A 55,491-nucleotide genomic window follows, 5' to 3' on the forward strand; every position below is an offset into this window, starting at 1 on the left:
TCACGGCGTCCCGGTGCACGAGGCCCGGGACCTCGCCGGGTTCCTGGAGCTCATCCGCGAGCGCGCCGCCCGCACCCCGGTCGGGGAGTGGATCCTCACCACGGTGAACTGGCAGGAGGTGCTGCTCGCCGAACAGCGGATGCCGACCACCGGGGAACTGGACGGCGCCACCGCCGACCACCCGGTGCTGGTGCGCCGCGGCGCGTACAACATGGTGCTCAACTCGGCCGCGCTGCGGCTGGCCGGGATCGACGGGTCCACCGAGGCGCCGTCCGGCGGGGTGATCGAACGCGACGAGCACGGTCGGCTCACCGGCCGGCTGATCAACCGGGCGACCGAGCTGGTCGAGCGGGTGCTGCCACGCCCGACCCTCGCCGAGCGGATCGAGGGCCTGCGGGCGGCCTCCGCCGACTACGCCGCCACCGGGATCGGCACCGTGCGCGACTGTCTGGTGCCGGTCGAGGACCTCGACGTACTGGACGCGGCACGGGCCGAGGGCGCGCTCGCCGTCCGGGTCCGAGCCCTGGTCTCCGGCTTCGCGGCGCGCACCCCCGAGCAGGTGGACGCACTGCTGGACCGGATGGACCGGTGGCGCACGGAGGGCCGGGACGATGCCCGACTGCGCCTCTGGGGCGTCAAGTTCGGTATCGACGGCGGCTTCGAGGCGGGCGCGCTGGAGGAGCCGTACCAGGGGCAGCCCTGCTACCACGGGCGGCTGCTCTGGGAACCGGAGCAGCTGTTCGCCGCGGTGGACCGGGTGGTCGAGCGCGGCTGGCGGGCGGGCGTGCACGCCTGGGGTGACCGCGGGCTGCGCGTGCTGCTGGACGTCTTCGAGCAGGTGCTGAAGGGCCGCCCCGGTCTGCCGCCGGGCACCCTCGTGGTCGAGCACGGCGGACTGGCCCGGGCCGACCAGCGGGCGCGGGCGATCGCGCTCGGCATCCCGGTGACGGTGCAGCACCCGCTGCTGCACGACGGCGCGCTCACCCAGCAGCGGGCCTGGGGCGAGGAGCGCACCGCCGCGCTCTTCCCGCTGCGGGAGTGGCTGGACGAGGGAGCGCAGCTCTCGGCCGGCTCGGACTTCCCGGTCGGCCCGTACGGCGCGATGGTGTCGGTGTGGGGCATGACCACCCGCGGCACCACGGCCGGGGTGGTCGGCGCCGAGCACGCGATCGGGCGGGACGAGGCGGTCGCACTGCACACCGTCGCCGCCGCCCGACTGACCGGGGAGAGCGCCGAGCGCGGCAGCCTGCGCCCGGGCGCGCTCGCCGACCTGACGCTGTGGCCCGTCGACCCGCTGAGCTGCCCGGTGGAGGAGCTCCGGGAGCTGCGGCCGGTCCGCACGGTGGTCGGTGGCCTTACCGTCCATCGGAGTTGACGGACCAGTTGACGGACCAGTTGGCGGACCGTCAGGCCGCGATGAGCTCCCGCAGGTCGATGCCGTCGCGGTGCAGGGCACGCAGGTCCTCGTGGAGGTCGGACGGCGGGACGACCAGCACGCCGCCACGGGCGTGGTCCAGGCAGTAGCGGGCGACCGAGCCGCGCAGCAGGCGGCGCAGCCGTCCGCGCATCGAGCCGTGCCGCCCGGCGCTGATCACCAGCAGGTCATCGGGGCGGTCGGCCATGGCGGTCAGCACCGGCCCGGCCTCGCCGCGCATGACCAGCGGCTGCACGGGCAGGCCGATCGGCAGGCCGCCGAAGGCCTGGCCGAGCGCGCTCTCCAGCCGGGCCTCGGCGGCGTCCTGCCAGGCGCGGAGCAACGGCGGGCAGGGGCGGGCGCGGTAGCTGCGCTCGCCGCCGACCGGGGTCCAGGCGAGCACCGGGACCAGCACGGCCCGCCGGGCCCGGGCCTCCTCCGCCGCCCGGTGCAGGGCGGTGAGGCTGTGCAGTGAACCGCTTACTCCGACGATGACGCGCGCGTCGCCCGACATGATCCTTCACTTTCCGATGCCAAACTCATTCAGTGTCTGCGTTTATATTGCCATGGTCGCGCCTGAGCCTGCAAATCAAAGGCATTCACTGAATATTGCCTTGAAACACTCGGAAGCTGGGTGATCGTCCCTCAGCCTCCCGGACCAGCCTCCCGGACCTCCTGGAGCAGCCCCCAGGTGAAGTCGGCCGTCCAGCAGCGCACCCGCCCGTCGGCGCCGGGAGCCGCGAAGTCCAGCCGGAAGCGGGTCGGCGCACTCCCCTCGCGCGGTACCGCCCCCGGGAACGCCGTCCCCACGTCGCCCACCACGCAGTTCCACGGCGCCAGGTCGGCGGCGGTACGCAGCACGGGCGGCGGGGCGCCGTCCGCCCGGACCAGCCACTCGTTCAGCACGGGCGCGCCGATCTCCGCAGGGCCGAGCAGCACCTCGAAGCGCAGTTCGGGCCAGAGCGGCAGCGCCCACTGCCGCGCCGTGCAGGCGAGGTCCCCGATCCGGCGCGGCCGGCTCGCCTCGGCCGGCCCGAGCACGGCGGCGTACCGGGCGGCGCCGCGCGGGAAGCGGGGCGACCGGACCATCGCCTGCCAGCGCTTGTTCGCCTCCCGCATCGAGGCGCGGGTGGCGCCGAGCCGCCGTACGGCCTCCTCGACCAGCTCGGGGTGGTAGTCGGCCATCCGACGCAGCAGGAAGAGTTGGAACTCGGTGACGCCGAACCCGTTGACCGCCATATCGGCAGGCTAGCGCCCATCTTTTACCCGCCCCCATGTTCGAGCATCTGTTCGATTCACGGCGTAGGCTGGACCCATGCACGACACCGTCCACCTCCAGCCCTCGCTGTTCGAAGAAGCCGCCGACCTCCGGCTCGGCCCGCTCGACGGCGTGCAGCGCCTGGTGCTCGGCGACGGCGCCTGGCTGGACGTGCTGCCCGGCTGGCTGCGCGGGGCGGACCAGCTGTTCGAACAGCTGGTCGCGACCGTGCCCTGGCGGGCCGAACAGCGCGAGATGTACGAGCGGACGGTCGACGTCCCCCGGCTGCTCGCCTCCTACCCCGCCGACGCCGAACCGCCGCACCCCGTCCTCGGCGAGGCCCGTGCGGCGCTCAGCCGGCACTACGCGGCCGAGCTGGGCGAGCCCTTCCGCACCCTCGGGCTCTGCTACTACCGGGACGGCCGGGACAGCGTCGCCTGGCACGGCGACCGGATCGGGCGCGGCGCCCGCGAGAACACCATGGTGGCGATCCTCTCCGTCGGCGAACCGCGCGTCCTCGCCCTGCGACCGCGCTCCGGCGGCGCGGCCGTCGTCCGCCGACCGCTCGGACACGGGGACCTCGTGGTGATGGGCGGCTCCTGCCAGCGCACCTGGGAGCACGCCGTCCCGAAGACCGCCCGCCCGGTCGGCCCGCGGATCAGCATCCAGTTCCGCCCGCGCGGGGTCGCCTGAACCGTCCGCTTGCCGCCCACCCGCCGGGAGCCGAGGCTGACGGAGTGGGGGTCGACCAGGAGGCGGCATGCCGAAAGCGGGCAGGTACCACGAGGGCGTCCCCTGCTGGACCGTCCTGACCACCCCGGACCTCGCCCGGGCTGAGCGCTTCTACGGCGCGCTGTTCGGCTGGCAGTTCGTCCCGACCGGCCCCGCCGAGGCGGTCGCCACCCGGCACGGCGCCCAGGTCGCCGCGATCACGTCCGCGCCGCGGACCGCCACGGCCGGCCCCGCACCCCCGCCGCCCGCCGCCTGGACCACCTGCCTCGCCTCCCGCGATCTGCCGCGCACCGCGGTCGCCGTCCGCGCCGCCGGCGGCCGGATCGCCCGCGAGCCGTACGAGGTGCCCGACCAGGGCCGCGCCGCGCTCGCCGTCGACCCGCTCGGCGCGCCCTTGGGCCTCTGGCAAGGCGGCGCCGTCGACGGCGCCGGGCTGGTGAACGAGCCCGGCACCCTCACCTGGAACGAGCACCTCTCCCCCGACCCGGACGCCGCCCGCGCCTTCTACCACCGGGTCTTCGGCTACGGCTACGACCGCCCCCGGGCGGGCCACACCCTCGCCCGGGTCACCGGCCTGCCCGCGTGCAGCATCGGCCCCGCCGACCCGTCCGGGACCACCCCCGGCTGGCGAGTCCACTTCGGGACGGCCGACACCGACCGCGCCACCGCCGCCCTGCGCGCCCTCGGCGGCACCGTCCGCACCGGCCCGGGGCCGACGCCCTTCGGCCGCGCGGCGCTCGTCCGGGACGACGCCGGGGCGGAGTTCGTCCTGGTCGCCGTCCCGCCCGAGGAGTCGGCGGCGGCCGCCTGAACGAGGTCGCCGGACGGCTGCGCACGGCGCGGGAGTCCGAGGGGTAGGGGTCGTCGGCTCCGTGTCCTGGATTCGCGCCCCGACGTGTCCGACCGCCGGTCGTCAGTCCTTGACCGCGCCCGCCAGGCCGGACACCAGCTTCCGCTGCACCGCGACGAAGAACAGTCTCCTCCGGGATGGCGCGGATGCCCGCGTAGAGGGTCACCATCACGAACGGGTAGGAGTGCCAGACCACCACCGCGCCGACGATCAGGAACGCCGTCCACTTGTCGTAGAACCAGTTGAACTCGTGGAAGCCGCTCAGCCCGAGCCCCTCCAGGGCGTGGTTGACCAGCCCGAGGTTGGTGTCGAACAGGAAGCTCCACACCGTCGAGCCGGTCATCGCGGGCGCCGCCCAGGCGGCCGTTGCCGCCGTGGTCAGCACCAGCCGCGGCCAGCGGCCGACCCTGGTCAGCAGCACCGCGAGGGTCGCGCCGACGGCCAGGGTCGCGACAGGACGAGGCCAACGTCCGGATGGCCTCCCGGGTCGGCAGCCGGGCGCCCGCCTACTGCACCGCCACCGGAAAGGCGATCCTCGCCTGGCTGCCCGAGGAGGCGGTCACCGAGGTGGTCGCGGCCGGACTGCGCCCGGTCACCGCCTGGACCATCTCGGACGAGACCCGGCTGCGCGCCGACCTGGCCCGGATCCGCGCCCGCGGCTACTCGATCGACGACCGGGAGAACGAGCCCGAGGTGCGGTGCGTGGCCGCGCCGATCTTCGACCACACCGGCGAGGTGACGGCGGCCCTGTCCGTCTCCGGCCTCACCTCCCGGATGACCGCCGCCCGGGTCCGCGCCCTCGGCCCGGTCGTCGCCCAGGCCGGCCTGCGGATCTCCCGAGAACTGGGCTCCGACCGCCAGCCCTCCTGAGGTCGTCTTCCGGCGGCCTGGAAACGCGGACGGGGCCCGGCACCCTTCAAGGCACCGGACCCCGTCCGATCATGGAGCGCCAGGCCCGGGTCGCACGGACTCTTCCTACTGAAAGTAGGACGTGCTCTGGTAGCACCACTGACGCCTGACGAGAGATCATCTCCCTCGCGACAGGAAGTACAGTACCAGTTCCGTGATCATCCACCGAACCGGAGGCGAACCCGGCATGACGAGCACCCGACCGCAGGCCGTCCCCTACGCGGACGGGCGGCTGCTGGACGTCCACCGGCCGACCACCACCGCCGGCGGGCCCGCACCGGTCGTACTGCTCTGGCACGGCTCCGGCCCCGACGAGCGCGACGTGCTGCACACGCTCGCCCAGGAGGCCACCGGACTGGGCCTGTTGGTGTTCGTCCCGGACTGGCGCCCCGACCGGGAGGACGGCGGCCGCGCCGACCTGCTCGCCTCGCTCGCCTTCGCCCGCCGCAACGCCGCCGCGTACGGCGGGGATCCGGAGCGCTTCGTCCTGGCCGGCTGGTCGCTCGGCGGCCGTGAGGCCGTCGCGGTGGCCACCCACCCCGGCACCCCGGCCGACCTGCGCCCGACCGCCGCCGTCGGCATCGCCTCCGCCTACGGACGCCCGGCCGCCACCACCGGCGACATACCGCTCGACCACCTAGCCGAGGGCCCGTCCCCGGTCCCGATCTGGCTGGTGCTCGGCACGGAGGACGAGGTGGTGCCCGGCCGGCTCACCCACCAACTGCACGCCGCCGTACCGGCGTCCGAGCTTCTCGAACTCCCCACCGACCACGCCGGCGTGGTGATGACCACCTACAGCCCCGAGGCCAACCGCTGCCTGCCCGCCACCGACCCCGCCACCCTGGCAGCCGGGCGCCGGACCGCCGCCGTGCTGGCCCGGGCGGCGGGGATTGCGGCGTAGCGGGACTCCACGGGTCGAACTGTCACAGGCGGCCGGCACCCTTGCCGTCATGGACGAGGACGCCCTGGTCGAACGGCTCCGGCGGCACCGCCGTGCCGCCCCCGGTCACCACCGCGCAACCGCGCCCGTCCTGCTGGTCGACCTCAACGACGAGACGGATCCCTCACGGGCCGATTCCCCGTCGCTCGCCCGCTGGCTGACGGACCGGCTCGACGGACGCGTCTGGTGGGAGGAGGAGGTCATGCTCGCGGGCGAGGGCGAGATGCTCCCGCCCTGGCCCGCCGCCGCACTCGCATCGCTCGCCAACGGCCTGGAACGGCAGGTCAGTTGCCGGAGACCAGCTCCCGGAACCCGTACCCGCGTTCCAGCGCCTCCAGGTCCCGCTGGAGGGGCGGGCGCGGGACGGTGAGCACCGGACAGGTGGCGTGCCGGACGCAGTAGGCGGTGATCGACGGCCGGATCAGCCGGGAGAGGAGGCCCCGCGCCCGGCCCGCGCCGAGCACCAGGACGTCGCCCGGTCGGTCCGCACAGCGCACCAGGGTGTGGCCGGCCTCCCCGCGCACGGCCTGGCAACGCAGCCGGACCCCCGCGTAGCACCCGGCGAAGGCCTCGTCGAGCGCCAGCCTCAGCCGGGCGACGGCGGCGTCGCGGCCCGCGTCGAGCACCGGCGGGCCGACCGCGCGGCGGTACCCGAGCTCCTCGCCCGGCGGGGTCCAGCAGAGCACCACGAGCACCTCGGCGTCCGTGCGCCGGGCCTCGGCCACCGCGTGGTGCAGGGCGGCGAGGCTGCCGAGTGAGCCGCTGACACCGACCACGATCCGGCCCGCGTCCGTACCGGTGTCCGCACCCGTGTCCGTCATGGGCCGTCCCGCCTTTCCGCACTGCCGCTCCGCACTGCCTTCTCCAATGCGCGTCGCCGAACCCGAACCGCGCCGCGTCCCAGCAAAGCGGCGCGGCGCCCGCGGCATCCCGCCAGTTGACGCGGCTCTGACGCGGCGCCCGGCGTTCCGTACGCGTCCCTGATGCCCACGAGGCCCCGGGCAGCTCAGGCCTCCGGCGCCTGCGCCTCCCACAGGTCGGCGAACATCCGGTCCAGGTGCTCCTCGCCGACCGGCGGGACCGGCAGCGGGTGGGTGGCCCGGGCGCGGAAGCCGTCCAGCAGCAGGGCGAGGTAGCGGCGCCAGAGGTCGGGGCGCAGCTCGGTGGCGGCGGGCAGAGCGCGGCAGAGCGGGCCGAGCAGGAAGAGCAGGTCCATGGTGACCACGTCGCGCCGCATGCTGCCCTGTTCCTGGGCGCGGGCGATCAGGGCGCCGACGGTGGCGGCGTGCCCACGGCTGATCTCGGTCATGCCGGGGACGGTCGGGATGGCCCGGGTGACCAGGTCGTTGATGCCCCGGTCGGCGGCGACGAGTTCGAAGATCCGCTCGAAGTAGCGCTCCAGGCCGGTCCAGGCGTCCTCGGCGGCGAGCGCCTCCTGCCCGGCCGCGGCCAGTCCGGCCCCGGCGTCCGCGAAGACCTCGGCGACCAGCGCCTCGCGGGTCGGGAAGTTCCGGTAGAGGGTGGCGTTGCCGACGCCGGCCTCCTTGGCGATCTGGTCCAGCGGAACGTCGAGGCCGTGCCGGGAGAACATCTCCCGGGCGGCGGCCAGCAGCAGGTCCCGGTTGCGCTGCGCGTCGCGCCGGAGTCGTCCCGGGGGGTTCGCGCTGCTCTGTGCCATGCGCAGACCCTAGCAACCGCGCCGCCGCAGGGGGCCGTCGGCTCGACGACCGGGCCGACAACTACCCTACGGGCAATGATCAGGAGCGGTCCGGAGCGGCCGCGGGGGTACGGGGGCGGCATGGCCACGGTGACGGAGTTGCGGTACTACCCGGTGAAGGGCTGTGCCGGAGTGCGGGTCGAGCAGGCGGAGTTGACCCCGGCCGGGCTGGCCCACGACCGGGCCTTCATGGTGGTGGACGAGCGGGGCGTGTTCCGTTCCCAGCGGCGCGACGCACTGCTGGCCACCGTCCGTCCGACGGTGGAGCCGGGCGAGCGGCTGGCCCTCGCCGCCCCCGGGGTGGAACCGGTGGCGTTTTCCGTGGACACCGTGGGCCCGCGCCGCAAGGTGGAGTTGTTCGGCGCACCCTTCCTCGCCGTCGACCAGGGCGACGAGGCGGCCGACTGGCTCTCCCGGGTGCTGGGCGTTCCCAGCCGGCTGGTCCGGGTGCCGCCGGAGCACGACCGGGTGACCGACGGGCTGAACCCGGGGACGTCCGGCTTCGCCGACAGCAGCGCGGTGCACCTGCTGTCCCGTTCCAGCCTGGACGACTTCAACGAGCGCACCGGCGGAGCGCCGCTGCCCGTGGAGCGGTTCCGCCCCAACCTGGTGGTGGACGGCTGGCCGGAGCCGCACACCGAGGACCTGCTGCGCCGGTTCACCGTCGGCGGCGCCGAGTTGGGCTACACGAAGCTGGCGATCCGGTGCTCGGTGACGCTGGTGGACCAGTCCACCGGCGCCAAGGCGGGCCCGGAGCCGCTGCGCACCCTGGCACGCTACCGCCGGGCGGCGGCCGGCGGGGTCGCGTTCGGCAGCAAGTTCTCGGTGCTGCGCCCGGGCACGCTGCGGGTCGGGGACGAGCTGACGGTGAGCGACTGGGGGTCGTCCGAGCTGTAGCCCGCCTTCGACGAACCGCGTGCCGCGTCCGTGGCCCCGGCGGGGACGCCCGCCGGGGCCACGGACCTGCCGGCGGACGTCAGCAGGTCTGGTCGATCAGGGAGAACGTCGCGTAGTGGTCGCCGGTGTAGTAGTCCTCCTGGGTGGCCTCACCGGTGATGATCCGGCGGGTACCGCGAGTCCGGGCGCCCGGGGTGATGACGGTGTACTCGTGGTAGTACCCGTACGACTGGGTGGGCAGGACGCTCTCTCTGTTCTGGAACACCACGCCGTCCTGCGAGTACGGGAACGGACCGTCCGAGGCGATCAGGTTAAGGGTGTCGGTGGCCTCCGGCGGAAGCGCGGACAGGCACACCGTGCCGCTCACGTCGGCGTGCGCCTCGGTGGCGACGGCGACAGGAGCGAGGGTCATCAGGGCGACGGCGGTGATGGCGGCAGCGCGGGTCTTCCACGCGCGTAGAGTGCGGGTCATGCCCCCAGTGTGTCGAGCCACCGACAACCTCGAAAGGCCTTCGAACACTTTTTACCGGCGGGTAACTCTCGCTTTCCATAAGCGACTTGAGCTGTACGTCGACCTCCGGTGACACACCGTCGGGGCCGCCCACGAACCGCCCGTCCCGCCCTTGGGTCGACCGCCGTCGAACAACTGCAGGCCCCGCTGTCGGGCTGCTCACACCTTCACAGCACTCCCACAACGGCCCGCCCGCGCCGCATAGAGTGACGGACCGGGTCGGACCGGAACGATCTCTGACGGGGTGGACATGGATACGGGCAGCAGCACGGGTTCGGGCACGGCTTCGGGTTCGGGTTCGGGTTCGGCCGTCGGCAGGGGCACGGCGCTGACCGCCCACCAGCTGATCGGACTGCTGGTCGACCCGGGCGGCTTCCACAGCTGGGACGAGCCACTCACCGCGCCGCCGTCCGGGTCGGCACCCACGCCCGCACCGCCCAGCACGTCGCTTTCCGCGCTGTCCGCCTCGGCGCCCACCGATCCCGGCTACCGCGCCTCGCTCGACCGGGCCCGCGACCGCACCGGTCTGGACGAGGCCGTGCTCACCGGCCTCGGTCTGGTCGACGGACGACCGGTCGCCCTGGTCGCCTCCGAATTCGGTTTCCTCGGCGGCTCCATCGGCGTCGCCACCGCCGAACGGATCACCCGGGCCGTCGAGCGCGCCACCGCCGAGCGGCTCCCGCTGCTCGCCCTGCCGGTCTCCGGCGGCACCAGGATGCAGGAGGGCTCGGCGGCCTTCCTCTGCATGCTCCGCATCACCGCCGCCGTCCAGGCCCACCGCGCGGCCGGCCTCCCCTACCTCACCTATCTGCGCAACCCGACCATGGGCGGGGTCTTCGCCTCCTGGGGCACCCTCGGCCAGCTGGTCTTCGCCGAGCCGGGCGCCCGGCTCGGCTTCCTCGGCCCGCGGGTCTACGAGGAGCTGCGCGGCGTGGAGCTGCCGGCCGACGTCCAGCTGGCCGAGACGCTCGCCGGGCACGGGCTGGTGGACGCCGTGGTACCGCCGCAGGAGCTGCGCGAACTGCTCCGCCGCACGCTCTCCGTCCTCGGCACGGCGCCTCCCCCTCACAGGGGTACGGCCGGGTCCGCACCCAGCGGTCCCGCTCGGTCCGACCACCCCGTCGAGCAGCCCGCCCCGCACCCCGACGCCTGGGACTCCGTCCGCCGCACCCGCCGTCCCGACCGCCCCGGCACCCGCGAGCTGCTGCGCCGCACCGCCGAGGAGCTGGTGCTGCTGGACGCGCCCGGCGGCCGCGCCGACGCACTGGTCCGGGCGCTCGCCGTACTCGGCGGCCGGCCCGTCCTGGTCGTCGGCCAGCAGCGGCAGACCCCGGAGCACGAGCACCCCTTCACCGCCGCCGACCTGCGGGCCGTCCGGCACACGGCGCGCCTGGCCGAGCAGCTGCGCCTACCGCTGGTCACCGTGGTGGACACGGCCGGGGCCGAACTGTCCGCGCAGGCCGAGCTGGACGGGATCGCCGTGGAGATCGCGCACTGTCTTACCACCCTGCTCGCACTGCGCACGCCCGTCCTCGCCGTCCTGCTCGGTCAGGGGTCCGGCGGCGGCGCACTGGCACTGCTCCCCGCCGACCGGGTGCTCGCCGCCGGCCACGCCTGGCTGGCGCCGCTGCCGCCGGAGGGCGCCTCGGCGATCGTGCACCGGGACGGCGCGCACGCCGCCGAGCTGGCCCGGGCCCAGGGCATCGGCGCCCACGACCTGGCGCGGGTCGGGCTCGTGGACGAGGTCATCCCGGAGCTGCCGGACGCCGCCGAGGAGCCGGAGTCCTTCTGCGCGCGCCTGGGAGCGGCGCTCAACGCGGCGCTCGCCGAGCTGTCGGTCACCGGCGAGGCGGACCGGCTCGCCGCCCGGGCGCTCCGGCACCGGCGCCTCGGCGACCGTCGGTGACCGCGGGTGAGCCGGGACGGTCGGGGCGTGACCGGATTCTGTGGTGCCGGACACAGATCGTCAGTACCCAAAGTACTGTGAGCGGTTCGTCTGGTCAGCGCCCCCGCCCCCAAGCGGTGAGTGCGCTCACAGCGGATTCACGGCTACGACGGATGGTAGTGATGGGCGCACAGCGGTTTCCGCACCCGCCACATTCCCTGCCCACGGCGTCCTGACCGACGTTCGCCCAGGTCAGGGACTGTACCAGCGACGGCAGCCGGCACCCCTTCGAATCCATGGCGACCGCCGTGCGTACGACCGTGCGTCGTACCAAGGGGGTCTTGGCGGGGGCCGATCCGGTCTGGCAACAATGGCTCTCGTCGTCAGCCGCACCGGCTCCTGTCCCGCCGGTGAACGGCTTGCCGCCGAGTCGCGCTCCACAACCGCAACGGCCCCTGTCCGGCCCGTGGTCCTGGGCGGGGCGCGACTCGGCCCAACCCGATTGAGGTCCTGCCCTACATGCCCGCTTTCAAGCTCCGTATGCGCACTTCCGCCGCGATCCTCGCCGGCGCCGCTGGTCTGACCGCCCTGGGCGCGGGTGTGCTGCCCGCCACCGCCAACGCCGCCACCGCCTCCCCGAAGGCCATCGCCGCCCGGATCGTCCCGGCGAACCAGCTGGCCTCGTTCAGCCAGATCATCTCCCACGAGTCCGGCTGGAACGTGACCGCGACCAACCCGAGCTCGGGCTCCTACGGACTGGGCCAGGCGCTGCCGGCCTCCAAGATGGCCTCCGCCGGCGCGGACTGGAAGACCAACCCGGCCACCCAGATCAAGTGGGCGCTGGACTACATGAACACCCGCTACGGCAGCCCGAACGCCGCCTGGGCCTTCTGGCAGACCCACCACTGGTACTGAGCCGACCGACCACCGGCCTAACCGGCTTCCACCCGTCTCCTGACCATTTCCCCCCTCACCCCGGGGGTCGGACAGGGACCACCGGGGTGACCCGACAGGGCCCGGGCCCGCGCGAACCGCGTGGCCCGGGCCCTGTCGCACTTGCCGCGACGTCCGCCGCCCGCCATCCGCTCTCCCCCGTCCCCCGTCCCCCGTCGGCTGTCCCCCGTCAGCTGTCCGCTGTCCGCTCTACGGTTCAGAGCTCACCGGTGAGCCCCAGCAGCTCCCGCATCCGCGCGTACTTGGCCGTCAGCCGCTCCGCGGTCGCCCGGTCCAGCGCGGCCAGCCGGGACGGGTCGGAGTTGTGTGCGAGGTCGGCGCGCTTGACCAGCAGCGCGCCGGGCGTGGCCAGGATGCGCGCGGTGTACGCCTCGACCGGCTCCTCGGGCCGCCGGGTGAGCGCGTCCACGATCGCCTTGGTCGCCTCCGGCAGCGCGGCCCCCGCCAGCCACTCCCGGCTCAGCCGCCCGTCCTCGACGGTGTCGTGCAGCCAGCCCGCCGCGATCTGCGCCTCACTGCCGCCGCGGGCCGCCGTCCCCTCGGCGACCGCGGCGATGTGCTCGCCGTACGGATGGCCGTTCTTGTCCACCTGCCCCTCGTGGGCACGGCGCGCGATGGTCTCCACCTCGGACAGGCTCAGGTACTGGTCCTCCACCGGCTCATCGTAAGCCCGTCCGCCGGGCGGCTCTCCGGCACGTCCCGGCGGGCTCCGGTTCCCGTCCTCGTCAGTGGCCCCTTGACCGGCCCGTTGATCAACTCGTCGAAGGCCACTGATTTACTCCTCCGGGGGTTCTCGGCGGTCCCGGTGGTCCTGCGCCCTCGGGCGGGCGACACCCGCCGCACCCGGCAGACCCGTACGAGCGATCCGAGGAACCATGCCCGCCCTCCATCCGCTGCTGTCCGCCTTCGCCCCGATCTGGGCCCTCACCGCAGTCGGCTACCTCGTCGCCCGTGCCGGGCTGATCGGGCCGCAGGCGGAGATGGTGCTGACCCGCTACGTCTTCCACGTCGCGATGCCGGCCGCCCTCTTCCTGATGATCGCCCGCACCCCGCTGGGCCACTTCGCCAACCCGTCGATGCTCGCCTTCGTGGCCGGCGCCGCCGTCGCGACCGGCCTCGGGCTGCTCGCCGGGCGCGTGCTCTTCCGGCGCGAACGCGGCGAACTGGCGATCGGTGCGATGGCCGCCGGTTACGTCAACTCCGCCAACCTCGGCATCCCGGTGACCATGCAGGTCGTCGGCGACGCCTCCTTCGTCGGACCGGTGATCCTCTTCCAGATCCTGCTGGTCACCCCGGCCGTCCTGGCCGTCCTGGACAGCGGCGCGGCCGGCCGACGGGCCCTGCTCACCCTGCCGCTGCGCAACCCGGTCCTGCTCGCCACCGCGCTCGGCGCCCTCGCCTCCGCGACCGGGCTGCACCTTCCCGCCGAGCTCCACCACTCCGCCGAACTGCTCGGCGGCGCCGGAGTGCCGACCGCCCTGGTCGCCCTCGGCATGTCGCTGCACAACCGGCCGCCGGCCGACGGCCTCTCCCGCCGCGTCGAGGTCGGGCTGACCGTCGCGATCAAGACCCTGGTCCAGCCGCTGGTCACCCTGCTCGTGGCCGGCCCGGTGCTCCACCTTCCCGCCCACCAGCTGCTCACCGTGGTGCTCTTCTCCGCCCTGCCGACGGCGCAGAACATCTACACCTACGCCCGCGAGTACGGGCAGGGCACCGACCTCGCCCGGGACACGGTGCTCTGGTCGACGCTGGTGTCGATGGTGACCCTGTCCGTGATCGCCTGGACCCTCGGGCCCGCGTGACCTCCTCCCTGCTGCGCCCCGCCGCCCGACTGCTCACTGCCGCCGGGCGGCGGCCACCACGGAGGTCATCGCCTCCAGAAAGCGGCGGGCCGTCGCCAGCTCGGCCGCGTCGAACCGGTCCATCGCCGCGACGAGGTCCCCGATCAGCCCGCCGAAGAAGCCCTGACCCAGCTCCATCGCCCGCTCCTCCACCATCAGCCGGATCCTGCGCCGGTCCTCCGGATCGCGCTCGCGGCGGATCAGCCCGAGCCGCTCCAACCGGTCCACCAGGCCGGTGGTGCCCGCCGAGTTCAGCCGCAGCGCCTCCCCGAGCCGGCCCGGGGTGACCACCTCCCCGGCCCGGGCGGCGTCCAGCAGGTGGATCAGCGCCCGCAGGTCGGTCGGATGCAGACCACTGCGAGCCGCGAACTCAGCCCCGAACAGGTCGAGTTCGACCGTCAGACCGCGCAGCAGGTGTACCAGCCGCATCGGCTCCCCAACCTCGGACACCCTCTCGTCCTTCCTCGGGCACGTACGTGCCATGATTCTCTCGTTCAGCGAGATACTTGTTCAACGAGTGATTCAGCGACTGATCCAGCAGCTGATCGCGTGCGTCAACCGCACGTGATCACACCACGCCGCGGAGGCCCATCATGTCCGCCCGCACCGCCCCGTCCCACCCGGCGCGCCTCGCGCCCTTCCTCGCCGCGTACGACGCACTCCTCGCCCGCTGGCCCGTACCGGTCGAGCCGCTCACCGTCCGAACCGCCCACGGCACCACCCGGATCAACGCCTGCGGCCCCGCCGACGGCCACCCCCTCGTCCTGCTCCACGGCGGCGGCGCCACCTCCGCCATGTGGTACGCCAACGCCGGTGCCCTGGCCGAGGCGGGCCACCGCGTCCTCGCCGTCGACCTGATCGGCGACCCCGGGCGCAGCGTCCACGACGGCACCCCACTCGGCGACGTCCCCGGCCTGCTCGGCTGGCTCGACGCCGTGCTCGACCAACTGGGCATTCCCGCCGCCCACTTCTGCGGCCACTCGTACGGCGGCTGGATCGCCCTCGAGTACACCCTGCACACCCCCACCCGGGTCAGCAGCCTCGCCCTGCTCGACCCCACCCAGTGCTTCGCCGGCTACCGCCCCGGCTACCTCCTGCGCGCCCTGCCCCTCTTCCTCCCCGGCCGCACCCCGCCCCGCGCCCGCAACTTCCTGGACTGGGAAGCCGCCCCCGGCTCCCACACCGACACCGACTGGCGCGAGCTCTACGCCCTCGGCTACGCCGACTTCCCCGCCTCTCCCGTCATCACCGGCCCCCGCCCCACGCCCACCCGGCTCCGCACCCTCACCGCCCCCCTCCTCGCTCTCTACGCCGAACACTCCCGCGCCCACGACCCCCACCGCACCGCCGCCGCCACCCGCCACACCCTCCCCCACGCCACCGTCACCACCATCCCGGGCGCCTCCCACCACACCCTCCCCATGGCCGCCGCCCCGGAGGTCAACCACCACCTCCTCAACTTCCTCCCCCCGCCGCACCCCTGACCCCGGGCTCCACCAGGGCCCCGTCACCGGCCGAACTCACGCTCACCGCCACCCCGGGGGGGCCGGCTCCTCCTCCCACCACCTCCCCACAACCACCCCGCACAGCCCCCGCCACCAAGGCCCCCAACCGCAGCTGCCGCGAGCCCCGGCACAGAAGGTCGACCCCACCGACTTCCTACGCAAAGCCCCCCGAAAGCGCTGCCCACAACCGGCCCACGACCGCCACGCCCAAGGCCACCCGGCAACCCCCCGCCACCCAGACCCGCGCCACTGCGCAGGAAGTCGACCCCGCGGCTCTGCCGGAGAGTGTCGTGAACACGTGGACTCCCCGGCGCTGCGCGATCTGGCCGGGCGGTCCCGGGTTGACCGTGCCCACGAGGTCTTCCGCGAGGCGCTGTACGAGATCGGCACCGCTCTGCCCGACGGGCACACCGCCGACCTCTGTTTGCTCCACCACCTGGCGGGCCGACTGGCGGCCGGGGAGGTCACGGCCGGTGAGGTGGTGGGCGAGGCCTGGTACCGCTGTCTGTCGGGGGGACACCGAGGCCGAGCGTCAGTTCATCGACACCATCGGCCCCGAATACTGGGTCGAGACCCTCGCGTCCGGGCCGCCCGAGGGGTACCAGGCCTGGCAGGACTCGGTGGGCGCGGCGGCCGAGCTACTGTGCCGGGCCGAGGCGCCGAGCTGGTAGCCCACGGACCGTCGCGCCGCGCGGAGGACGGATACCGAAGGCGCCCCCAAGTCGTTGCCTCAGACAGCCGCCCGCCCCCAAGGACACCCGTCCAGCGGCACCCTCCCGGAGGGCATCCGCTTCCGGACGGCGATCGACGACCGACCGGCCGGCCAACCCGTCCCGCTCGGGCGGGTCGGCCGTATCGGTCGTGGGTGCCGTTCGACGCGCCGAGTTCGTCGGCCGATGGTCAGTAGATCAGATAGCCCGGGCGGTGCCCCTCGTCCTCGATCTCTCCGGTGGCCTGTGCCCGCAGCTTGCGGGACAGTTCCTCCAGGGCTCGGGAGGCCGCGACCTCCTCGCCGATCCTGGCGAGCGGACGGTCATCCGCGCTCTTCTCGGCCTCGCCGTGCGCGCTCAGGCCCGGCGCCCTCGCGCCCGTCAACCTGGCGTCGCACGTCGTGTGCACGCCGTCCTCGTCGAAGCTCAGTTCCACGTCCCATTGGTTGTGCATGCCACACCTCCTGGCGCCGGCCCCCGCCACGCCGGTCCGGGCCGGCCAGGACGGTGGGTCCGTGGCGGCCGCTGACACCAGCGTGCGCCGCCCCACCGGTGGCGGCAAGCGCGGCGGTTGCCGCCACGGACCGGCCTGGTACTGTCGCGTCCGGTCGGCCCGGCCGCCGCCCCGGCGGTACGCTGACGGAAGCGCGCCGCGACCGCCGTCCCTCCCCCGGCCCCGCCTACGCGGCGCGGGGTAGCGACAACCTGGTGGTCCCTCCGTGGCGGTCTTCCTCCTCGCTCTGAGCGCGGCCTGCTGTCTGGGACTCGGCTTCGTCCTCCAGCAGCACGCGGCGCAACGCGCCCCGCGTGCCGACATGCTGCGCTGGCGCCTGCTGCTGGACCTGGTGCGGATGCCCGAGTGGCTGCTCGGCACCGGGTTCATGGTCGGCGGTCTGCTCCTCTCCGCGCTCGCTCTCCACCAGGGCGAGGTGTCGCTGGTCGAGCCGCTGCTCGCGACCAACCTGCTCTTCGCCATGGCTCTCTCCCGGGTGCTGACCCGTCAGACCCTCGGCCGCTCCGGCTGGGCCGGGGTACTGCTGCTGGGTCTGGGGGTGACGGCGTTCATCGTGGCCGGGCAGCCGACCGGGGGCGGTCCACCCGCCGGGGAGCTGCGCCACTGGCTGGTGGTCGGCACAGTGGTCGGGCTGACCCTGCTGCTGGTGACGCTGGCCCGTCGACTGCCGTTGTTCGAGGAGGCCACCCTGCTGGCCCTCGCCGCCGGACTGCTCTACGGCCTCCAGGACGCACTGACCCGCACCACCACCCAGCGCCTCGACCACAGCGGACTCGCGGTGGTGCTGCGCAGCTGGCAGCCGTACGCGGTCGTGGTGGCGGGCGTGGTCGGACTGCTGCTGGTGCAGAGCGCCTTCGAGGCCGCACCGCTGCGGATGTCGCTGCCCGCCCTGACCGCCGCCCAGCCGCTGTCCGGGATCGCCTGCGCGGTCGGCTTCCTCGGCGACCGGCTGCGGGTCACGCCGGGCGCGCTGGCCTGGGAGGCCGCGGGACTGGTGGCGATCGTGATCGGGGTGATCGTGATCGGCCGACATCCGGCGATGCCCGGAAGCGTCCGGGAGACCCTGGAGAACATCGGGGCACCGCCGGGGAACGAGTCGGCCGGCGGTGATGTCGGTCCGGACCAGGGCGGCGGTGGCAGCAAGCGCACCGCCGGCAGCGACGGTAATGACGACGGTGATGACCACGGCAGCGACGCTGACCCCTACGACGGCACCGGCACGAGCACGAGCACCAGCACCAGCACCAGCACCAGCGCTGACGCGAACGGGAAGGGCGAGTAGGCGGATCGATGTGCTGGAGCGCCCAGGCGGACGCCGTGGTCGGCGGGGCGGTCGCGGGCGTCGGCGTGGCCTGTCTGGTGCGCGCCCGGCGGTCGGGGCCACCGCAGCGCCTGCTGCTCGCCGCGCTCCCGCTGGTGCTGGGCGTGCACCAGCTGATCGAGGCGCTGGTCTGGCTCGGTACCGACGGTGAGCTGCCGTCGGCTCTCGCCGGGGCGGCCCGCACCGCCTAGGTGGCGATCGCCCTACCCTGCTGCCCGCCCTGGTGCCCACCGGGGTTGTGGTGCGCGACCCAGGGGCCCAGGCATCCGGCCGCGCCGAACCGGCGCCGCGTGCTCGCCCTGCTCACCCTGCTCACCCTGCTGGGCGCAGCGGTCTCGATCCCCCTCGCGGCCGCCGTCGCCCCTACCCGGTGACGGCCTGCTGGCAAGGTCACACCCTCGGTTACGCCATCGGCATCCGCATGCGGCCCTCCTGCTCGCCGGCTACCTCCTCACCACGGTCGGCTCCTTCCTCGTCAGCGGCGACCGTCTGCTCCGCCGCCTCGGCCTGCTCACCGGAGCGGGTGCCGTCCTCTGCGCCCTGCTCTGGCGATCGCGTTCGTCTCCACCTGGTGCGCCCTCGCCGCCTTGGCCAGCCTCCTACTCCTCCACTGGGCGGGACACCCGCCCGCGAACCGTCGATGAAGGGTGGGCTTTCGCCCTGCCCCAGCCCGTCCGTCGTTCGATGCCCGCCCCCTACGGCCGTGCCGCTTCCAGCGCGTCCTCCGCGCCGTCCGTCACCTGCTCACCGGCCTCGGCACGCCCGTGCCCGCGCTGGCGGTCCATCTCCCGCCACTCCGGCCGCAGTCCGGTCAGCGTGGTGGTGGCGAAGTACAGGACCCCGGCCGTGAGCAGGCTGGGTATCAGGCCCACCAGAGCGACCGCCGCGCCCGCGAGGAGGCCCCCGAGAGGGATGCCGGCCCAGGCCAGGGAGTCGCTGAGGGCGTGGACGCGGCCGAGCAGGTGGCGGGGCACCCGTTCGAAGAGGACCGCGCCGAGGATCGGGTTGAGGAATCCGGACCCGAAGCCACCCACGGCGAAGACCGCGACCACCGCCCACATCGGCGCGTCCAACGCGAGCACCAGGTAGCGAGGCGCCCCGGCGAGCAGGAAGCCGACGAAGAAGACCGTACGCCGGGGCAGCCGGTGGGCGAGCGTGGCCGCGATCAGGCTGCCGGCCACCGCGGTGACGCCCAGGACACTGCCGATCAGCCCGATACCAGCCGGGCCGTTGCCGGACTCCCGGGCCCAGACCGGGAGCAGGACGGTCGAGAACCCGGCGTCGAGCAGGTTGGTGATGCCGACCATGATGGTGACGGTGAGCAGCAGCGGTTCCGTCCGCAGGAAGCCGAAGCCCTCCCGGAACATCCGCCAGTAGCCGCCGTCGCGCTGGTCCGGCTCGACGGGGACCGTGCTTGAAGCCGCCTCCGGGACGGCCGAGCGCCCCATGCCGGGTGGCAGCGCCAGGGCGATGATCAGCGATCCGAGCGCGAAGGTGCCCGCGTTGACCGCCAGCCCGGCCAGCGGCCCCACCAACGCGACCAGCCCGCCACCGACCGCCGGCCCGATCGTGGAGGCCAGCCGCTCGGTGACGCCGGACAGCCCGGTGGCCCGCTCCATCGGCACCCGGGCGCGGTCGGCCGCTTCCGGGACCATGACCGACTTGGCCAAGTCCCCCGGCCCGCGCATCGCACCGATCACCGCGACCATCACCAGCAGCGTCCAGAACGGCAGCAGTCCCTGGGCGTGCAGCAGCGGAACGAGCCCGGCCGCGACGGCGCTCGCGGCGTCCGTCGTCCAGGACACCACGCGCGGCCCGAGCCGGTCGACCAACGGCCCGGTCAGCGCCTTGACCAGGACGTACGGCGTCATCTCGGCGAAGGCGACCAGGCCGGTCAGGGTGGCGCTGCCGGTGGTGGCCAGGACGAACCAGGGCAGGGCGATGGCGGAGACCCGTGTCCCGGTCAGGGAGACCGCCGTGGCTGCGAGCACCCCGACCAGCGGCCGCAGGCTGCGCACCGGCGGAGCGGCGACGGTGGTCATTCGGCACTCCCCTCGGCGGGTTCGGACGGCCCCTGGGCATCGGGAAGCACGTGGACCACCACGGAGACCTGCTCGCTGCCCTCCGGCACCGGCCCCTCGGCGCCGACCCGCCGGTAGCGCCGGAGGACCGCGGACAACTCAGCGGTGAGCTGCTCGGCCTCGCCCGGCGTGATCTGCAGCAGCATGTCGCTGAAGTCGACCGCCTTGCGCCACTCCCTGGGCATCGTCTCGAAGGAGTCGAGCACGCGCTGCCCGGTCAGGGTGTGGCCGGCCAACACGGCGCGCAGGAAGCCGACGGCCGTCTCGGGCTCCTCGTCCGCCATGTCCTCCCCCGTCCAGACCGTCATCCGGTGTGCCGAACGCCACCACCGCTCCCGGGCGTTGCCGCGCTCCGCGTCCTCCTCCACGAAGCCCGCGGCGGCGAGCTGGCGCAGGTGGTAGCTGGTGGCTCCGGAGTTGAGCCCGAGCTGCTCGGCGAGCCTGGTCGCCGTGGACGGGCCGTGCTTGCGCAGCAGCCCGACCAGTCGCATCCGCACGGGGTGGGCCATCGCCTTCATGCCCTTGGCAGTGAGGACGACGTGCGGGTCGTCACTGTGCATCCAGCCGCGGTCTTCGGTCATAGCAGGAGACTAGGACCACAAAGATCTGTTTGCAAAGCCCTTTTTGCGAAGGATCCTTTGCGCTCGTCGAGCGCGCCATTGCGCCCCGCGAGCGGGCCACGGCCGGTCTACCGACTGGCTCGCGCCCGGCGTCCCCGCCGGTCGACGGGCCACCCACCCGCCGCTCGGCGGGGGCCGGGGCCGGGTACGGGTCCCGGAGCCGGATTGTCACCCGGGCGGAGGAGGAGCAGGCTGGCAGCAGGGCCAGGGAAGCGGCCCGCCCCGGTCGGCCGCGGACTCTACGACGGCCGCCGGTCAGGCACGAGGGGCAGGGCAATGGCACGCGGGAAGCTCTGGGGCTACGTCGCTTCGGGGGCTCGGGCGCTCGGTGCGTTCGGCGGCGCGGGCGGCGCGGGCGGCGCCGAACGCAAGGGCGCTGCGGGCACACCGGGGGGCCTCGGCCCGTACCCGCCGGTCGCGATGGCCGGCCCCCGGACGCTGTCCAGGACGGAACTCGACCAGTTGCGCTGGACCGGCCGCCAGGCCGGGTGCGAGCCGCAGGCGCGGCACGTCCAGGTCGCCGAGGTGGTGCGCCGGGTGCTGCGCGGCGGCGGGCGGGCGGCGGCCGTCACGGTCCGGCTGGCGCCCGGGCTGCCGGTGGTGGCCGGGGACGCCCGCCGGATGGAGGCCGCGGTGGCCGGGCTGGTCGACCATGCGATCCGGCGCAGCCCTCTGGGCGGCCGGGTGCTGGTCCGGGCGGACATCAGGCGCACCGGACCGACGGCGCCCCGGACCGGGGTCGGACGGGGCACGACCGCGCACCGCCGGGAACGAGTGGAGATACGGATATCCGACCGCGGCACGTACGAGCCGCCCGAGGCCCGCGAGTGGCTGCTCGCAGGCGTGCGGCCTTCCGAGCCGGTCGGCCCGGCGCTGCACAGCCTGGTGCTGGCGGCGGGCGGGCGACTCGTGGTCGAGCCGACACCCGGCGGCGGCCTGACCGTCGTGCTCCTGCTGACGGTCGCCTACGACTGACCGGCCGGCCCACACCGCCGCTCCCCGCCCGCCCCGCCGATCCGCCCGCGCCACCGGTCGGCGTGCCCCACCGATCGACCCGCGTCACCGATCGGCCCGCGCCGCGCGGCGAACGTCGGCCGCCGAACCTAGACTTGCCCCATGCCCCGGCTCAACGACCAGGTCGGAGAACTGCTCCAGGAGTACGCCGACCTGATCAACATCACCGGTGGGGACGCCTTCCGGGCCCGCGCCTACGAGAAGGCCGCCCGAGCCGTCGGCGGCCACCCCGAGGACCTGGCCGATCTGGACGTCAAGGGACTGCAGCAGATCCCCGGCGTCGGCAAGTCCACCGCCGAGAAGATCGCCGAGTACCTCGCGACCGGCAGGATCCCGGCGCTCGAGTCCCTGCGTGCCAAGATCCCGTCCGGCGTCCGGGAGATGATGGCCGTCCCCAGCGTCGGCCCGAAGCGTGCCCTCGCCCTCTACCGGGACCTCGGCATCGCCTCCGTGGAGGAGCTCGCCGAGGCGATCCGCGCCGACAGGCTGGCCGGCGTGGCCGGCTTCGGCGAGCGCAGCGGCGAGAAGATCCTGCACGGCATCGAGCTGATGCGGCAGTCCGGCGGACGGACCCTGCTCGACACCGCCACCGAGCTGGCCGAGCAGTTGGTCGAGGCGCTCTCCGCCGTCCCCGGCTGCACCCGCTGCGCGTACGCGGGTTCGCTGCGCCGGATGCGCGAGACGGTGGGCGACATCGACGTGCTGGCGACCGCCGCCGACTCCGCTCCGCTGATGGCCGCACTCACCGAACTCCCGTACGTGGCCGAGGTGATCGGCAGCGGACCGACCAAGACCTCGGTCCTCACCACCCAGGGGATCCAGGTGGACCTGAGGGTCGTGCCCGAGGAGGACTGGGGCGCCGCTCTGGTCTACTTCACCGGCTCGAAGGCGCACAACATCAAGCTGCGCACGATGGCGGTGCGGGCCGGGCTGAAGCTCTCCGAGTACGGCCTGTTCGAGGTCGACGGCGACGCCCGGAAGGGTGCCAAGGGAGCACAGGGCGCCAAGACGGAAGGCACCAAGGGAGCACAGGGCGCGAAGGGGGCACAGGGCGCCAGGACAGAAGGCACCAAGGTGGTCTCCGCGACCGAGGACGAGGTGTACGCGGCCCTCGGCCTGCCCTGGATCCCGCCGACGCTGCGCGAGGACCGCGGCGAGATCGAGGCCGCGCTGAACGGTGAACTCCCTGACCTCATCGAGGAGTCGGACCTGCGCGGCGACCTGCACACCCACACCGACCTGACCGACGGCCTGGCCACCCTCACCGAGATGATCGACACGGCCGCGGCCCGCGGCTACTCCTACTACGCCGTCACCGACCACGCGCCGGACCTGGTGATGCAGCGGATGACGAACGAGAAGATGCTCGCCCAGCGCGAGGAACTGCGCCGACTCGCCGACCGCCACAAGAAGTTGCGCCTGCTGCACGGCACCGAGCTGAACATCGGCCCGGACGGCGGCGTGGACTGGCCACCCGAGTTCCTGGGCGGCTTCGACGTCTGCGTGGCCTCCGTGCACTCGCACTTCAACCTCGACCGCGCCGCCCAGACCCGCCGGTTGATCCGCGCCTGCGAGAACCCGTACGTCCACATCATCGGCCACCTCACCACCCGGCGGATCGGCCGGCGCGGACCGATCGACGTCGACCTGGACGCGGTGTTCGAGGCCGCCGCGCGCACCGGAACCGCGATCGAGATCAACAGCTCCCCGCAGCGCCTCGACCTGCGCGACGAGGACGTCCTGCGGGCCAAGCGGCACGGCGTGCGCTTCTCGATCGACAGCGACGCGCACGCCACCGGCCACCTCGCCTACCCGCGCTTCGGCATCGGTACGGCGCAGCGCGGCTGGCTCACCACCGAGGACGTGATCAACGCCTGGACCTGGCAGAAGCTGAAGCGCTTCCTCCACAAGGACGCACTACAGAAGTAGTACTACGGACGTAGTACTCCCCTGGCCGGCCGGAACCGCACCGCCGACGTCTCCTAGCACCCGCCCCCGCACCCGCCCCCGCCGCCGCCGAGCGAGGCCCCCGGCGAGCCCAGGACCCGGGCCGCGCTGCGGTGCCCGAGCCCGGCCGCCAGCCGCAGGTCCCCGTTCCTCAGGAACCCGGCCAGGAAGCCCGCCGCGAAGGCGTCCCCGGCCCCGGTGAGGTCACGTACCTCGGCGACGGGTGGCACCGGCACGGTGAACAGGTCCTCGCCCGGCACGTCGACCGTCGTCGGCTCCGCCCCCGACTTGGTGACCACCGTGGTGGCGCCCAGTCGGGCGCGCTCCGGCCCGGGCAGGCCGTCCACCAGCAGGCCGAGGAAGGCCGACTCCGAGCGGTTGGCGAACACGAAGGTCGGCGCCAACCCGACCAGCAGGGCGAGGAACCGCTCCCGTCCGAACTGCTCCAGCATCCCGGTGGAGGAGGCGTCCACCGACGTGGTGCCGCCCGCCTGCCGGACCCGGGCGAGCGCGTCGACCGCCGTCCGTCCGACCGGCTCGCCGTCGAAGGAGTAGGCGGGCACGTGCAGGTGGGTCAGGCCGGCCAGCCACTCGTCCGGGGCGCGTTCCAGCAGCTTGGCCGCACCGCGGTCGGGCAGCATGGTGCGCTCGCCGTCCGGGTCGATCAGCACCACGATGCTGCCGGTCCGGCCGTGCCGCTGCACCCGTACGTCCACGCCGTGGCCGCCGAGTTCGGCGACGACGCCGTCCCCGACCGGGTCCGCGCCGACGCAGCCGAGGAAGCGGACCGGGTACTGCCCGGCGGCGAAGCAGGCGACGTTGGCCGCGCTGCCACCGCGCCGGCGGAACACCCGGGCCCCGGAGTCGGTGCCGTGGCGCAGCGGGCCGTCGGCCCAGACCACGATGTCCTCCACGAGGTCGCCGAGCACCCCGAGCACGGGTCAGGCCCCGGTGGACGCGGGAGCGGACCCACCGGCCCGGGCGGCCAGGGCGACGGCGATCTCGCCACCGAGGCGGACGTTGCCGCGGTAGACCTCGACGTTGACCTCCAGGCTGCGGCCGCCGGTGTCACGCTGGATGTGGTCGAGCAGGAACGGAGTGGAGGCGTTGCCGGTGATGCCCCGGCGCTCGGCCTCGGCCCGGGCCCGGGCCAGGATGCCGTCCAGCTCCTCCGGCGGCAGTTGCTTGGCGGGGTCGACCGGGTTGGCGACCAGGACGGCCTGCGGCAGGTCGAGCCGGTCACGGGCGTCGATGACGGCGGCGGCCTCCTCGGGCGACCGGACGGCGAAGTTGATCTCGTGGCCGGAGTCGGTGACGTAGAAGCCGGGGTACTTGGTGGTGCGGTAGCCGATGACCGGGATGTTGAGGGTCTCGAAGCGCTCCAGGGTGGCCCGGATGTCGAGGATGGACTTCACGCCCGCGCTGATCACGGTGACCGGCGTGGCCGCCAGGGTGGTCAGGTCGGCGGACTCGTCGAAGCTCTCCGAGGCGCCGAAGTGGACGCCGCCCAGGCCGCCGGTGGAGAAGACCCGCACGCCCGCGCGGTGGGCGAGGAAGGCCGTGGCGGCGACCGTGGTGCCACCGTGGCGTCCGAGCGCGGCGACGACGGGCAGGTCGCGCAGGCTGACCTTGTCCAGGCCGTCGGTGGCGGCCAGTTCGGTGATCTGCTCGGCGCTCAGACCGACCGTGGGGACGCCCGAGTGCACGCCGATGGTCGCCGGCACGACTCCCGCCCCGCGCAGCTGCTCCTCGGCCTCCAGCGCGACCGCCAGGTTGCGGGGCCGCGGCAGGCCGTGGGTGAAGATCGTCGACTCCAGGGCGACCACCGGACGGCCGTCGGCGACGGCCTGCACGACCTCCTCGGAGATCCGGATGGCGGCGGTGCCGCTGGTGGCGCTGCCGGTGCCGGGGGCGCCGGCCGTGCTGGGAATGCCGGCAGTGCCGGCGGTGCTGCGGGGCAGTCCGGTCATGATGCGAGCTTCCTGTGAGATGCCACTGCGGTGGGGCAACGCGACGATCAGCGTATGGACGGTTCGGATCGGAAACCAGAATGAGTCCTGGGGTTTTCGATAGGTGGTCAGCTATTGGTTCTCACTAGGCTGATCCTCATGGGCTTCACCTTGCGTCAGCTGGAGGTCTTCCTGACCGTCGCGGAGACGCTGCACTTCGGCCGGGCCGCCGAGCGGCTGCACATCTCGCAGCCGACGGTCAGCCAGGAGGTCGCCCGGCTGGAGCGGACCGTCGGCGTGGAGCTGTTCGACCGCAGCCGCCGCTCGGTCGCGCTGACCGGGGCCGGCGAGGTGATGGCCGCCGAGAGCGCGCGGCTGCTCGAACAGGCGGGGGCTCTGCTGACCCGGGTCCGGCTGCACGAGGAGTCCCGACTGGGGACGGCCCGGATCGTCGCCTCGCCGAGCGTGGTGAACCGACTGCTGCCCGCCGTGGTCAGCCGCGCGGAGCAGGAGCTGCCCGCGCTCGACACCGCCGAACTCGCCGTCGACACCGGGCAGGTCTCCGCCACCTTGGCCGGCGAGCTCGCCGACATCGGCCTCGGCCGCTTCCTGGAGGAGGTGTCCGGCTACCGGCTGGAGCGGATCGCCGACGAGCCGGTCCGGGTCGCCCTCGGCCGGGACCACCCGCTGGCCGGGCGGGTGAGCCTGGGGCTGACCGAACTGCGCGACCTCCCACTGCTGTTGTGGCCGCGCGAGCAGCACCCCCGGTACTACGACCACGTGCTCGGCCTGTGCGCGGAGCGCGGCGTCGACCCGCCGGTGCTGGTCAGTCCGCCGCGGATCGTCGGCTCCCGGCTGTACCTGCTCGCCCGCAACCGCGCCTTCTCGCTGGTGCCCGGCTCGTTGACCGGCCACCTCACCGAGGACGTGGCCACCGTACGGCTGGAGGGGCGGGCCACCCTGCCGCTGGAGATGCAGTGGCGCACGGACGACCGGCGGCCTGCGCTGGCGACGCTGCGCAACGTGATCCGGCAGGAGGCGGCGAAGCTGGAGGACCGGTAGGAGCCACCGGACCTCAGCCCCGGAAGACTGAACCGACCATAGGCACCACCGGAGTTGTGGAAGCCCAGAGCCTCCGGCAGCAGCCCTTGACGCTCACATGCCACCGCCGAAAGGATGCCCGGATCACCCACCCGGCCCGTCGCGCGCCGACGGACCGCCCGACGACCCCGGGGATCCACCTTGGCCCTGCGCTCCCTGTTCCGCCGTCCCGAGTCCCGAACGCCCGCACTCGGCCGAACCGAGTCCCGGATGCCCATGACCCGGCGTCCCGAGTCCCGAACGCCCGTACTGCGCCGCGTCGCCGGACTGATCGGCGCCGCCGCCCTCGCCCTGTCCGGCACCCTCACCGCCGCCGCCCCCGCCCACGCCGACTTCGGCAGCGACTACCACGACCCGGTCACCGCCACCAAGCCGCTCACCCGCCCCGACACCCGCTCCTGCACCGTCGACGTGATGCGCGACCGCGAGTTCCGCAACGGCTACGGAAACCCGCCAGACACCCCGTACACCGCCACTCTCACCCCGCCCGCCGCCTGCGCCGGCCCCTGGTCCGCCGTGGTCCTGGACATCCACGGACAGGTCGCCGGGCGGCAGTTCGACCGGATCTTCAGCGTCCGCGTCGGCGGCGTCCAGGTGCTGCTGTCCTCCACCCCGGAGCCGTCCAAGGACGGCATCCAGTGGAACGTCGAACGCGATCTCACCCGCTACGCCCCGCTGTTCACGGCCGGCCCGCAGCCGTTCTCCTTCGACCTCGCCAACGTCACCGACGCCACCTACACCGGTGTCTACAAGATCTCGGCGAGCCTGACCTTCTACACCGCCGACGACCGCTGGCCCGCCACCCACAACGCCGACCAGGTCCTCACCACCGGCCCGTTCTCGCTCACCCAGGCCGCCCCGAGCACCGGCAAGGACCTCACCTTCCCGCCGAACCTGGAGCGCCTGACCGCCGAGGTCTACGCCCGGGGCGGCGGCGCCTGCGAGGAGTTCGCGTACGCCTCCGCACCGGACGCCTTCGTCGCCGCCAACCCCTCGATCGGCGCCTGCGGCAAGGGCCCGTTCCGCGAGCTGCGGCTCACCGTGGACGGCCGGGTGGCCGGCGCGGTCTGGCCGTACCCGGTGATCTACACCGGCGGCTGGGACCCCCTGCTGTGGCGGCCGGTCCCGGGCATCTTCGCCTTCGACCTGCCCGCCTACCGGCTCGACCTCACCCCGTACGCCGGCCTGCTGCTCGACGGCCGCCCGCACAGCCTCGGCATCACGGTCAACGCGGCCGAGGCGCAGAGCAACGACGTCTGGACGGGCCAGGTCAACCTGTTCGCCGAGGTCGATCACGGCGCCGCCCGCACCTCCGGACAGCTCACCGACTACCGCGTCGCCCCCGAGGCGACCGTCGGCACCGAGCTCACCGACCACGGCGGCGGCAGCGGCGACTGGACCGTCACCGCGGCCCGGCACGATCTCGCCCGCGGCTGGGTGCAGACCTCGCACGGCCGGATCACCACCGAGGTCCGCGACGACCTCTCGTTCAGCTCCGCCCAGCAACTGCGCGATGGCGGCAACGACGTGACGCTGCACAACGGCACCGACCTCACCCGCACCACCGCCACCTGGGGCGGCGGACCGCACCGCACCACCACCGTGCACGAGGGCGAACCGCTGGACGTCACCTACAAGGTGACCCACGACGCGGCCGGGAACACCGATCAGAACACCGCGATGGACCTCGGCTACCACCGCGAGGCCACCACCTCGACCGGAAACCACGTCACCGAGCGCTCCACCGTCGACCACACCCTGCGACCCACCGCCCAGCGGCACGACGGCGACCGCACCGTCCGCACCGGCAGCAGCGCCGAGGACTACCGCAGCACCGGACCGGACGGGCCGTACCACCGGACGCTGAGCTCCGTCGACGGGTGGCCGAAGCCGTAAGCGGCTCGGACTCCGAGCGGCCGAAGCCGCAAGGCCGAGGCACATCGCCCCGACTTGCGAAATTTGCCCGAATTCGTCCCCTTGACCCCTGGTGCACACGTCGCGGGAGGCGCATGATGGGAGATGGACCTGCGAGGTAGCTGAAGGAAGTTCGACCGCAGGAGGCAGTGGCGACAGGTCGAGACGGATCAGGGTCTGCCGCTGGGAACTACCTCGGTCGACGATCGAACTACCGGCTGGAGGACGTCAAGTCCGTAAGCCACCCCCACCTCGTAGGTTCCGCGCGTCCACGGAGCATCCCCTCGGCTCCGTGGACGCGTCCATTCGCGCGACCGCAGCCGTGACCGCCCCCGCAACCGCCCCCGCGACCGCCCGCTACTGCGGCACCGGGTACCCCATCTCCCAGGCGTGCACCGCGATCCCGACCCGGTTCGCCACGCCCAGCTTGCGCTGGATGCTGGCCACGTGGGTCTTCACCGTCCCCGCGGAGATGAACAGTTCGGCCGCGATGTCGGCGTTGGTCCGGCCCGCCGCGACGTGTCCCGCGATCTCCACCTCCCGCTCGGTCAGCGCCACCACCGGTGCGGCCGACCGGGCCGGCCGACGCGGCGCCGTCACGTGCTTCAGCAGCCGCACCGTCACCGACGGACTGATCAGGCTCTCGCCGTTCGCCGCCGCCCGCACCGCCTCGGCCAGCAAGGACGGGCCGGAACGCTTCAGCAGGAATCCGGCCGCGCCGTGCTGCAGCGCCGGGTAGACGTACTCGTCCAGGTCGAAGGTGGTCAGCACCACCACCCGCACCGAGCCGGACAGCCGCCTGGTCACCTCCAGCCCGTCCAGCCTCGGCATCCGGATGTCCACCAGCGCGACGTCCGGCCGCAGGTCGGCCGCCAGCTCCAGCGCGGCCAGCCCGTCGACGGCCTCGCCCACCACCTCGATGTCCGGTTGCGCCTCCAGGATCCGCCGCACGCTGCGCCGCACGGCCTCCTGGTCGTCCGCGACCAACACCCGGATCACCCGCGGACACCCACCGTTCGTACTCGTCACGCCCGGCAGTCTTCCGCACGACCCGGCAGGCGGGGAAGTTCACGCTCGGGAAAGTCCACGCCGCCGCTCCGGCGCGGTTCACCTCCGCCCGGTGAGGCCGGCCGTCATGAACGCATCCAGTGGACCTCCCTCCGCTCCTCCGTCCGTCAGCCGTCACCTCCCCGGCAGAGTGCAGCACACCTCCCAGCCCGACGGGCCGAGCGGGCCGGAGGTCAGGGTGCCGCCGTGGGCGGCGGCACGGGCCGCGAGGCCGGCCAGGCCGGTACCGCCGGTGCCGGGGCGGCGGCGCAGCCGGAGCCTCCGGGTGGCCGGCCCACCGGTGTCACCGACGGTCAGCCGTACCGCGCGGCCATCCGGCTCGGGGGCCACCCGGACCGTCACCACGGCGGCCTGCGGGGCGTGGCGGCGGACGTTGGTCAGGGCCTCCAGGACGACGGCGTACGCGGTGGCCTGGGCCTCGGCGGAGAGCAGTCCGACGACCCCCGGGGCCAGATCGACGGTGGCGCGCGGACCGCCCTTCGTCCCGAAGCGGGCCACCAGCTCCGGCAGATCGGCCAGACCGGGGCGGCGGGTGGTTCCGGCCGCCTCCTGGTCCCCGCGCAGCGCGCCGACCATCTCGTCCATCGAGTCCAGCGCACGCAGCCCCGCCTCCTCCAGCCGGCGCAGCAGCGTCGCCGTCTCCTCCGTCTCCGGCCCCGGGAGCTGGCCGGCCTGGGCCTCCAGCACGATGCCCGTGATCTCGTGGGCGACGAAGTCGTGCAGTCCGCGCGCGACTTCGAGCCGCTGCTCGCGCCTGGCCCGGGCTACGGCCCGTTCCCGGCGGGCGTCCAGGACGCGCAGGTAGAGACTCGCTCCGCCGACCCCGAGCACCGGCAGCAGGGAGAACAGCACGCCACCCACCGGCCCGGCCGCGCCGCCCTGGGGCATCCGGAGGGCGAACCGCAGCGGCAGCACCACGGCCGCGAGGCCGACCAGTCCGCCGATCGGCCCGGCCCAGCGGTCGGGAAGCCTGCGGACAGCCCGGAACAGCACACCGATCAGCGCGAGCCATTCGAACGGCGCCCAGAACGCGGGCAGCCGGTAGGGCCCCGGGTAGCACAGGTCGACCAGCAGCGAGGCCCCGGCGGCCGCGCCGGCCGCGGTGGCGAGCGTGACCCGGCCGAGCGGCCACGCCAGCAGCGCCACCACGGCGGCCAGCGCGGCCGTCAGGGCGAGCAACAGGGCCGCGCCGCGGTCCCCCGGGTGCGCGAGCGCGGCGGGCGCGAACAGCAGGAGGGCGGCGGTGACGGTGGGCCAACGCCGGGACCGGTCGGGGCGGGTCAGTGGATCGGTACGCACACCGCCGAGACTACGGGCAGCTCTCCCGGGGGAGGCGGGCCTCCTCCCCCAGGTGGAGCCAACTCCCCTCCCTGGCGGGAGGTTTGCCCGACCCTCCCGCGGGAGACTCGTTGCCGTCGGAACGACCCCGCACAGGAGGATGAACCATCGTGAACCGCCGTCCCGCCGTCACCGCGGCCGTGCTCTGTCTCCTGGCGGCGACGGTCGCCACCGCCGCCCCGGCCTCCGCCGGGGCACCGGCCCCATCAGGGCCGCCGACCTCCTCGGCGGGACCGGTCGCCGCGACCGATGCGTCGGTGAGCCTGCACGGCACCGGTGACACCGTTCTCGGCTCCGGCTTCAGCACCTTCGAGGGCGACCCGGTCCAGTTCACGATCGACGCCCGCGCCGACACCCTCAAGCCCTCGGAGACCACCCGCGGCCACTTCCACGTCCGCCACGTGCACACCGACGGCCGGCTGGTCGCCGACTTCGAGGGGGACATCACCTGCCTGGCCGTCGGCGGCCGGGAGGCCATCGCCACGGGCGTGGTCACCAGGGGCGAGGCGCCGTGGTTCCCTGGCAAGCCGGTGGTCGGCCAGAAGGTGGCGCTCTCGGTGGAGGACCACGGCCGGCACGGGGACCGGATCGGCTGGATCTGGGGCTTCTTCGGCGCGCCGGTCTCGGACTGCCAGGGCACGGTACCGTTCATCCGCACGACCGGTGGCGACTTCACCGTGCGCGGCTGACCTCCGCCTGAGCACCGCCTGACCAGGGCCTTCCGGCACGCCGGGCCGGGGTGTCACCACCTGCCCGATCACCCGGACCCCCTGGAGGCACCGATGCTCCCCGACCGCCCGACCACCCCCGGGCCGACCGAAGCCGGGCGCGGGGTCCAACGACCGCACAGGGGAGGGCCGTTGAACCCCGCGCCCCAGCCCCCGCCGGGCACCTCCCCCCAGCCGGGCCTCGCACCTCGGCACCCCGACTACGCCCGACTCGCCGCTGTCGGCCCCTACTTCGCCCTCCACACCTCGACCGCCACCACCCCGCCGCCCGGCTTCCGCCCCCTCCCCGAGCTGTACGGCACCGGCCCGGACGCGCCGCTCGCGGCCCGGATCCGGGTGGTGGCGCAGCGCCTGGGTACGGCCGAACTCCGGGTCGCCGCCTCGATCCTGCACCTCGGTCTGGCCGCCCGCTTCTGGTCGGTGGGCCTGGGGTCGGCCGTGCTACTGGGGACGGTCCCGACGCTGGAGCACGCCTGGGTGCGGGTCCCGGACCAGGGGCCGATCGACCTCTGGACGCCGCCGGAACCGATCCGCCCCACCCTCGGCGGTCTCGTCGACCAGCTGCACCAGGCCGTACTGGTCGGGCAGTTGGAGCCACTGGCCGAAGCGGTGCGCGCCGCCGTGCCGCTCGCGGCGCGCCTGCTGCGCGGCAACGCCGCCTCCGCGCTGGCCGGTACGCTCCGGATGCTGGACGCCCATGCCCCGGGCGCGGCCCGGGAGTTGGTCGCACAGCTACTGGACCGTCCGCCGCTGGCGGGTTCCGGCACACTGCTCACCGGCCCGCACGGCGCGGCGTTCCGGCGGACGAGCTGCTGCCTCTACTACCGGATCGGTCCGGGTGCGGGGCTCTGCGGGGACTGCTGCTTCACGCGGCCACCGGCCCGACGGCGGTAGAGCGACCGGCGGGCCCGCGGCCAATGACCAACGGGCTCGCGGACAGCGACCAGCGGATCCGCGGTTCAGGCGCGAGCGGGCCCGCGCCCGGCTTGTCCAAGGCCGGGCGCGGGCCTCCGATCCCCACCCGGCGCGATGCCCGTGGCGCCGGGTGAAGCCTTCGAGGTTCTGCGGTCGGACGGTCGCCCCGCAGTCGGACGCGCGCCCCGCAGTCGGCGGTCCTCAGATCGCGACCGCCTCCTCCATCTCCTCCTCGGCCTCCACCGGCGTCTCCACCGGACGGCGCCCGCGGCCCTCGTACAGCGCCGCGGCCACCAGGGCCGCCCCGCCCAGCAGCAGCCACACCACCAGGGTCAGCACGTGACCGCCGAGGCCGGCGCCGCCGTCGAAGTACATGATGCTGCGCGCGCCCTCCAGGTAGCCGGCGCCGGTCCAGAAGCCGTGCAGGCTCCCGAAGAAGCCGTTCTGCAGCTCGGGCCGGTAGATGCCGCCGGAGGAGGTGAAGTTGAGCATCACGAACAGCACCATCAGCGCGAGCGTGGTCCACTTCTTCAGGAAGCTGTGCAGGCCGATGCCGATCAGGACGATGCCTGCGGAGTAGAGCCAGCCCAGCGCCCAGATCGCGGCGTAGTCGTGGTCGACGACGTGGAAGACCGGCCCGGCGGTGACGATCCCGATCACGCTGACCACCAGCGAGACCGCCACTCCGACCAGCGCCCGGACCCGCAGGCTCAGCCCGGCACCGGCGGCGCCGATCGCCGCGACGCTGGCGTAGGAGCCGATGCTCAGCGCGACCAGCAGGAAGAACAGGCCCTGGCCGGTCGGGTCGCCCTCGGCGAGGGTGGTGAGGTCGGTGACGTGCAGCGGGACGCCCTGCTTGTCGGTGACGTTGGTGAACACCGCCGTGGCGGCCACCACCGAGGTGTCCGAGTTGCCCTTGGCCACGATCAGCTCGGGACTCCTGGCGTCGGGCACGAAGGCGCCGACCAGGTCTCGCTCGCGCAGCTGCTGCTCGGCGGTGGCGCGGTCGTCGACGGTGCGGACGTCCAGCGCGTCGCCGGCCTTGCCCTGGATCGCCTGGGCCAGGCCGTGCGCCTGGGGGCCGGCCCCGACCACGGCGACCTTGAGGTGGTGGGGTTCCGGCTGGTGGAAGGCGCCCTGGTAGGCGAGGGCCATGCCGAGACACATCAGCAGCGGGGTGAGCAGGTGGACGGCGAGGTGCTTGAGCGAGTGCCCCAGGGTGGGCGCTGCCGCGGTGGTCTGGGGTGTGCTCATGGCGTTCGTACCGTCCTCCGGCGAATCTTTTCGATCAAGGTGGCAAATACAACCAATGCAGGTGGTAAATGCAACCATCTGTGGATGTAGCTTACAACTATCCGACATCGATCGGAAGCCGGGGCCACTCTCCGGGACGGTCCGGCGCCCGCCGGACCGTCCGCTCAGCCCAGCTCGAACACGCCGTACGAGAAACCGTCCGCCCGCAGCTCTCCGTCCACCACCCGCACGCCCTGCACCTCCAGCGGCCGCACCGGGCGCCCATCGCCGGTACCGTCCGCCACCCGGACCACCCCCGGCTCCCGGCGCGGGTTCACGGCGACCAGGTACCGCCCGGACCGGACGTACACCAGCGGGTACCCGGCGTGCCGCACCTCAACCCCGCCGGCCGTTCCCAGCCCCGGGTGGGCACGGCGCAGCGAGATCAGCCGCCGGACGGTGTGCAGCAGCGACGTCGGGTCGGCCCGCTGGGAGAGCACGTCCGGCCGCCGCGGGTCCGGGTCCACCGGCAGGTAGAACCGGTCGGGAGTCGCGGCCGAGAACCCGGCCGACGGGCCCGGCGCCCATTGCATCGGCGTCCGCGAGCCCGCCCGGTTGTAGCGAGGGCCGAGCACGCTGCCCTCGACGTCCGGCAGCCCGGGCAGGTAGCGCATGCCGATCTCGTCGCCGTAGTACACCGCGGGCAGGGTCGGCCAGGTGAACAGGAAGGCGAGGGCGGGGGCGAGTTGCTCGCCCGAACGGGGGCCGGTGGCGAGCCGGGAGAAGTCGTGGTTGGCGGTGGGCAGCACGATGTACCCGTCGCCCTCGGTGAGTTCGGCGGCGGAGCGCCAGGCGTCCAGGAAGGTCTGCGGGGTGCCGCGGCCCTCGGCCTCGAAGTAGCACGGGCCCTGCTGCCAGAACTCCTCCACCGTGCCGCCGCCGTTGTTCCACAGCGAGCGCAGCGGAAGGCCGTGGTCGTTCCCGCCGAAGTGCAGGAAGAAGTCCGCGTGGAACCCCGCTGAAACGGCGGCGGCCGGCTCGCCCCACTCGGCGAGCAGCGCGGCCCGGGGGTGGGCGCGGTCCAGCCAGTCGCGCAGTTCGGTCCAGAGCTTGGCGGTCTCGACCCGGCCCGGGTCGTCCTTGACCAGTGAGTACGCCATGTCCACCCGGAAGCCGGACACCCCCAGGTCCAGCCAGTGCGCCATGATCCCGCGCAGCGCCGCCCGGTTGGCGCGCGGGCCCTCGGCGTCCACCGGCTGGCGCCAGGGCTCCTCGGAACTACCGCGGGCGTAGCCGAAGTTGAGCGCGGGCTGGCAGTCGAAGAAGTTCGGCAGGTACCAGCCGGGGCGGCTCCCGGGTGAGGCGACGAAGCCGTCCGCCTGCCGGTCCGACCAGATGTAGCGGTGGTCGGCCCGGTCCTCGGCGGCGGCCAGGAACCAGGGGTGGCGGTCGGAGGTGTGCCCGGCGACCAGGTCGAGCAGGATCCGGATGCCCTTGCGGCGGGCGGCCTCGACCAGTGCGACCAGGTCCTCGGTGCGGCCGTAGCGCGGGGCGGGGGTGAGGTAGTCGGTGACGTCGTATCCGGCGTCGCGGAACGGCGAGGCGAAGCAGGGGTTGAGCCAGACCGTGTCCACGCCGAGCCAGGAGAGGTGGTCCAGGTGCTCGGCGATGCCGGCGAAGTCGCCGATGCCGTCGCCGTCGGAGTCCGCGAAGGTCTGGGGGTAGATCTGGTAGAGGACGGCATCGGCCAGCCAGTCGGGGCCGGGGCGGGTCGAGGTCATGGGGTGGGTCCTCCTGCCGGGTCCGGGGGCCGCGCGGGCCGAGAGCACGAGACGGGCCGGGCTGAGCCGGGAGCCGAAGGGCCGGGCCGGGCCGAGCCGGGTGCCACCGATTCTGGTCCAATCCCGGCCGTCCCGACAGCCCTCCACGCACCTTCACGGAACCACCGCCGTACCCGCCCGCGCCCCGCCACCCCGCCCCTGACGCCCCTGCGACGCCCTCGACGCCCCGCTCCCGACGCCCTCCGCTGCTTCTTCACCCCCGGGCGCCAGCGCTACGCCCGCGCCGCGCAGGCCCTGGTGAACTCCCGGGCCCGCCGGGTGATCTCCGCCCAGTCCCCCGCCTCGACCGCGGCCGGCGGCACCACGTCCGTGCCCGCGCACACCGCGAGCGCCCCCTGCGCCAGGAACTCGGCCGCGTTGCCCGCGTTCACCCCGCCGGAGGCCACCAGCGGCACGTCCGGGTACGGGCCGCGCAGGTCCTTGAAGTAGCCGGGGCCGAACGACCGGGCCGGGAAGATCTTGACGGCCGCGGCGCCCAGGTCGACCGCCCGGGCCACCTCGGTCGGAGTGAGCGCCCCCAGCACCACCGGCACTCCCCGGGCCCGCGCGGCCTGCGCGACCTCGGGCCGGCAGCCGGGGGTGACCAGGAACGACGCCCCCGCGTCGATCCCCCGCTCGGCCTGCTCCGCGGTCAGCACCGTCCCGACCCCGACCCGCCATCCGGACGCGGACGCCCGTGTCAGGTGGCCCGTCACATCCTGTGTGGTGTAAGTGAATTCGGTGAACCTGATACCTCCCTCGGCAAGTGCGGAGCACAGCGCGGCGGCGTCCGGGATCCGGGGCGCGCGGACCACCGCGATCACCGGGTCGTCCCACAGCTCGGAAAGGTGGTTCATCGGGCCAGAGTCCCTCGGTCGGTGCGGCGCAGGGCGCGCCCGGGCCGGGCGCCGGTGGTGCGACCCTGCCGGACGACGGCGGTGCCGTTGACGTACACGTACTCGATGCCCTCGGCGGGCAGCCGGGGTTGCTCGAAGGTGGCGGCGTCCCGGACCCGTCCGGGGTCGAGGAGCACCAGGTCCGCGTGGAAGCCGGGGGCGATCCGGCCGCGCCGGTCCAGTCCCAGCCGGGCGGCCGGCCTTCCGGTCATCCGGGCGACCGCCTCCTCCAGGGTGAGCACGCCCAACTCCCTGCTGTAGTGGCCGAGGTAGCGCGCGAAGGTGCCCCAGGCGCGCGGGTGCGGCCGGGCACCGACCAGCAGGCCGTCGCTTCCGACGGTGTGCGTCGGGTGTCGCATGACCGCCCGGACGTTCTCCTCGTGCCCGACGTGCTGGAGCACGGTGGTGCCCAACTCGTCCTGGCGCAGCAGGTCGAGGAAGGTCTCCGTCCCGCCGCGCCCGTGCTCGGCGGCGAGTTCGGCGACGGTCCGGCCGACCGCCCCGGCGAGCCGCTCCGAGCGGACGCCGGAGATCTGGATCGTCGTCCAGTCGGCGACCACGCCGTGGCAGCCGTCGCTCCCCTGCTCCTCCATCGCGCACCGGATCCGCTCACGGTCCGCCGGGTCGGCGAGCCGGGCCAGGGTCGCGCCCGGGCCGCCCTCGGTGGCCCAACTCGGCAGCAGGGCAGCCAGGGTGGTGGAGCCGGGCAGGTAGGGATAGCTGTCCAGGGTGAGGTCGATGCCGTCGGCGAGTGCCCGGTCGACCAGTTCCAGCAGTTCCCCCGCCCGGCCGCGGTTGACGCCGAAGTTCATCGTGGCATGGGTCAGGTGCAGTGCGCAGCCGGATCGCCGGGCGATCTCCACCATCTCCGCGTAGCCCTCCAACGCGCCGCGCCCGTACGAGCGTTGGTGTGGCGCGTGGAAGCCGCCGTAGGCCGCGACCACGGTGCACAGCTCGACCAGTTCGGCGGTGTCCGCGTACATCCCGGGGGTGTAGCTGAGGCCGCTGGACATGCCGACCGCGCCGTCCAGCAGGCCCTTCGCCAACTCCCGCCGCATCCGGTCGAGTTCGGCGGGAGTGGGCGCGCGGTTCTGCCAGCCCGTGGCGAGCATTCGCAGCGAGCCGTGCGGGACCAGGTAGCAGGCGTTGACGGCGGGCCGGGTGCGGTCGATCCGGTCCAGGTACCCGGCGACGTCGTGCCAGTCCCAGTCGAAGTCCGCCGGATCGCCGTTCCAGCCCGCCAGTTGGCGGCGCAGCGCGGGCAGGGTGGTGTCGTCCACCGGGGCGTAGGACAGGCCGTCCTGGCCGAGGACCTCGCAGGTGACGCCCTGGGTGACCTTGGCCGGGTGCTCGGGTTCGAGCAGCAGGGCGAGGTCGGAGTGGGCGTGCATGTCGATGAAGCCGGGGGCGAGCACCAGCCCATCGGCGTCCACTGTCGAGGGCCCGTGCAGTCCGGTGCCGATCTCGGCGATCAGCCCGTCGGCGATCCGCACATCGGCGCGGTAGCGTTCGGCGCCGGTTCCGTCGACGACCGTCGCCCCCTTGAAGACCTCACCTCTCGCCGCCTCCGGCATCAGAAGAATGTCCTGACCAGCCCGGTGACCTTCGGCTCGGCCGCGTCCGCGGAGTCCAGCACCGGGATCGCGGTCCACTTGTCGAAGGCCGTGCACGGGTGCGAGACGCCGAGCCGCAGCACCGCGCCGATCGGCGCGAGGTCGCCCGCGTCGCGGAGGAAGGCGTGCTGGTCGTTGAGCGCGGTGATCCGCGCCGCCGTTCCCGTCAACCGGGCTCCGCCGCGCACGAGTTGCGGCTCGGGCAGACCATCGTCGAAGGGCAGGTCGCGCTTGCCGGCGTCCAGCAGCGCCAGTTGCGGCTCCGGCCGGGAGGCCACCCGGGCCCAGCCGTGCAGCGCGCCGCGGAACGGGGTGTCGCCGCCGCCCCGGACGAGCGGCGAGATGCCCCGGTAGAAGCCGTCGTCGTGGGCGATGTACGCGCCCGAGCGCAGCACCACGAGGGCCTCCGGCAGGGCGGCCAACTCATCGACCACCAGGTCGAAGTAGGCGCTACCACCGGCCGAGACGACCGGCGGCACGCCGTCCGGGTAGGCGTCGGCGAGCCGGCCGTGCAGCTCGCCGAGCGCCTTCAGGTAACCGCGTACGGTGGCCAGCCCCTCGGTCGTGGCGTCGTGTGCGAGGGCTCCCTCGTAGCCGCCGACGCCGGCCAGCCGGAGGGTGGGCGCGCGCAGCACGGCGGCGGCGACCTCGACGGCCGCGTCCACGCCGCGCGCGCCGGTCCGCCCGCCCGGACCGCCGAGTTCGACCAGCACCTCGACCGGCCGTTCGGCCCCGGCGGCGCGCAGCGCCTCGTCCATCAGCCGTACGCCCTCGCTGGAGTCGGTCCAGCAGAGGAAGGCGAAGCCCGGGTCGGCGGCCAGTTCGGCGGCGAGCCAGGCGAGTCCGGCCGGGTCGAGCAGGGTGTTGGCGAGCAGGATCCGCTGGACGCCGAAGGCCCGGGCGACCCGCACCTGCGGCAGGTTGGCGAGGGTGATGCCGTGGCTGCCGGCGGCGAGTTGGGCCTGCCAGAGTTCGGGCGCCATGGTGGTCTTGCCGTGCGGGGCGAGGGCGACGCCCGCCTTGGCGCACCAGTCGGCCATGGTGCGGACGTTGTGGTCGAGCGCGGCGCCGTCGAGGGTGAGCAGCGGGGTGCCGAGCGAGGACAGGGTGGGCCCGGTGGCCAGCCAGTCGCGGACGGTGTGGCCCCAACTCTCGGGCGGGGCCGCCTTGAACCGCCAGTCGAGGGTCTCCTCGGCCAGTGCCGCCACCGCCCCTTCGGCGATCCCCGGCCCGGTCGCGGCGCTCGCGAAGGCGCTGCCGTCCGCCGGGCCACCGTCGCCTGCGTAGGTCTGCTCCACCGTCTTCCTCCATCCATCGTGTTGCAGCATGTGCAACGAGGGTTGCACATGCTGGCAGCACGGTTCTAGCATCGGCGCCGGATCACGGTCAACGGACCCGACCGCAGACGAGGAGCCCAGCAGATGCCGCGACAGGACACCCCGGGCCCGACCCGCCCCGGGCCTCCGCCGACGGCCGTCTGCGTGGGCGAGTCGATGGCCGTCCTGCTGCCCGACCGCCCGGGCCCCCTGGAGGCCGTGGAGAACTTCCGGATGTCGGTCGGCGGCGCGGAGTCCAACGTGGCCGGCACGCTGGCCGCGCTCGGCGTGCCGACCGCCTGGATCAGCCGGGTCGGTGACGACGGCTTCGGCCGCCGGCTGCTCGCCGAGGTCTCCGCCCGCGGCGTGGACGTCTCCGGCGTCACCGTCGACCCGCACCGCCCGACCGGCCTCTATCTCAAGGAGGTCGGCGGCGCCACCGGCCACCGGCACGACCTCGGCCCCGGCCGCAGCCGCCTCCACTACCACCGGCGCGGCTCCGCGGCCGCCGCGCTCTCCCCCGCCCTGCTCGCCGATCCGGCCGCCGCCGCCCTGCTGGCGGGCGCCCGCCTGCTGCACCTGTCCGGCATCACCGCCGCGCTCTCGGACGACTGCCTGGCCCTGCTGCGCGCCCTGCTCGCCGACCGCCGCCCGCACCGGCTGGTCAGCTTCGACCTCAACTGGCGCCCCGCGCTCTGGCGGGACCGCGACCCGGCCGTGCTGCCACAACTGCTGGACGCCGCCGGCCTGCTGCTGCTCGGCGCCGACGAGGCCCAGGACGCCTTCGGCACCGACGAGCCCGCCGCACTGCGCCGCCGCTTCCCCTCCCCCGCCACCGTGGTGGTCAAGGACGCGGCCCGGGTGGTCACCGCCCTGGAGCGGGACGGCACCGCGGTCGCCGAACCGGCCCTGGCCGTCGAGGTGGTGGAGGCCACCGGCGCGGGCGACGCCTTCGCGGCCGGGTACCTGGCCGGCCTCCTCCGCGGCCTGGACCAGCGCGGACGGCTGCGACTCGGCCACCTGGGCGCGGCCTGCGCGCTGACCGCCCACGGCGACCAGGCCGAGCTGCCGTCCGCCCCGGTGGTGGCCGCGCTGCTCGACGCCTCCCCGGCCGACTGGGCCGCCACCCGGGTCACCGCCGAGGGCATCACCTCCCCGGCCCTGCCCTCCGGCCGGGCCCCCGTCACGGCACCGGCCGGGTCCCGCACCAGGCCGCCGGCCGATCCGGCCCGGGCACAATGAGCACGAACCGCAGCCACCCGACCGGAGCCCGAGCCCGATGAGCCAGACCGTCACCCGCGCCCTGCGCATCCTCGCCCAGCTCGGCGAGGGCGAGCGCTCCCTCGACCAGCTGGCCGAGGTCCTCGGCGTGCACAAGACCACCGTGCTCCGGCTGCTCCAGAGCCTCGAGGAGGAACGGTTCGTCTACCGCGACGCGGCGTACCGCTACCACCTCGGCGCCGGCCTGTTCGCGCTCTCCGGCCTCGCCCTGGAGCAGCGCGGCATCCGCCGGATCGCCGCCCCGCACCTCGCCGAGCTGAACTCCGCCACCGGCCAGACCGTGCACCTGGCGGCCTACGAGGGTGGCGAGGTGGTCTACATCGACAAGTTCGACTCCCGTCACCCGGTCAGGATGTACTCCCGGATCGGCCTGCGCGCCGCCCTGCACAGCGCCGCCGTGTCCAAGGTGCTGCTGGCCGACCTCCCGCTGCCCGAACGCCGCCGGGTGGTGGCCGGGATCGACTTCGCCCCGCACACCGAACGCACCCTCACCACGCCCGAGGCGCTGCTCGCCGAGCTGGAGAAGGTCGCCGCCCAGGGCTGGGCGCAGGACCACGCCGAGCACGAGGCCTTCATCAACTGCGTCGCCGCCCCGATCCGGGACGCCACCGGCCGGGTCGTCGCCGCCGCGTCCATCTCCGTCCCCGACGTCGTTCTCCCGTACGAGCAGGTGCTGGACCTCCTCCCGCAGCTGCTCGCCACCGCGCGCGCCGTCTCGGCCGACTGCGGCCGCCCCGAGGCCATCTGACCGACCGCACCGGATCCACAAGGAGCCCCATGTCCCCCGCGTCCTCCGACAAGACCGAGATCCGTACCGAGGGCGCCCCCGCCCCCGCCTGGATGTTCTCCCAGGGCGTCCGCAAGGGCCCGATCCTCCAGGTCTCCGGCCAGGGCCCGCAGGACCCGGCGACCGGCGAGTACCTCCACCACGGCGACGTGAAGGCGCAGACCCGCCGCACCCTGGAGAACGTCAAGGCCATCGTCGAGGCGGGCGGCGCCACCATCGAGGACGTGGTGATGTTCCGCGTCTACCTGACCGAGCGCGCCGACTTCCCGCTGATGAACGAGGCCTACGCCGAGTTCATCGAGGAGAACATCCCGCCGGGCGGGGTGAAGCCCTGCCGCACCACGGTGTTCGTCGAACTCCCCCAGGAGCCCATGCTGGTGGAGATCGACGCCCAGGCCGTCGTCGTCTGACCCGCTACCAGAGCCGCGAGGGCCCGGACGCCACCACGGCGCCCGGGCCCTCGCGCACTTGCCACCACCCCACCGGGATATTAGGTTAGCCTCACCTAACTATCAGGAGGTTCGCCCATGAACTCGTCCGAGGCCGAGGTGCCCGAGCCCACCACCGCTGACCGGGTCCACAGCCTGCTCAGCGCGACCTCCTCACTCACCGTCCGCGCCCTCGGCGAGCACCATGACCTGGACACCCCGATCTCCGTCCACGGGTCCCGGCTGCGCCTGCGCGCCCCGCTGGACGCCCCGCTGACCGCGGCCGCGGCCGCCGGCGCCGCCGACGGCCTGGCCGTCGTGCTCGACGTCACCGACGTCTCCCCCGTCGCCGTCCGCGACCGCATCCGCGCCCGGCTCACCCTGGCCGGCCGACTGCACCTGGCCCACCTCGCCGACGACGGCCTGAGCGTCCACCTGCGGGTGGACGTCGCCCATGCCGTCCTCGCCACCCCGTACGGAACCGGCGCACTCACCGCCGCCGACCTCGCCCTCGCCACCCCGGACCCGCTGGCCCGCCACGAGGCCGCGCTGCTCACCCACCTGGCCGACGACCACGCCGACGCCCTCGAGCTGCTCACCGGACTGCTCGACCCGGCCCTGCTCACCCACCACCCGGCCGTCCGCCCGCTCGCCCTGGACCGCCACGGCCTGGTACTGCGCCTGGACCACTCGCACGGGCACCGCGACGTCCGCCTGGTCTTCCCCGAACCCGCCTGCGACACCGAGGACTTCGGCCACCGGATGCACGAGCTGCTCACCGCCGCCCAGCACGGCCTGCCGGTCCACCGGAGCTGAGGCCCGAGTCACGCTCCGCCGCGTCCTCCAGCACGATCCGCCCCATCCGCGCGTACAGCTCCGGCCGCCGGCGCCGAAGCACCGGCGCAGTAGCGATCCATCCAGTAGAAGCGATTCTCACCGCAGGAAACAGCCGAGTTGACGCCATGCTCGAAACACCGAACACCGAACACCGAACGCCGCACGGGACCGGAAACGGCAATGGCCGGCCCGGCTCCGGGGGAGGTGTCCCGTGGAGCCGGGCCGGCTGTGGGCGTGTCCCGCGCCCAGGTCCACTGCCGCGGCGATCATCCGGTCGAGCGGTCACCCGACATGACCATCCCGGAGGATCGATTCGCCCCCGCGGCAGCGGTGGTTCCTGAAACCCGGTCGGGTCAGAGCGCGACGCCGTGCGCCCGCAGGTAGGTGACCGGGTTGATGTCCGAGCCGTAGTTCGGACCGGTGCGGATCTCGAAGTGCAGGTGCGGGCCGGTCACGTTGCCGGTGGCGCCGGAGCGGCCGAGCTGCTGACCGGCGGTGACGCTCTGGCCGACCTTCACACCGATCACGGACAGGTGCGCGTACTGCGCGTACTTGCCGTCCGCGAGCTTGATCTCGACCTGGTTGCCGTAGGCACCGCCGTTGCCGGCCTGCACGACGACGCCGTTGGCGACCGCGCGCACCGGGGTGCCGGTGGAGCAGACGAAGTCCTGGCCGGTGTGGTGGCCGGAGGCCCACATCGAACCGGCCACGCCGTAGGCCTCGCCCAGCACCGGCTTGGCCAGCGGAGCGACGTAGCCGGCGGTGGCGACCCGAACGGCCGGAGCGGCGGCGGCCTGCCCACTCATCGTGGTCACCAGCGGCAGGACGAAGGAGGCACCGGCGACGGCGGTGGCGATGCCGACGCGGGCGGCACGGGGCAGGGCGACACGGGGCAGGACGAAACGACGAGCCTGTGCAGGCATGGGATTTTCCTCTCCGACGCCTGCGAGGTGAGCTGTCGGGTTCGGGCTGGAGTTGCCCGGCCGCATGTGCGGCTTCACCCCGAGCCGGTCCTGGACGTCCGCGCCCTGAAAAGCGCGAACTCCGATCCGGCGACTTACCTGTGGGTCCCCCGCTCCTGCCGTACAGAGCTCAGTTCGAACCACCGGGCAGCGGCAGGACTCGGCGTTCCACCCGGCGGATCCGTCCGGACTGGCCGGGCGGTCGCTGAACTAAAACTCATCCGTTCGAGTGAAGCAATGTCGATCTCTTGAACGGGCAACCCATCCGCTGAGCCCGGTGACCCCTCGCATGGTCCGCTGCACCGTACGTGCACAATCCATTCACCGCGCGCCACTGATCCACGACGGTGCGCCGATCACCGCGCCCGTGCGCGACCGCCCCGTCACGCGGTGTCGCCGACCGACACACCGCCCGGTGACCCTTGTCACGTCCGCCCCACCGGGCGCAGGATCAGGCCGTGGCCACCTCTGAAGCCGGCTCCCTGCGCCTGGGCACCGCACAGGGACGCTGGGTACTGCTCGCGACGGTGCTCGGTTCCAGCATGGCGATGCTCGACGGCACCGTGGTGAACGTCGCCCTGCCCCGGATCGGCACCGACCTCGGCGCCTCCCTCGCCTCCCTGCAATGGACCCTGAACGCCTATCTGCTCACCCTGGCGGGCCTGATCCTGCTCGGCGGCGCGCTCGGCGACCGCTACGGGCGGCGCAGGGTCTTCCTGATCGGGGTGATCTGGTTCGCCGCCGCCTCCGCGGCCTGCGCCGCCGCCCCGACCATCCACGTGCTGATCGCCGCCCGCGCCGTCCAGGGCATCGGCGGAGCCCTGCTCACCCCTGGCTCGCTCGCCATGCTCCAGGCCGTCTTCCACCCTGACGACCGATCGGCCGCGGTGGGCCTGTGGTCCGGCCTTGGCGGGGTGTCGGCGGCCATCGGCCCCTTCCTCGGCGGCTGGCTGGTGGACGGGCCCGGCTGGCGCTGGATCTTCCTGCTGAACCTGCCGCTGGCGGCCGCGGTGATCGCCGTCACCTCCCGGTACGTCCCGGAGAGCCGGGACGAGACCGCGACCGGCCGCTTCGACGTGCCCGGCGCACTGCTCGCCGCGCTCGCCCTCGGCGCGATCACCTACGCGCTCACCGCCGCCGGGGAGGGGCTGTCCCCCGGCGTCTGGGTCAGCGGCGCGCTCGGCCTGCTGCTGGCCGCCGCGTTCGTGGCCGTCGAACGACGGGCGCCCGATCCGATGCTGCCGCTCGGGCTGTTCTCCTCCCGGCTGTTCACCGCGGTGAACCTGGTCACCCTGTGCGTCTACGCGGCGTTCAGCGGGGTCTTCTTCCTGCTGGTGGTGCAGCTGCAGATCGTCTCCGGCTTCTCGCCGCTGGTCTCCGGTTTCGCCCTGGTGCCGATCACGCTGCTGATGCTGACCCTGTCCGCGCGCGCCGGGCGACTCGGCAAGCGGATCGGCCCGCGCGTCCCGCTCACCGTCGGCCCGCTGCTGTGCGCAGCCGGGGTGTTGCTGATGCTGCGCATCGGCCCCGGCTCCTCCTACTGGGCGGACGTGCTGCCCGCGGTCGCGGTGATGGGTTCCGGGATGACCCTGCTGGTCGCGCCGCTGACCGCCACCGTGCTGGCCGCCGTCGAGGTGCGGCACGCGGGCATCGCCAGCGGCGTCAACAACGCCGCCGCGCGGGCGGCCGGCCTGCTCGCGGTGGCAGCCCTCCCGGCAATGGCCGGGCTGAGCGGCGACGCCTACCGCGTGCCCTCCTCGGTGGACTCCGCCTTCCACACCGCGATGCTGATCTGCGCGGGCCTGCTGGCCGGCGGTGGACTGATCGCCTCCGTCACCGTCCGGGGCAACGTGCTCGCGCCCGAGGAGCAGCCGGTGGCCGAGCCGAACTGCGACTGGCCGTGCTCCACCACCACCCCGCCCTTCGACCCCGGACACGCCCGGACGCCAGAGGGCCCCGCCACCGGAACGGCGGCAGGGCCCTCGTCGGAGAACTGAGGCTCCGTCAGCTGAGGCTGATGTTCCGTCAGAGGATGTCGGCGGGCGCGTACTTGGCCGCATCGGGGTAGGCCGCCGCGACGGCCTCCACCTGGCGGACGACCTCGGCGACCTGCGCCCCGGCCGCGCCGGTGAAGGACAGCTTGTCGGCCAGCAGCGCGTCCAACGCGGCCCGGTCCAGCGGGATGCGCTCGTCGGCGGCGAGGCGGTCCAGCAGCTCGTTCTCCCGGGCGCCCGCGCGCATCGCCAGCGCGGAGGCGACGGCGTGCTCCTTGATGACCTCGTGGCCGGCCTCCCGGCCGACGCCCGCGCGCACCGCACCCATCAGCACCTTGGTGGTGGCCAGGAACGGCAGGTAGCGGTCCAGCTCGGCCTCGACCACGGCCGGGAAGGCGCCGAACTCGTCCAGGACGGTCAGGAAGGTCTCCAGCAGGCCGTCGAAGGCGAAGAAGGCGTCCGGCAGCGCGACCCGGCGCACCACCGAGCAGGAGACGTCGCCCTCGTTCCACTGGTCGCCGGCCAGCTCGCCGGTCATCGAGGCGTAACCGCGCAGGATGACGGCCAGGCCGTTGACGCGCTCGCAGGAGCGGGTGTTCATCTTGTGCGGCATCGCGGAGGAGCCGACCTGGCCCTCCTTGAAGCCCTCCGTCACCAGCTCGTGGCCGGCCATCAGACGGATGGTCTTGGCCAGGCTGGACGGCGCGGCGGCCAGCTGGACGAGAGCGGTGAGCACCTCGAAGTCCAGCGAGCGGGGGTAGACCTGGCCGACGCTGGTCAGCACGTTCTCGAAGCCGAGGTGCGCGGCGACCCGGCGCTCCAGCTCCGCCAGCTTGTCGGTGTCGCCGCCGAGCAGGTCCAGCATGTCCTGAGCGGTGCCGACCGGGCCCTTGATGCCGCGCAGCGGGTAGCGGGCGATCAGCTCCTCCAGGCGGCGGAAGGCGACCAGCAGCTCGTCCGTGATCGACGCGAAGCGCTTGCCCAGCGTGGTGGCCTGCGCGGCCACGTTGTGCGAGCGGCCGGCCATGACCAGCTCTGAGTGCTGGGCGGCCAGGTCGGCCAGGCGCACCAGGACGGCGACCGTACGGTCCCGGACGTGCTCCAGGGACTGGCGGATCTGCAGCTGCTCGACGTTCTCGGTCAGATCCCGGGAGGTCATGCCCTTGTGGATCTGCTCGTGGCCGGCGAGTTCGCTGAACTCCTCGATCCGGGCCTTCACGTCGTGGCGGGTGATCCGCTCACGGGCGGCGATCGAGCCGAGGTCGACCTGGTCGATCACCCGCTCGTAGTCTGCGACGGCGTTCGCGGGCACCTCGACACCGAGGTCCTGCTGGGCCTTCAGGACGGCGAGCCACAGGTGGCGCTCGAGGACCACCTTGTGCTCGGGGGACCACAGCTGGGCCAGGGTCGCCGAGGCGTACCGGGAGGCCAGGACATTGGGGATCTGGGGCTTCGCGCTCACGCTTCGCAAGCCTAACAGCCGAGGTCACGCCGAACGCAGGCGGATGGGGTACGCTGAGTCGGTTCAACACCTATCGGAACGCACTCTATAAACTCCTGACCGCAAGGATACCACACCGATGTACGGAACTCCAGCGGAACCCACGGAGCCCAAGGAACCCGCCGACCCCGCGGAATCTGCGGAACCCACCGAACCGGCACTCGCCGAAGCGATGCGCATCGAACAGGCCCACCTCGACCTGCTCTACCGCCACCTGGACACCGCCCGGGAACGCGCCCACCGCACCAGCGCCGGCGCCCACCACGGCGCGGCCGCCGGCGGCACCCACCAGGCCCGGCTGGAACGCGAGGTCCGTGCCCGCGAGGCCGCCCGCCACGCCGCCCGCCTCGACGCGGTGGAACGCGGCCTCTGCTTCGGCCGCCTGGACGAGCGCGACGGCACCGTCCACCACATCGGCCGCACCGGCCTGACCGACGAGGCGTACGAACCGCTGCTGCTCGACTGGCGCGCCCCCGCCGCCCGCCCGTTCTACACCGCGACCCCCGCCCACCCGGGCACCGTGGTGCGCCGCCGCCACCTGCACACCGAGGGCCGCACCGTCACCGGTCTGGACGACGAGGCGCTCGACCTCGCCGGGCTGGACGAGTCCGGCCGCCGCGCCCTGGTCGGCGAGGCCGCACTGCTCGCCGCACTCGCCCGCGAGCGCACCGGCCGGATGGCTACCGCCGTCGCCACCATCCAGGCCGAGCAGGACCGGGTGATCCGCTCCCCGCTGCCCGGCGCGCTGGTCGTCCAGGGAGGGCCCGGGACGGGCAAGACCCTCGCCGCCCTGCACCGCGCCGCCTACCTGCTGTTCACCCACCGCGCCGCGCTGGAGCGCCGCGGCGTGCTGGTCATCGGCCCCACCACGGGCTTCCTGCGCTACATCGAGGAGGTGCTGCCCGCGCTCGGCGAGACCGAGGTGGTGCTGCGCACCGTCGGCGAACTCTTCCCCGACGTCACCACGGCCCGCACCGACGCCCCTGCCACGGCCGTCGCCAAGGGCGGCCCGTGGATGACCGAGGTGCTCCGGCGCGCCGTCGCCGCCCACCAGTCGGCGCCCGCCGAGGGCATCGACCTGGGCGACGGGCTGCGCGTCTCCGCCCGCGCGTGCGCCCAGGCCCGGGACGCCGCCCGCGGCCTGCGGGCGCCGCACAACCGGGCCCGCACCCACTACCTGCGCACCCTGCTGGACGCCCTGGCCATCGCCCAGGCGCTCTCCCTCGGCCGTCCGTACGACGAGGAGGAGGCGCACTACGCCCCGCGCGAGCTGTGGGCCCGGGAGGACGTCCGCGCCGCGCTCGACCCGCTCTGGCCCGCTCTCACCCCGCGGCAGCTCGTCGAACGGCTCCTCACCGACGGGGAGTTGCTCGCCGAGGTCGCCCCCGAGCACGCGGCCGCCCTGCTCCGCCCGCCCGGCTCGCCCTGGACGGTCGAGGACGTCCCGCTGCTGGACGAGGCCGCCGAACTCCTCGGCGACCTCCACCCGACGGACCGGACCGGGTCCGCGACCGGGTTCGCGACCGAGACCTCGACCGAGGCCGGGGCCGCAACCGAGGACGAGGAAGAACTCGCCTTCGCCCAGGGTGTGTTGACCATCACCGGCCAGACCGACGACGCCCTGCTCGACGCCGCCGCACTGGCCGGGCGGTTCCGCGAGGACAGCCCGTACCGCTCCACCGCCGAACGCGCCGGCGCCGACCGGACCTGGGCGTACGGCCACGTCGTGGTGGACGAGGCGCAGGAACTCTCCGCGATGGCCTGGCGCACCGTCCTGCGCCGCATCCCGACCAACTCGCTCACCGTCGTGGGCGATCTCGCCCAGACCGGATCGCCCGCCGGCGCCCGCAGTTGGGCCCAGATGCTCGACCCGCACCTGCCCGGACGCTGGCGCGAGGAGCGGCTCACCGTGAACTACCGTACGCCGGAGCCGATCATGGCCCTCGCCGCCGCCGTGCTGCGCACCGCCGCCCCCGGGCAGCAGCCGCCCGAGTCCGCCCGCCCGGGCACCGACCGGCCGCGCGCCGTCCCCGTCCCGGACGGCGATTTCGCCGCCGCACTGGCCGAACTTCCCGCGCCTGTCGGCACCTTGGGCGTCATCGCGCCGGACGGAACGGCACCGGCCCTGGGCGCGCTGACGGTCACGGCGGCCAAGGGCCTGGAGTTCGACAACGTCGTGGTGGTCGAGCCGGCCGCGCTGGCCCCGCGGGACCTGTACGTCGCACTCACCCGCGCGACCCGCACGCTCACCCTGCTGCACCACCGGCCGTTGCCGCCGGAACTCGCCGGAGCGCTCTGAACCGCGGGCGGGCGGCCGGCTACTGCTGCGCGCCGCCCGTCCGGCCGGCCAGCACCGGCAGGACCTGCCCGCAGATTGAGTGCAACGCGACCCGCTGCTCGTCGGTCATCGCCTCGAAGGCCTGGTGGGTGCGGGCCATTTCGCTGCGGATGCGGCTCAGGATGTCCCGGCCCTCGGCCGTGATCACCACGATCTTCACCCGGCGGTCACCGGCGGCCGCCTCCCGGTTGGCCAGGCCCAGCGACTCCAGCCGGTCCACGATCCCGGTCACGTTCGACGCGTCGCAGCCCAGCCGCCCGGCCAGCGCCCGCATCGGCACCGGCTCCTGCACCGCACCCAGCGCCTTGGCCTGCGAGGAGGACAGCCCGTGCCGGGCCGCGGCCGCCGCGAAGTCCTGGAAGTACGCGGCGCCGACGGCGGCCAACGCCTCCATCAGTTCGGCGTTGGTCGGTACGGTCGTCGTCGAGGTCGAACCCATGGGGCCAGCGTACGACCGAGTGCTTCAGTAACTCAAGCTTTGACCACGGCAACCGTCCGCGAGCCAGCTCACACTCCGCCGGACGAGCAGTCCCGGAAAGTCCTCAGAGCACGAGCTGGTCGAACAGCCGCCGCAGTTCGGCGTCCGCGTCCGCCGTCAGCCCGGTGTGCACCGGCCCCGGCTGGACGATCGCGCTGCGCGGCGCGGTCAGCCAGCGGAACCGCTGCCCGGGGCCGTCCGAGGCCGCCGGACCGGCCTGCGGCCCGCCCAGGCAGACCGCCTCGATCCCCTGCAGCGCCCGGCGCACCCCCTGCACGTCCGCCACCGGGTCCAGCGCCAGCAGCCGGGCCTGGTCCAGGTGGGTGCGGGCCGCCAGGTGGGCGCTCTGCCGGCAGTACAGCAGCACCCCCACGTTCACGCACTCGCCCCGCTCGACCCGCGGCACCGCCCGGATCACGGCGTACTCGTAGTCGTGCAGCTCGACGACGGCCGGCAGCCCGGCCGACGGTCCGCCCGACAGCGGCTGGTTCACGCGGACACCTCCGGCAGCCAGTCACGCGGACCGGCCAGTCGCTCGATCAGCTGGGCGCGATACGCGGCGCGCACGTCCTCGGGCGAGTCGAAGCCGAACTCGTCCACCAGCCACACCTCGGGGATCTGCGCCACGGCCGCCTCCACCGCCGCCTCCGCGAGCGGCGCGAGCGCCTTGTCCGCCGCCGCCAAATCCGGCCGGGCCCGCAGCAGCGCGTGGTCGGACGCGTCGTACGGGCGGCGCACCCAGCCGGCCGCGCCGGCCCAGTTGTGGTGGAAGATCAGGCTCGCGCCGTGGTCGATCAGCCGCAGACCGCCGGTCGCCACCAGCAGGTTGGGGTTGCGCCAGGAGCGGTCGACGTTGCCGATCAGCGCGTCGAACCAGAGCACCTGCCCGGCCAGTTCGGGGTCCACCTCGAAGCACAGCGGGTCGAAGTTGAGCGCGCCGCTGACGAAGGCCATCCCGAGGTTGGTCCCGCCGCTGGCCCGCATCTGGTCCTGGATCTGGTGGTCCGGCTCGCTGCGGGCGAGCACCGGGTCCAGGTCGATCGTCACCAGCTCCGGCACCGGCAGCCCGAGCCGCCGCCCCAACTCCCCGGCCAGCACCTCCGCCACCAACGCCTTCCGGCCCTGCGCCGCACCGACCCATTTCAGCGCGTACAGCCGCCGGTCGTCGGCCTCGACCAGGCCCGGCATCGAGCCGCCTTCTCGCAGTGGCGTCACATAGCGGACCGCCGTCACCTCGGGGAGCACGCCCGACAGCTTATCGGTGCCGTCCTCCTCTCCCTTCCCCCCGACCCCTTCCGCCCCGCCCCGGTGGCAGGCCCCGCTGCTCCGTGCGAGTGTGGCGGACAGTAATGGGGACCTTCCGGTACGACCCGCATGACAAGGGATGAGCGATGGAACGACCTCGGATCCTGATCGTGGGCGGCGGCTTCGCAGGCCTGGAGTGCGCCCGCCGTCTCGAACGCAAACTCTCGCCGTCGGAGGCCGAGATCACGCTGGTCACGCCGTTCAGCTACCAGCTGTACCTCCCCCTCCTGCCGCACGTCGCCGCCGGCGTCCTCACCCCGCAGTCCGTGGCCGTGTCCCTGCGCCGGAGCCTGCGCCGCACCCACATCGTCCCCGGCGGCGCGATCGGCGTGGACCCGGCCTCCAGGGTGTGCGTGGTCCGCAAGGTCACCGACGAGGTGATCGCCCAGAAGTACGACATCCTGGTGCTCGCCCCCGGCAGCGTCACCCGCACCTTCGACATCCCCGGCCTGACCGACTACGCCCGTGGCATGAAGACGCTCGCCGAGGCGGCCTACGTCCGCGACCACGTGATCGCCCAACTCGACCTCGCCTCGGCCACCCTGGACCAGCGGGAGCGCGAGTCCCGGCTGCAGTTCGTGGTGGTCGGCGGCGGCTACGCGGGCACCGAGACGGCCGCCTGCCTCCAGCGCCTCACCACCGCCGCGGCCCGCCGCTACCCGCGCCTGGACGCCGGCCAGATCAAGTGGCACCTGATCGACATCGCCCCCAAGCTGATGCCCGAGCTAGGCGACCCGCTGGGCGCCGCCGCCCTGGAGGTGCTGCGGGAGCGCGGCATCGAGGTGTCGCTGGGCGTCTCGGTGGCCGAAGTCGGCGCCGAGACGGTCAAGTTCACCGACGGCCGGGTGCTCCCCTGCCGCACCCTGATCTGGACGGCCGGCGTGGCCGCGAGCCCGCTGATCGGCACCCTGGACGCGGAGACGGTCCGCGGCCGGCTCGCCGTCACGGCGGAGATGCGGGTGCCGCAGTTCGAGGGGGTGTTCGCACTCGGTGACGCGGCCGCCGTCCCGGACCTCGCCAAGGGCGACGGCGCGGTCTGCCCGCCCACCGCCCAGCACTCGGCCCGTCAGGGCCGCGCGGTGGCCGACAACGTGATCGCCTCGCTCCACAACCAGCCCCTGGAACCGTACTACCACAAGGACCTGGGCCTGGTGGTCGACCTCGGCGGCAAGGACGCGGTCTCCAAGCCGATAGGCGTCGAACTGCGCGGCGTACCGGCCCAGTTGGTGGCCCGCGGTTACCACCTGATGGCGATGCGCACCAATGTGGCCAAGCTCCGGGTGGGCGCGAACTGGCTGATGAACGCGACCGCCGGGGACGACTTCGTCCGCATCGGCTTCCTCGCCCGCCAGCCGGCCCGGCTCCAGGACTTCGAGTACACCGACGCCTATCTGTCGAGGGACCAGGTCCGCGCCCACGCCCAGTCCCTGCTGGCCAAGGGCTGAGCGGAGCAGTGCGCCCCGGCGCCCCGCCACGGTGAGGAACCACCGCGGCGGGGCGCCGAAGCACGCGCGGCCGAGCGCGTGCACCCGTCAGCGCGCCGCCAGGACCAGGCCCCGCCCCGAGGCCCTGGCTCACACCAGCCGGGACCCTCCCCCGCCCGAGCCCAGGACCTCCGCCAGGTCCTCCGCCAGCCGCCGCGCGTCGGCGGCCTCCAGCCGCGCCGCGGTGAACCGCAGCCCGGGCGGCGACTGGATCCGGTACCGCGCCCCCGGGGCCGCCACCCAGCCGCGCTGCACCAGCGCCGCCAGCGCCGAGGTCTCGTCCGGCACCGGCACCCAGACGTTCAGCCCGCTCACCCCGTGCGCCTCGATGCCGCGCGCCGCCAGCTCGCCCAACAGCGCCTCCCGGCGCGTCCGGTAGGCGGCGGCCACGCTCGCGGCGGGCGCCGCGTCGGTGCGCCACAGCTCGGCGACGGTGCGCTGAAGCAGGTGGCTGACCCAGCCCGCGCCCAGCCGCAGCCGCCCGGCCACCCGCCCGACCGTCTCCTCGTCGCCGACCATCACCGACACCCGCAGGTCCGGCCCGTACGCCTTGGCGGCCGAGCGCACCACCGCCCAGTGCCGCGGTCCGGCGCCGACCAGCGGGTGGTACGGCTGGTCGACCATGCCGTGCCCGTGGTCGTCCTCGATCAGCAGCACCCCGGGGTGCCCGGCCAGGACGGCCCGCAGCGCCGCGGCCCGGCGGGCGGTGAGGGCCGCGCCGGTCGGGTTCTGCGCCCGGCTGGTCACCACCACGGCGCGGGCGCCCTCGGCCAGCGCCGCGGCCAGCGAGTCGGGCAGCAGTCCCTGGTCGTCCAGCCGGACCGGCTCGGGCCGCAGCCCCATCGCGGGCAGCAGGTCGAGCAGGCTGCCCCAGCCCGGGTCCTCGACCGCCACCGCGTCACCGGGGCGCAGCCAGGCTCCGAGGGCGCGCTCCACGGTGTCCAGTGCGCCGGAGGCGACGGCGATCGGGCCGTGCAGCCCGTCGGCCTCGAAGGACGTGCGGGCGAGGTCGAGCAGTCCGGCGTCGATGCGCGGGTGCCCGTACAGCACGGGTTCGGCCCGCAGGGCCTCGGCGGCGGCCGCGAGGGCCGGGCCGAGGTCGGGCAGCAGGGCCGGGTCGGGGTTGCCGGTGGACAGGTCGCTGGCCTGGGCGGGGACGGGGATGCGGATCAGGTCGCGCGGGGTGAGCGCGGGCCTGGGGAGGATCCGGCTGCCCTTGCGGCCAGCCGTCTCGATCACGCCGCGGTCGCGCAGCAACCGGTACGCCGCGGCCACGGTGTTCGGGTTGACGCCGAGTTCGGCGGCGAGGTCGCGCAGCGGGGGCAGCGCGGTTCCTGGTGCGAGCTGCCCGCTGCTCACGCCCTGTTCGATGTGGGCCGCGATTTCGCTGGCGCGTCGCCCTTTCAGCGGATAGTCTCCTAGCACAAAGCAGATTATGCACTAGTACATAGAGGTTGTCATGTCGACCACGCCGACGAACACCGGTGACACCAGCTACTCCCGCACGCCGCGCACCACCCCCACCCGTTACAAGGACCGCGCCACCTGGGAGAAGGAGGCGATCCACGCCATCCTCGACGAGGCCTACGTCTGCCATCTCGGGTTCGTCGCCGACGGCGCCCCCGTCGTCCTCCCGACGGTCTTCGCCCGGGTCGGCAGCCGGCTCTACGTCCACGGCTCCACCGGCAGCCGTCCGATGCGCGGCGCCTCCGACGAGCAGGGCATGCAGGTCTGCGTCACCGTCACCCACGTCGACGCCCTGGTGCTGACCAAGTCCGCGTTCAACCACTCGGTGAACTTCCGCTCGGTGGTCGCCCACGGCACCGCGTACCAAGTCACCGACCCCGAGGAGCTGGACGTCGCGCTGGCCGCTCTGGTCGACCAGGTCGTCCCGGGCCGCTCCGGGGGGATCCGCCCGGCCAACCCCAAGGAGCTCGCCGCCACCGCCGTGATCCGGCTGGAGCTCGACGAGGTCTCGGCCAAGACCCGCTCGGACGGCGCCAACGACGACCCGGAGGACGCCGACCTGCCGCACTGGTCCGGCATCGTCCCGGTCACCACCGTGCACGGCACCCCCGAGCCGTACGACCGGAACATCCCGCTCCCCGCGCACATGCGCCGCTTCCCGCGCTGAGGAAGGCCCACCGATGCTGATCAGGTCCTGGGACCGCGGCGACGAGGACGAATGGCGAGCCTGGCTGGCCGAGGGCCGCGACTTCGGCCTGCTCGCCGCCAACAGCGGCCCCGACGAGGGCCCGGTGCTCGTCCCCACGCACTTCCTGCTGGACGCCGGGCGCGGCGAGATCCTGCTCCACCTCGCCACGCCCAACCCGCTGCTGGCAGCCGTCCGGGCCGACCCGAACGTCACCCTCGCGGTCACCGACGGCTACGCCTTCGCCCCCGGGCACTGGCGCGGTGAGCCCGGCACGCCCACCAGTTACTACGCCTCCGTCCACTTCCACTGCACCGCCGAGGTGGTCGAGTCCGCCGAGGGCAAGGCGGAGATCCTCAACCGCCAGCTGGCGCACTTCCAGCCGGAGACCCCGGACGTGCGGGTGGTCCCCGGCGCGAACGAGTTCGGGCGG

52 protein-coding genes, 4 pseudogenes and 1 riboswitch (2 of these 57 only partly in view) are annotated in these 55,491 nt (G+C 73.9%); of the genes and pseudogenes, 30 read left to right on the top strand and 26 right to left on the bottom strand.

The genetic code is table 11. The features are described from left to right. A protein-coding gene (locus tag BOQ63_RS10980) for an amidohydrolase (protein ID WP_030554548.1) crosses the window boundary here: on the top strand, window positions 1–1,375 show its 3' portion. Its footprint begins 239 nt before the window's first position; the window shows 1,375 of its 1,614 coding nt (coding positions 240–1,614); its start codon lies off the left edge, out of view; its stop codon occupies window positions 1,373–1,375. Between the two features lie 31 nt (window positions 1,376–1,406). Here BOQ63_RS10980 and BOQ63_RS10985 read toward each other — a convergent pair whose 3' ends face one another. Further along, entirely contained in the window at window positions 1,407–1,928 is a 522-nt protein-coding gene (locus tag BOQ63_RS10985; protein ID WP_030287797.1) for a universal stress protein, read from the bottom strand. A 131-nt stretch (window positions 1,929–2,059) separates the two neighbouring features. Then, window positions 2,060–2,653: a hypothetical protein gene (locus tag BOQ63_RS10990; protein ID WP_030287799.1), complete on the bottom strand. Its 594-nt coding sequence runs from the start codon at window positions 2,651–2,653 to the stop codon at window positions 2,060–2,062. Between the two features lie 76 nt (window positions 2,654–2,729). Between BOQ63_RS10990 and BOQ63_RS10995 the strand changes: the two genes are divergently transcribed. Continuing rightward, window positions 2,730–3,365 carry an alpha-ketoglutarate-dependent dioxygenase AlkB gene (locus BOQ63_RS10995; protein WP_030287801.1) on the top strand — a complete coding sequence of 212 codons (636 nt, stop codon included), beginning with the start codon at window positions 2,730–2,732 and terminating at the stop codon, window positions 3,363–3,365. Between the two features lie 67 nt (window positions 3,366–3,432). Next, window positions 3,433–4,215 (top strand): VOC family protein, encoded by a 783-nt coding sequence (locus BOQ63_RS11000; RefSeq protein WP_030287803.1) that lies wholly within the window; start codon window positions 3,433–3,435, stop codon window positions 4,213–4,215. 160 nt (window positions 4,216–4,375) lie between these two features. Here BOQ63_RS11000 and BOQ63_RS11005 read toward each other — a convergent pair. Next, window positions 4,376–4,708: pseudogene (locus BOQ63_RS11005) on the bottom strand (ABC transporter permease family protein); the annotation flags it as partial. Between BOQ63_RS11005 and BOQ63_RS11010 the strand changes: the two are divergent. Both BOQ63_RS11010 and BOQ63_RS11015 read left to right on the top strand, forming a co-directional pair. Further along, on the top strand, window positions 4,621–5,124 hold the full coding sequence (locus BOQ63_RS11010) for an IclR family transcriptional regulator (protein WP_420896644.1): 504 nt from the start codon (window positions 4,621–4,623) through the stop codon (window positions 5,122–5,124). The pseudogene BOQ63_RS11005 and the gene BOQ63_RS11010 overlap by 88 nt on opposite strands. A 226-nt stretch (window positions 5,125–5,350) precedes the next feature. Next, window positions 5,351–6,064, top strand: a complete 714-nt coding sequence (locus BOQ63_RS11015; RefSeq protein ID WP_030287807.1) for an alpha/beta hydrolase — start codon at window positions 5,351–5,353, stop codon at window positions 6,062–6,064. A 323-nt stretch (window positions 6,065–6,387) separates the two neighbouring features. Here BOQ63_RS11015 and BOQ63_RS11020 read toward each other — a convergent pair whose 3' ends face one another. Then, complete coding sequence (locus BOQ63_RS11020; RefSeq protein ID WP_030287810.1) at window positions 6,388–6,924, bottom strand: universal stress protein; 537 nt, start codon at window positions 6,922–6,924, stop codon at window positions 6,388–6,390. Window positions 6,925–7,109: 185 nt separating this feature from the next. Further along, window positions 7,110–7,781, bottom strand: coding sequence for a TetR/AcrR family transcriptional regulator (locus tag BOQ63_RS11025; protein ID WP_030287812.1), 672 nt, complete (start codon window positions 7,779–7,781; stop codon window positions 7,110–7,112). A gap of 120 nt (window positions 7,782–7,901) precedes the next feature. Here BOQ63_RS11025 and BOQ63_RS11030 point away from each other — a divergent pair, with 120 nt between their 5' ends. Continuing rightward, on the top strand, window positions 7,902–8,717 hold the full coding sequence (locus tag BOQ63_RS11030) for an MOSC domain-containing protein (RefSeq protein ID WP_030287815.1): 816 nt from the start codon (window positions 7,902–7,904) through the stop codon (window positions 8,715–8,717). Window positions 8,718–8,796: 79 nt separating this feature from the next. Here BOQ63_RS11030 and BOQ63_RS11035 read toward each other — a convergent pair whose 3' ends face one another. Continuing rightward, the gene (locus BOQ63_RS11035; protein ID WP_030287817.1) at window positions 8,797–9,189 is read right to left on the bottom strand and encodes a ribonuclease; all 393 of its coding nucleotides are present in this window, start codon (window positions 9,187–9,189) and stop codon (window positions 8,797–8,799) included. 289 nt (window positions 9,190–9,478) lie between these two features. Here BOQ63_RS11035 and BOQ63_RS11040 point away from each other — a divergent pair, with 289 nt between their 5' ends. Continuing rightward, on the top strand, window positions 9,479–11,134 hold the full coding sequence (locus tag BOQ63_RS11040) for a carboxyl transferase domain-containing protein (RefSeq protein WP_191093548.1): 1,656 nt from the start codon (window positions 9,479–9,481) through the stop codon (window positions 11,132–11,134). A 519-nt stretch (window positions 11,135–11,653) separates the two neighbouring features. Beyond that, a complete protein-coding gene (locus BOQ63_RS11045; RefSeq protein ID WP_223885899.1) occupies window positions 11,654–12,028 on the top strand; it encodes an aggregation-promoting factor C-terminal-like domain-containing protein in 375 nt (124 codons plus the stop codon). A 235-nt stretch (window positions 12,029–12,263) separates the two neighbouring features. On the opposite strand, the gene BOQ63_RS11050 is transcribed toward BOQ63_RS11045, so the two are convergent. Then, complete coding sequence (locus BOQ63_RS11050) at window positions 12,264–12,722, bottom strand: HD domain-containing protein (protein WP_030287826.1); 459 nt, start codon at window positions 12,720–12,722, stop codon at window positions 12,264–12,266. A 220-nt stretch (window positions 12,723–12,942) separates the two neighbouring features. Here BOQ63_RS11050 and BOQ63_RS11055 point away from each other — a divergent pair, with 220 nt between their 5' ends. Next, a complete protein-coding gene (locus BOQ63_RS11055) occupies window positions 12,943–13,869 on the top strand; it encodes an AEC family transporter (RefSeq protein ID WP_030287828.1) in 927 nt (308 codons plus the stop codon). Between the two features lie 33 nt (window positions 13,870–13,902). On the opposite strand, the gene BOQ63_RS11060 is transcribed toward BOQ63_RS11055, so the two are convergent. Beyond that, complete coding sequence (locus BOQ63_RS11060) at window positions 13,903–14,337, bottom strand: MarR family transcriptional regulator (RefSeq protein WP_072654156.1); 435 nt, start codon at window positions 14,335–14,337, stop codon at window positions 13,903–13,905. 164 nt (window positions 14,338–14,501) lie between these two features. On the opposite strand from BOQ63_RS11060, the gene BOQ63_RS11065 reads away from it, so the two are divergent. Both BOQ63_RS11065 and BOQ63_RS11070 read left to right on the top strand, forming a co-directional pair. After that, complete coding sequence (locus BOQ63_RS11065) at window positions 14,502–15,392, top strand: alpha/beta fold hydrolase (protein ID WP_072654157.1); 891 nt, start codon at window positions 14,502–14,504, stop codon at window positions 15,390–15,392. A 494-nt stretch (window positions 15,393–15,886) separates the two neighbouring features. After that, window positions 15,887–16,084, top strand: a complete 198-nt coding sequence (locus BOQ63_RS11070; RefSeq protein ID WP_030288433.1) for a hypothetical protein — start codon at window positions 15,887–15,889, stop codon at window positions 16,082–16,084. Between the two features lie 229 nt (window positions 16,085–16,313). Here BOQ63_RS11070 and BOQ63_RS11075 read toward each other — a convergent pair whose 3' ends face one another. Further along, the gene (locus tag BOQ63_RS11075) at window positions 16,314–16,577 is read right to left on the bottom strand and encodes a dsRBD fold-containing protein (protein ID WP_030288432.1); all 264 of its coding nucleotides are present in this window, start codon (window positions 16,575–16,577) and stop codon (window positions 16,314–16,316) included. Between the two features lie 265 nt (window positions 16,578–16,842). On the opposite strand from BOQ63_RS11075, the pseudogene BOQ63_RS11080 reads away from it, so the two are divergent. The 4 genes and pseudogenes from BOQ63_RS11080 to BOQ63_RS11095 all read left to right on the top strand — a co-directional run. Then, window positions 16,843–17,682: pseudogene (locus BOQ63_RS11080) on the top strand (DMT family transporter); the annotation flags it as partial. A gap of 245 nt (window positions 17,683–17,927) precedes the next feature. Next, a complete protein-coding gene (locus tag BOQ63_RS11085; RefSeq protein ID WP_050366411.1) occupies window positions 17,928–18,149 on the top strand; it encodes a DUF6629 family protein in 222 nt (73 codons plus the stop codon). 45 nt (window positions 18,150–18,194) lie between these two features. After that, window positions 18,195–18,332, top strand: coding sequence for a hypothetical protein (locus BOQ63_RS11090; RefSeq protein WP_318299358.1), 138 nt, complete (start codon window positions 18,195–18,197; stop codon window positions 18,330–18,332). 58 nt (window positions 18,333–18,390) lie between these two features. After that, window positions 18,391–18,453: pseudogene (locus BOQ63_RS11095) on the top strand (hypothetical protein); the annotation flags it as partial. A gap of 200 nt (window positions 18,454–18,653) precedes the next feature. Here BOQ63_RS11095 and BOQ63_RS11100 read toward each other — a convergent pair. Then, window positions 18,654–20,000 carry an MFS transporter gene (locus tag BOQ63_RS11100; protein ID WP_030288430.1) on the bottom strand — a complete coding sequence of 449 codons (1,347 nt, stop codon included), beginning with the start codon at window positions 19,998–20,000 and terminating at the stop codon, window positions 18,654–18,656. Continuing rightward, window positions 19,997–20,620 carry an ArsR/SmtB family transcription factor gene (locus tag BOQ63_RS11105; RefSeq protein ID WP_030288429.1) on the bottom strand — a complete coding sequence of 208 codons (624 nt, stop codon included), beginning with the start codon at window positions 20,618–20,620 and terminating at the stop codon, window positions 19,997–19,999. The genes BOQ63_RS11100 and BOQ63_RS11105 overlap by 4 nt, the downstream gene beginning before the upstream one ends. 315 nt (window positions 20,621–20,935) lie before the next feature. Between BOQ63_RS11105 and BOQ63_RS11110 the strand changes: the two genes are divergently transcribed. Continuing rightward, entirely contained in the window at window positions 20,936–21,634 is a 699-nt protein-coding gene (locus tag BOQ63_RS11110) for a sensor histidine kinase (RefSeq protein WP_030288427.1), read from the top strand. A gap of 141 nt (window positions 21,635–21,775) precedes the next feature. Continuing rightward, entirely contained in the window at window positions 21,776–23,602 is a 1,827-nt protein-coding gene (locus BOQ63_RS11115) for a DNA polymerase/3'-5' exonuclease PolX (RefSeq protein WP_072654158.1), read from the top strand. A gap of 53 nt (window positions 23,603–23,655) precedes the next feature. On the opposite strand, the gene BOQ63_RS11120 is transcribed toward BOQ63_RS11115, so the two are convergent. Both BOQ63_RS11120 and BOQ63_RS11125 read right to left on the bottom strand, forming a co-directional pair. Beyond that, window positions 23,656–24,558: a carbohydrate kinase family protein gene (locus BOQ63_RS11120; protein ID WP_030288423.1), complete on the bottom strand. Its 903-nt coding sequence runs from the start codon at window positions 24,556–24,558 to the stop codon at window positions 23,656–23,658. A gap of 3 nt (window positions 24,559–24,561) precedes the next feature. Beyond that, a complete protein-coding gene (locus BOQ63_RS11125; protein ID WP_078867550.1) occupies window positions 24,562–25,590 on the bottom strand; it encodes a pseudouridine-5'-phosphate glycosidase in 1,029 nt (342 codons plus the stop codon). Between the two features lie 138 nt (window positions 25,591–25,728). Between BOQ63_RS11125 and BOQ63_RS11130 the strand changes: the two genes are divergently transcribed. Continuing rightward, window positions 25,729–26,631, top strand: coding sequence for a LysR family transcriptional regulator (locus BOQ63_RS11130; protein ID WP_051747156.1), 903 nt, complete (start codon window positions 25,729–25,731; stop codon window positions 26,629–26,631). A gap of 255 nt (window positions 26,632–26,886) precedes the next feature. Further along, complete coding sequence (locus BOQ63_RS11135; protein WP_072654160.1) at window positions 26,887–28,566, top strand: peptide-N4-asparagine amidase; 1,680 nt, start codon at window positions 26,887–26,889, stop codon at window positions 28,564–28,566. Window positions 28,567–28,941: 375 nt separating this feature from the next. On the opposite strand, the gene BOQ63_RS11140 is transcribed toward BOQ63_RS11135, so the two are convergent. Both BOQ63_RS11140 and BOQ63_RS11145 read right to left on the bottom strand, forming a co-directional pair. Further along, window positions 28,942–29,613, bottom strand: coding sequence for a response regulator (locus tag BOQ63_RS11140; RefSeq protein ID WP_272868951.1), 672 nt, complete (start codon window positions 29,611–29,613; stop codon window positions 28,942–28,944). Between the two features lie 153 nt (window positions 29,614–29,766). Continuing rightward, the gene (locus tag BOQ63_RS11145) at window positions 29,767–30,951 is read right to left on the bottom strand and encodes a sensor histidine kinase (RefSeq protein WP_050366412.1); all 1,185 of its coding nucleotides are present in this window, start codon (window positions 30,949–30,951) and stop codon (window positions 29,767–29,769) included. Between the two features lie 149 nt (window positions 30,952–31,100). Between BOQ63_RS11145 and BOQ63_RS11150 the strand changes: the two genes are divergently transcribed. Both BOQ63_RS11150 and BOQ63_RS11155 read left to right on the top strand, forming a co-directional pair. Beyond that, window positions 31,101–31,679 (top strand): hypothetical protein, encoded by a 579-nt coding sequence (locus BOQ63_RS11150; RefSeq protein ID WP_050366413.1) that lies wholly within the window; start codon window positions 31,101–31,103, stop codon window positions 31,677–31,679. A 171-nt stretch (window positions 31,680–31,850) separates the two neighbouring features. Continuing rightward, window positions 31,851–32,612 (top strand): (2Fe-2S)-binding protein, encoded by a 762-nt coding sequence (locus tag BOQ63_RS11155; RefSeq protein ID WP_223885900.1) that lies wholly within the window; start codon window positions 31,851–31,853, stop codon window positions 32,610–32,612. A 222-nt stretch (window positions 32,613–32,834) separates the two neighbouring features. Here the strand turns inward: BOQ63_RS11155 and BOQ63_RS11160 are convergent, their stop codons facing one another. The 5 genes from BOQ63_RS11160 to BOQ63_RS11180 form a co-directional block, all read right to left on the bottom strand. Continuing rightward, entirely contained in the window at window positions 32,835–33,887 is a 1,053-nt protein-coding gene (locus tag BOQ63_RS11160; protein WP_072654162.1) for an ABC-2 transporter permease, read from the bottom strand. A 164-nt stretch (window positions 33,888–34,051) separates the two neighbouring features. Beyond that, window positions 34,052–35,647 carry an alpha-amylase family glycosyl hydrolase gene (locus BOQ63_RS11165; protein WP_072654163.1) on the bottom strand — a complete coding sequence of 532 codons (1,596 nt, stop codon included), beginning with the start codon at window positions 35,645–35,647 and terminating at the stop codon, window positions 34,052–34,054. Window positions 35,648–35,919: 272 nt separating this feature from the next. Next, window positions 35,920–36,543 (bottom strand): bifunctional 4-hydroxy-2-oxoglutarate aldolase/2-dehydro-3-deoxy-phosphogluconate aldolase, encoded by a 624-nt coding sequence (locus BOQ63_RS11170; protein WP_030288402.1) that lies wholly within the window; start codon window positions 36,541–36,543, stop codon window positions 35,920–35,922. Next, window positions 36,540–38,156 carry an N-acyl-D-amino-acid deacylase family protein gene (locus tag BOQ63_RS11175; RefSeq protein WP_072654164.1) on the bottom strand — a complete coding sequence of 539 codons (1,617 nt, stop codon included), beginning with the start codon at window positions 38,154–38,156 and terminating at the stop codon, window positions 36,540–36,542. The genes BOQ63_RS11170 and BOQ63_RS11175 overlap by 4 nt, the downstream gene beginning before the upstream one ends. Then, window positions 38,156–39,493, bottom strand: a complete 1,338-nt coding sequence (locus BOQ63_RS11180; protein ID WP_318299359.1) for a type III PLP-dependent enzyme domain-containing protein — start codon at window positions 39,491–39,493, stop codon at window positions 38,156–38,158. The genes BOQ63_RS11175 and BOQ63_RS11180 overlap by 1 nt, the downstream gene beginning before the upstream one ends. A 123-nt stretch (window positions 39,494–39,616) precedes the next feature. Between BOQ63_RS11180 and BOQ63_RS11185 the strand changes: the two genes are divergently transcribed. The 4 genes from BOQ63_RS11185 to BOQ63_RS11200 all read left to right on the top strand — a co-directional run bounded on the left by BOQ63_RS11185 (window position 39,617) and on the right by BOQ63_RS11200 (window position 42,823). Continuing rightward, on the top strand, window positions 39,617–40,753 hold the full coding sequence (locus BOQ63_RS11185) for a sugar kinase (protein WP_150475810.1): 1,137 nt from the start codon (window positions 39,617–39,619) through the stop codon (window positions 40,751–40,753). A gap of 37 nt (window positions 40,754–40,790) precedes the next feature. Then, complete coding sequence (locus BOQ63_RS11190) at window positions 40,791–41,540, top strand: IclR family transcriptional regulator (protein WP_030288394.1); 750 nt, start codon at window positions 40,791–40,793, stop codon at window positions 41,538–41,540. Between the two features lie 29 nt (window positions 41,541–41,569). Further along, window positions 41,570–41,989, top strand: a complete 420-nt coding sequence (locus tag BOQ63_RS11195) for a RidA family protein (protein WP_030288392.1) — start codon at window positions 41,570–41,572, stop codon at window positions 41,987–41,989. Between the two features lie 117 nt (window positions 41,990–42,106). Next, window positions 42,107–42,823 carry a DUF2470 domain-containing protein gene (locus BOQ63_RS11200; RefSeq protein WP_072654165.1) on the top strand — a complete coding sequence of 239 codons (717 nt, stop codon included), beginning with the start codon at window positions 42,107–42,109 and terminating at the stop codon, window positions 42,821–42,823. Between the two features lie 374 nt (window positions 42,824–43,197). Here BOQ63_RS11200 and BOQ63_RS11205 read toward each other — a convergent pair. Beyond that, window positions 43,198–43,563 (bottom strand): annotated as a pseudogene (locus BOQ63_RS11205) (M23 family metallopeptidase); the annotation flags it as partial. 206 nt (window positions 43,564–43,769) lie between these two features. After that, window positions 43,770–43,947, bottom strand: a riboswitch (cyclic di-AMP (ydaO/yuaA leader). A 317-nt stretch (window positions 43,948–44,264) separates the two neighbouring features. Here BOQ63_RS11205 and BOQ63_RS11210 point away from each other — a divergent pair. Beyond that, on the top strand, window positions 44,265–45,803 hold the full coding sequence (locus tag BOQ63_RS11210) for an MFS transporter (RefSeq protein ID WP_030288387.1): 1,539 nt from the start codon (window positions 44,265–44,267) through the stop codon (window positions 45,801–45,803). Window positions 45,804–45,831: 28 nt separating this feature from the next. On the opposite strand, the gene purB is transcribed toward BOQ63_RS11210, so the two are convergent. Continuing rightward, entirely contained in the window at window positions 45,832–47,271 is a 1,440-nt protein-coding gene (purB, locus tag BOQ63_RS11215; protein WP_197697957.1) for an adenylosuccinate lyase, read from the bottom strand. A 202-nt stretch (window positions 47,272–47,473) separates the two neighbouring features. Between purB and BOQ63_RS11220 the strand changes: the two genes are divergently transcribed. Continuing rightward, window positions 47,474–49,600: a HelD family protein gene (locus BOQ63_RS11220; protein ID WP_223885901.1), complete on the top strand. Its 2,127-nt coding sequence runs from the start codon at window positions 47,474–47,476 to the stop codon at window positions 49,598–49,600. Between the two features lie 19 nt (window positions 49,601–49,619). On the opposite strand, the gene BOQ63_RS11225 is transcribed toward BOQ63_RS11220, so the two are convergent. From BOQ63_RS11225 to BOQ63_RS11235, 3 genes are all read right to left on the bottom strand, one after another. After that, complete coding sequence (locus BOQ63_RS11225; RefSeq protein WP_030288381.1) at window positions 49,620–50,078, bottom strand: MarR family winged helix-turn-helix transcriptional regulator; 459 nt, start codon at window positions 50,076–50,078, stop codon at window positions 49,620–49,622. Between the two features lie 103 nt (window positions 50,079–50,181). Continuing rightward, window positions 50,182–50,574, bottom strand: coding sequence for a DUF3037 domain-containing protein (locus tag BOQ63_RS11230; RefSeq protein ID WP_072656215.1), 393 nt, complete (start codon window positions 50,572–50,574; stop codon window positions 50,182–50,184). A gap of 32 nt (window positions 50,575–50,606) precedes the next feature. Next, window positions 50,607–51,362 (bottom strand): HipA family kinase, encoded by a 756-nt coding sequence (locus BOQ63_RS11235; protein WP_030554991.1) that lies wholly within the window; start codon window positions 51,360–51,362, stop codon window positions 50,607–50,609. Window positions 51,363–51,508: 146 nt separating this feature from the next. On the opposite strand from BOQ63_RS11235, the gene BOQ63_RS11240 reads away from it, so the two are divergent. Next, window positions 51,509–52,867 (top strand): NAD(P)/FAD-dependent oxidoreductase, encoded by a 1,359-nt coding sequence (locus BOQ63_RS11240; RefSeq protein ID WP_030554993.1) that lies wholly within the window; start codon window positions 51,509–51,511, stop codon window positions 52,865–52,867. Between the two features lie 129 nt (window positions 52,868–52,996). On the opposite strand, the gene BOQ63_RS11245 is transcribed toward BOQ63_RS11240, so the two are convergent. Continuing rightward, window positions 52,997–54,331 (bottom strand): aminotransferase class I/II-fold pyridoxal phosphate-dependent enzyme, encoded by a 1,335-nt coding sequence (locus tag BOQ63_RS11245; protein ID WP_078867545.1) that lies wholly within the window; start codon window positions 54,329–54,331, stop codon window positions 52,997–52,999. Window positions 54,332–54,365: 34 nt separating this feature from the next. Between BOQ63_RS11245 and BOQ63_RS11250 the strand changes: the two genes are divergently transcribed. Further along, window positions 54,366–55,040 (top strand): pyridoxamine 5'-phosphate oxidase family protein, encoded by a 675-nt coding sequence (locus BOQ63_RS11250; protein WP_030288370.1) that lies wholly within the window; start codon window positions 54,366–54,368, stop codon window positions 55,038–55,040. Between the two features lie 13 nt (window positions 55,041–55,053). After that, window positions 55,054–55,491: the 5' portion of an FMN-binding negative transcriptional regulator gene (locus BOQ63_RS11255; RefSeq protein WP_051747151.1), read on the top strand. It continues 267 nt past the right edge of the window; only the first 438 of its 705 coding nucleotides appear in the window; its start codon is at window positions 55,054–55,056; its stop codon lies off the right edge, out of view.

Origin of the sequence: Streptomyces viridifaciens (assembly GCF_001888885.2) — a bacterium.
GTDB lineage: Bacteria > Actinomycetota > Actinomycetes > Streptomycetales > Streptomycetaceae > Kitasatospora > Kitasatospora aureofaciens.

Excerpts from the sequence above, each read along its gene's own strand:
- BOQ63_RS10985 (WP_030287797.1), bottom strand. The coding sequence starts at position 1,928 with ATGTCGGGCGACGCGCGCGTCATCGTCGGAGTAAGCGGTTCACTGCAC.
- BOQ63_RS10990 (WP_030287799.1), bottom strand. The coding sequence starts at position 2,653 with ATGGCGGTCAACGGGTTCGGCGTCACCGAGTTCCAACTCTTCCTGCTG.
- BOQ63_RS10995 (WP_030287801.1), top strand. The coding sequence starts at position 2,730 with ATGCACGACACCGTCCACCTCCAGCCCTCGCTGTTCGAAGAAGCCGCC.
- BOQ63_RS11000 (WP_030287803.1), top strand. The coding sequence starts at position 3,433 with ATGCCGAAAGCGGGCAGGTACCACGAGGGCGTCCCCTGCTGGACCGTC.
- BOQ63_RS11015 (WP_030287807.1), top strand. The coding sequence starts at position 5,351 with ATGACGAGCACCCGACCGCAGGCCGTCCCCTACGCGGACGGGCGGCTG.
- BOQ63_RS11020 (WP_030287810.1), bottom strand. The coding sequence starts at position 6,924 with ATGACGGACACGGGTGCGGACACCGGTACGGACGCGGGCCGGATCGTG.
- BOQ63_RS11025 (WP_030287812.1), bottom strand. The coding sequence starts at position 7,781 with ATGGCACAGAGCAGCGCGAACCCCCCGGGACGACTCCGGCGCGACGCG.
- BOQ63_RS11030 (WP_030287815.1), top strand. The coding sequence starts at position 7,902 with ATGGCCACGGTGACGGAGTTGCGGTACTACCCGGTGAAGGGCTGTGCC.
- BOQ63_RS11035 (WP_030287817.1), bottom strand. The coding sequence starts at position 9,189 with ATGACCCGCACTCTACGCGCGTGGAAGACCCGCGCTGCCGCCATCACC.
- BOQ63_RS11040 (WP_191093548.1), top strand. The coding sequence starts at position 9,479 with ATGGATACGGGCAGCAGCACGGGTTCGGGCACGGCTTCGGGTTCGGGT.
- BOQ63_RS11045 (WP_223885899.1), top strand. The coding sequence starts at position 11,654 with ATGCGCACTTCCGCCGCGATCCTCGCCGGCGCCGCTGGTCTGACCGCC.
- BOQ63_RS11055 (WP_030287828.1), top strand. The coding sequence starts at position 12,943 with ATGCCCGCCCTCCATCCGCTGCTGTCCGCCTTCGCCCCGATCTGGGCC.
- BOQ63_RS11060 (WP_072654156.1), bottom strand. The coding sequence starts at position 14,337 with ATGCGGCTGGTACACCTGCTGCGCGGTCTGACGGTCGAACTCGACCTG.
- BOQ63_RS11065 (WP_072654157.1), top strand. The coding sequence starts at position 14,502 with ATGTCCGCCCGCACCGCCCCGTCCCACCCGGCGCGCCTCGCGCCCTTC.
- BOQ63_RS11075 (WP_030288432.1), bottom strand. The coding sequence starts at position 16,577 with ATGCACAACCAATGGGACGTGGAACTGAGCTTCGACGAGGACGGCGTG.
- BOQ63_RS11085 (WP_050366411.1), top strand. The coding sequence starts at position 17,928 with ATGTGCTGGAGCGCCCAGGCGGACGCCGTGGTCGGCGGGGCGGTCGCG.
- BOQ63_RS11100 (WP_030288430.1), bottom strand. The coding sequence starts at position 20,000 with ATGACCACCGTCGCCGCTCCGCCGGTGCGCAGCCTGCGGCCGCTGGTC.
- BOQ63_RS11105 (WP_030288429.1), bottom strand. The coding sequence starts at position 20,620 with ATGACCGAAGACCGCGGCTGGATGCACAGTGACGACCCGCACGTCGTC.
- BOQ63_RS11110 (WP_030288427.1), top strand. The coding sequence starts at position 20,936 with ATGGCACGCGGGAAGCTCTGGGGCTACGTCGCTTCGGGGGCTCGGGCG.
- BOQ63_RS11115 (WP_072654158.1), top strand. The coding sequence starts at position 21,776 with ATGCCCCGGCTCAACGACCAGGTCGGAGAACTGCTCCAGGAGTACGCC.
- BOQ63_RS11125 (WP_078867550.1), bottom strand. The coding sequence starts at position 25,590 with ATGACCGGACTGCCCCGCAGCACCGCCGGCACTGCCGGCATTCCCAGC.
- BOQ63_RS11130 (WP_051747156.1), top strand. The coding sequence starts at position 25,729 with ATGGGCTTCACCTTGCGTCAGCTGGAGGTCTTCCTGACCGTCGCGGAG.
- BOQ63_RS11135 (WP_072654160.1), top strand. The coding sequence starts at position 26,887 with ATGACCCGGCGTCCCGAGTCCCGAACGCCCGTACTGCGCCGCGTCGCC.
- BOQ63_RS11160 (WP_072654162.1), bottom strand. The coding sequence starts at position 33,887 with ATGAGCACACCCCAGACCACCGCGGCAGCGCCCACCCTGGGGCACTCG.
- BOQ63_RS11165 (WP_072654163.1), bottom strand. The coding sequence starts at position 35,647 with ATGACCTCGACCCGCCCCGGCCCCGACTGGCTGGCCGATGCCGTCCTC.
- BOQ63_RS11170 (WP_030288402.1), bottom strand. The coding sequence starts at position 36,543 with ATGAACCACCTTTCCGAGCTGTGGGACGACCCGGTGATCGCGGTGGTC.
- BOQ63_RS11175 (WP_072654164.1), bottom strand. The coding sequence starts at position 38,156 with ATGCCGGAGGCGGCGAGAGGTGAGGTCTTCAAGGGGGCGACGGTCGTC.
- BOQ63_RS11185 (WP_150475810.1), top strand. The coding sequence starts at position 39,617 with ATGCCGCGACAGGACACCCCGGGCCCGACCCGCCCCGGGCCTCCGCCG.
- BOQ63_RS11190 (WP_030288394.1), top strand. The coding sequence starts at position 40,791 with ATGAGCCAGACCGTCACCCGCGCCCTGCGCATCCTCGCCCAGCTCGGC.
- BOQ63_RS11195 (WP_030288392.1), top strand. The coding sequence starts at position 41,570 with ATGTCCCCCGCGTCCTCCGACAAGACCGAGATCCGTACCGAGGGCGCC.
- BOQ63_RS11200 (WP_072654165.1), top strand. The coding sequence starts at position 42,107 with ATGAACTCGTCCGAGGCCGAGGTGCCCGAGCCCACCACCGCTGACCGG.
- BOQ63_RS11220 (WP_223885901.1), top strand. The coding sequence starts at position 47,474 with ATGCGCATCGAACAGGCCCACCTCGACCTGCTCTACCGCCACCTGGAC.
- BOQ63_RS11225 (WP_030288381.1), bottom strand. The coding sequence starts at position 50,078 with ATGGGTTCGACCTCGACGACGACCGTACCGACCAACGCCGAACTGATG.
- BOQ63_RS11240 (WP_030554993.1), top strand. The coding sequence starts at position 51,509 with ATGGAACGACCTCGGATCCTGATCGTGGGCGGCGGCTTCGCAGGCCTG.
- BOQ63_RS11250 (WP_030288370.1), top strand. The coding sequence starts at position 54,366 with ATGTCGACCACGCCGACGAACACCGGTGACACCAGCTACTCCCGCACG.